Annotated in this window: 33 protein-coding genes; 28 read left to right on the top strand and 5 right to left on the bottom strand. The window is 56.3% G+C overall.

Features of this window, described 5'->3' with window-relative positions; genetic code table 11:
* Positions 1-199 precede the first annotated feature (199 nt).
* Complete coding sequence (gene rne / locus NR201_RS21550; protein WP_256850157.1) at positions 200-3,658, bottom strand: ribonuclease E; 3,459 nt, start codon at positions 3,656-3,658, stop codon at positions 200-202.
* 573 nt (positions 3,659-4,231) lie between these two features.
* Here rne and rluC point away from each other — a divergent pair.
* On the top strand, positions 4,232-5,188 hold the full coding sequence (gene rluC, locus NR201_RS21545) for a 23S rRNA pseudouridine(955/2504/2580) synthase RluC (protein ID WP_010669849.1): 957 nt from the start codon (positions 4,232-4,234) through the stop codon (positions 5,186-5,188).
* A gap of 11 nt (positions 5,189-5,199) precedes the next feature.
* Here the strand turns inward: rluC and NR201_RS21540 are convergent, their stop codons facing one another.
* A complete protein-coding gene (locus NR201_RS21540) occupies positions 5,200-5,787 on the bottom strand; it encodes a nucleoside triphosphate pyrophosphatase (RefSeq protein WP_052270907.1) in 588 nt (195 codons plus the stop codon).
* A 140-nt stretch (positions 5,788-5,927) separates the two neighbouring features.
* On the opposite strand from NR201_RS21540, the gene yceD reads away from it, so the two are divergent.
* The 14 genes from yceD to ptsG all read left to right on the top strand — a co-directional run bounded on the left by yceD (position 5,928) and on the right by ptsG (position 18,136).
* Positions 5,928-6,449: a 23S rRNA accumulation protein YceD gene (yceD, locus tag NR201_RS21535; protein ID WP_010246346.1), complete on the top strand. Its 522-nt coding sequence runs from the start codon at positions 5,928-5,930 to the stop codon at positions 6,447-6,449.
* Between the two features lie 14 nt (positions 6,450-6,463).
* Positions 6,464-6,634, top strand: coding sequence for a 50S ribosomal protein L32 (gene rpmF, locus NR201_RS21530; RefSeq protein ID WP_003849870.1), 171 nt, complete (start codon positions 6,464-6,466; stop codon positions 6,632-6,634).
* 25 nt (positions 6,635-6,659) lie between these two features.
* The gene (gene plsX, locus NR201_RS21525; RefSeq protein ID WP_256850156.1) at positions 6,660-7,700 is read left to right on the top strand and encodes a phosphate acyltransferase PlsX; all 1,041 of its coding nucleotides are present in this window, start codon (positions 6,660-6,662) and stop codon (positions 7,698-7,700) included.
* A complete protein-coding gene (locus NR201_RS21520) occupies positions 7,701-8,654 on the top strand; it encodes a beta-ketoacyl-ACP synthase III (protein WP_010246341.1) in 954 nt (317 codons plus the stop codon).
* A 16-nt stretch (positions 8,655-8,670) separates the two neighbouring features.
* Positions 8,671-9,603, top strand: coding sequence for an ACP S-malonyltransferase (gene fabD, locus NR201_RS21515; RefSeq protein WP_010669852.1), 933 nt, complete (start codon positions 8,671-8,673; stop codon positions 9,601-9,603).
* A gap of 10 nt (positions 9,604-9,613) precedes the next feature.
* Positions 9,614-10,348 carry a 3-oxoacyl-ACP reductase FabG gene (gene fabG, locus NR201_RS21510; RefSeq protein ID WP_010246337.1) on the top strand — a complete coding sequence of 245 codons (735 nt, stop codon included), beginning with the start codon at positions 9,614-9,616 and terminating at the stop codon, positions 10,346-10,348.
* A 154-nt stretch (positions 10,349-10,502) separates the two neighbouring features.
* Positions 10,503-10,739, top strand: a complete 237-nt coding sequence (gene acpP / locus NR201_RS21505; protein WP_003849865.1) for an acyl carrier protein — start codon at positions 10,503-10,505, stop codon at positions 10,737-10,739.
* Between the two features lie 85 nt (positions 10,740-10,824).
* Positions 10,825-12,066, top strand: a complete 1,242-nt coding sequence (gene fabF, locus NR201_RS21500) for a beta-ketoacyl-ACP synthase II (RefSeq protein ID WP_010246329.1) — start codon at positions 10,825-10,827, stop codon at positions 12,064-12,066.
* A gap of 91 nt (positions 12,067-12,157) precedes the next feature.
* Positions 12,158-12,973 (top strand): aminodeoxychorismate lyase, encoded by an 816-nt coding sequence (gene pabC / locus NR201_RS21495; protein ID WP_256850155.1) that lies wholly within the window; start codon positions 12,158-12,160, stop codon positions 12,971-12,973.
* A complete protein-coding gene (yceG, locus tag NR201_RS21490) occupies positions 12,970-13,989 on the top strand; it encodes a cell division protein YceG (protein ID WP_158131835.1) in 1,020 nt (339 codons plus the stop codon). The genes pabC and yceG overlap by 4 nt, the downstream gene beginning before the upstream one ends.
* Positions 13,979-14,611, top strand: a complete 633-nt coding sequence (gene tmk, locus NR201_RS21485) for a dTMP kinase (protein WP_256850154.1) — start codon at positions 13,979-13,981, stop codon at positions 14,609-14,611. Before yceG ends, tmk begins: the two co-directional genes overlap by 11 nt.
* Positions 14,611-15,600, top strand: coding sequence for a DNA polymerase III subunit delta' (gene holB, locus NR201_RS21480; RefSeq protein ID WP_256850153.1), 990 nt, complete (start codon positions 14,611-14,613; stop codon positions 15,598-15,600). The genes tmk and holB overlap by 1 nt, the downstream gene beginning before the upstream one ends.
* A gap of 18 nt (positions 15,601-15,618) precedes the next feature.
* A complete protein-coding gene (locus NR201_RS21475; protein WP_033757273.1) occupies positions 15,619-16,410 on the top strand; it encodes a metal-dependent hydrolase in 792 nt (263 codons plus the stop codon).
* A gap of 289 nt (positions 16,411-16,699) precedes the next feature.
* Positions 16,700-18,136 (top strand): PTS glucose transporter subunit IIBC, encoded by a 1,437-nt coding sequence (gene ptsG / locus NR201_RS21470; RefSeq protein ID WP_256850152.1) that lies wholly within the window; start codon positions 16,700-16,702, stop codon positions 18,134-18,136.
* 54 nt (positions 18,137-18,190) lie between these two features.
* Here ptsG and NR201_RS21465 read toward each other — a convergent pair whose 3' ends face one another.
* Together NR201_RS21465 and NR201_RS21460 are read right to left on the bottom strand one after the other, a co-directional pair.
* Entirely contained in the window at positions 18,191-19,330 is a 1,140-nt protein-coding gene (locus tag NR201_RS21465; protein ID WP_010669859.1) for a glycoside hydrolase family 105 protein, read from the bottom strand.
* A gap of 3 nt (positions 19,331-19,333) precedes the next feature.
* Positions 19,334-20,932 carry an MFS transporter gene (locus tag NR201_RS21460; protein ID WP_010669860.1) on the bottom strand — a complete coding sequence of 533 codons (1,599 nt, stop codon included), beginning with the start codon at positions 20,930-20,932 and terminating at the stop codon, positions 19,334-19,336.
* 358 nt (positions 20,933-21,290) lie between these two features.
* On the opposite strand from NR201_RS21460, the gene hinT reads away from it, so the two are divergent.
* From hinT to NR201_RS21410, 10 genes are all read left to right on the top strand, one after another.
* Positions 21,291-21,641, top strand: a complete 351-nt coding sequence (gene hinT, locus NR201_RS21455) for a purine nucleoside phosphoramidase (RefSeq protein WP_009090851.1) — start codon at positions 21,291-21,293, stop codon at positions 21,639-21,641.
* Between the two features lie 20 nt (positions 21,642-21,661).
* Positions 21,662-22,030 carry a YcfL family protein gene (locus NR201_RS21450; protein WP_010246307.1) on the top strand — a complete coding sequence of 123 codons (369 nt, stop codon included), beginning with the start codon at positions 21,662-21,664 and terminating at the stop codon, positions 22,028-22,030.
* Between the two features lie 11 nt (positions 22,031-22,041).
* On the top strand, positions 22,042-22,635 hold the full coding sequence (gene lpoB / locus NR201_RS21445; protein ID WP_022625861.1) for a penicillin-binding protein activator LpoB: 594 nt from the start codon (positions 22,042-22,044) through the stop codon (positions 22,633-22,635).
* 16 nt (positions 22,636-22,651) lie between these two features.
* Positions 22,652-23,434, top strand: coding sequence for a thiamine kinase (gene thiK, locus NR201_RS21440; protein WP_187491735.1), 783 nt, complete (start codon positions 22,652-22,654; stop codon positions 23,432-23,434).
* Positions 23,435-23,473: 39 nt separating this feature from the next.
* Complete coding sequence (gene nagZ, locus NR201_RS21435) at positions 23,474-24,514, top strand: beta-N-acetylhexosaminidase (protein ID WP_022625859.1); 1,041 nt, start codon at positions 23,474-23,476, stop codon at positions 24,512-24,514.
* A gap of 40 nt (positions 24,515-24,554) precedes the next feature.
* On the top strand, positions 24,555-25,097 hold the full coding sequence (gene ycfP, locus NR201_RS21430) for an alpha/beta hydrolase YcfP (RefSeq protein WP_010246299.1): 543 nt from the start codon (positions 24,555-24,557) through the stop codon (positions 25,095-25,097).
* A gap of 212 nt (positions 25,098-25,309) precedes the next feature.
* A complete protein-coding gene (locus NR201_RS21425; RefSeq protein WP_010246297.1) occupies positions 25,310-26,614 on the top strand; it encodes an NAD(P)/FAD-dependent oxidoreductase in 1,305 nt (434 codons plus the stop codon).
* A 590-nt stretch (positions 26,615-27,204) separates the two neighbouring features.
* On the top strand, positions 27,205-28,923 hold the full coding sequence (locus NR201_RS21420; RefSeq protein ID WP_256850151.1) for a ShlB/FhaC/HecB family hemolysin secretion/activation protein: 1,719 nt from the start codon (positions 27,205-27,207) through the stop codon (positions 28,921-28,923).
* A gap of 39 nt (positions 28,924-28,962) precedes the next feature.
* A complete protein-coding gene (locus NR201_RS21415) occupies positions 28,963-40,104 on the top strand; it encodes a hemagglutinin repeat-containing protein (protein WP_256850150.1) in 11,142 nt (3,713 codons plus the stop codon).
* A complete protein-coding gene (locus tag NR201_RS21410) occupies positions 40,104-40,508 on the top strand; it encodes a hypothetical protein (protein WP_064704008.1) in 405 nt (134 codons plus the stop codon). The genes NR201_RS21415 and NR201_RS21410 overlap by 1 nt, the downstream gene beginning before the upstream one ends.
* Before the next feature lie 51 nt (positions 40,509-40,559).
* Here the strand turns inward: NR201_RS21410 and NR201_RS21405 are convergent, their stop codons facing one another.
* The gene (locus NR201_RS21405) at positions 40,560-40,754 is read right to left on the bottom strand and encodes a SymE family type I addiction module toxin (protein ID WP_372340268.1); all 195 of its coding nucleotides are present in this window, start codon (positions 40,752-40,754) and stop codon (positions 40,560-40,562) included.
* Between the two features lie 87 nt (positions 40,755-40,841).
* Here NR201_RS21405 and NR201_RS21400 point away from each other — a divergent pair, with 87 nt between their 5' ends.
* The 3 genes from NR201_RS21400 to NR201_RS21390 form a co-directional block, all read left to right on the top strand.
* Complete coding sequence (locus tag NR201_RS21400) at positions 40,842-41,969, top strand: VENN motif pre-toxin domain-containing protein (protein ID WP_256850149.1); 1,128 nt, start codon at positions 40,842-40,844, stop codon at positions 41,967-41,969.
* Positions 41,956-42,213, top strand: coding sequence for a hypothetical protein (locus NR201_RS21395; protein ID WP_064704516.1), 258 nt, complete (start codon positions 41,956-41,958; stop codon positions 42,211-42,213). The genes NR201_RS21400 and NR201_RS21395 overlap by 14 nt, the downstream gene beginning before the upstream one ends.
* A gap of 166 nt (positions 42,214-42,379) precedes the next feature.
* Positions 42,380-43,893 (top strand): hemagglutinin repeat-containing protein (locus tag NR201_RS21390; RefSeq protein ID WP_256850148.1); only part of this gene is annotated, 1,514 nt, incomplete at its 3' end.

Genomic DNA, 43,893 nt, shown 5'->3' with positions numbered 1-43,893 from the left:
TCACGCTATCACTCAGACACGCATACACGCACACACGCACACACGCACACACGCACACACGCACACACGCACACACTTTCCTGATTCCTGATAAGCGAGGAGGGGAGGTTAATTATCCTCTGTCCGCTGGCGGGCAGAATCGCAGGCATAAAAAAACCCCGGCTTGCAGGCCGGGGTTCAGTTCACAACAGCTTGTGCGTTACGGCTTGGTCGCCGGGGCAGTGGCATGATGTGTGGCGCTATGACCACCCGCAGAACCGCGACCGTCGAACTCATAAGGTGCACGCACCCAGTCACTGTGCGGTGCCGGTTCTGACTGCCAGACTGGCGCAGGTGCTTTAGTCATCGGCGCAGAGGCAAAATGCTTCCAGCGCGTACCGTCATTCGGCACTGAGGCAGTTGCAGGCTCGGATGCCGTTGCAGGCACTGATGCAACAGGTTCGGCCGCAGTCACCGGTGCTGCAGGGGCGACATCGCGTGCGGCCACCGGAGCATGAGGTTCACGAACTGGCGCTGTTTCAGCTTCAGCAGCGACCGGCGCATTCAGAACTTCTTCAACTTCTGCTGCGATCGCTTCGCTGACGTCGGTAGCCGATTGCTCAGCAACCTCTGAAGGCTGTGCTTCTTCTGCAACTGCTGCAGGCTGTGCAGTCTCAACCGCAGGTGTCACAACCGGCGCTTCGGTGACAGGCTCAGCAGGCACGGCTTCGGCTGCTACCGCTTCCGCTTTTGCTTCATCTGCCGCCGGAACAACGGAAGGCTGCTCGTCAACCGGCGCGTCGATAGCACGGGTATCGTCAGTATTCACAACCGGCACTGGCGTTTTTGCCTGCGGCTCGGCCTGTTGCACTGGCGCCTCCTGAGCAACAGATTCAACAGCGGCAGCAACGGGCTGTGCACTGGCGGCGTCTGCTGTCTTTTCGCGGTTGTACGCTGGCGTCTCGTGAGTCACATTCTGAACCTGCTCTTCGCTGGCCTGGCTCACCGGGTAACGGATCCAGACTTTACCGGATGCCATCTCTGGTGATGCAGCTGCAGCGGCCAGCGGCATTGCTGACTGAGTCGGATAACGCTCATCACGGTAACGACGACGACGCTGTCCGCTGACGCGCAGATGACGAGGCGAACGACGTGAACGACGCGGCATATTGGCGTTATCACGGTTGTCGTTGTCATCCTGCTCTTCACCCTGCGGTGCCTGGAACTCAGGCTGCGGCTGAGCCACGTCTGTCTGCTGAGGCTGACGCACTTCAGCCGGCTGGGCAAAGTCGCTGGCTTCGGCTGGCATAGGTGGACGTTTATCATCAACACGCACCTTCTGGTTCAGCTGACGCGGCTTGCGACGCGGCATAACCTGTACGCGCTCATCATCCTGCGGCTCGGTCACGTCCGGAACGTCGGCTACCACTACCGGCTGCTCAGCCACTTTGGCGGCTTCTTCACCGGCGCGTTTCTCTTCCTGACGACGACGCTGACGCTCAGCACGCTGTTCACGGCGCTGTTGCTGCTGCTCATCACGCTGCTGGCGCGCTTCTTCGCTCAGTGCCGGACGCTCTTCACGCACTTCACCAGCCTGGGACTGACGCTTGTTACGGCGATTATCGTTACCCTCGCGCGGCTCGCGATTTTCACGTGGCTCGCGACTTTCGCGCGGTTCACGACTTTCACGAGGTTCGCGGTTTTCACGAGGCTCACGGTTTTCGCGTGGTTCGCGGCCTTCACGCGACTGCGCGTTATCTCCGTTACGCGGCGTACGTTCACGACGATTATTGTTACGACGGTTGTTATTGTTGCTGCGGCGCTCGCCACGGCCGTTGCCGTTTTCCTGCTCGCTTTCAGGCGCTTTCTGCGGTTCTGCAACCTCAGTGGCCACGGGTGCGGCGGCAGGGGCTTCTTCGCCTGCGAACATTTTTTTCAGGCCACCAAGCAGACGGCCAAAGAAGCCGGTGCTGACGGTAGCAGGCGCAGCCACAGCAGGTGCTGCTTTTGCGGCTGGCTGGGCTTCAGCGCGCTGCGCTTCTGGCTCAACTTCTACCGGTGCCGGAGGCGCATCAGGCATCACAAACGCGGCCAGAGCAGGCTGCTCAGGACGACGACGTTCAGCATGTTCCTCTTCCGACGGCATCGCCATTTCGGCTTCATGCAGCTTCGGCAGATGATAGCTCAGGGTCTGCGTCTCTTCGCCTTTGCGCACGCGCAGCACGGAGTAGTGTGGGGTCTGCATCTTGTCATCAGGAACGATGATAGCCCGCACGCCACCCTGGCGTGTTTCAATAGCGTTAACCGCTTCACGTTTTTCATTCAGCAGGTAAGAGGCCACCTGAACCGGAACAATGGCGTGAACTTCTTTGGTGTTGTCTTTCAGCGCTTCTTCTTCAATCAGACGCAGGATCGACAGCGCCAGTGACTCGTTATCACGGATGGTGCCGGTGCCGCTACAGCGTGGGCAGACGTGATGGCTGGATTCACCTAATGACGGGCTCAGACGCTGACGGGACATCTCCAGCAGGCCGAAACGTGAAATGTGGCTGATCTGAATGCGGGCGCGGTCCTGACGAACAGCTTCACGCAGACGATTCTCAACCGCGCGCTGATGGCGTACCGGCGTCATATCGATGTAATCGATAACGATCAGGCCGCCCAGGTCACGCAGACGCAGCTGACGAGCAATCTCATCGGCCGCTTCAAGGTTGGTGTTGAACGCCGTCTCTTCGATATCACCGCCGCGCGTTGCACGTGCTGAGTTGATATCGATAGCGGTCAGCGCTTCGGTACTGTCGATCACAATCGAGCCACCGGAAGGCAGGCGGACTTCACGCTGGAAAGCGGATTCGATTTGCGATTCGATCTGATAGTGGCTGAACAGCGGGATTTCACCGGTGTAGAGCTTAATTTTGCTGCTGAAGTCCGGACGGCCCAGCGCAGCGATATGCTGACGCGCCAGTTCCAGTACTTTCGGGTTATCGATAAGGATTTCACCGATGTCCTGACGCAGATAGTCGCGGAAGGCACGCACAATCACGTTACTTTCCTGATGGATCAGGAACGGAGCAGGGCGGTTTTCAGCGGCTTTCTTGATCGCTTCCCAGTGTTTAAGACGGAAGCTTAAATCCCACTGCAGCGATTCGGCTGATTTACCAACGCCCGCAGTACGGACAATCAGGCCCATGCCTTCCGGCAGTTCCAGCGCCGACAGGGCTTCTTTCAGCTCGGTACGATCGTCACCTTCGATACGGCGAGAGATACCGCCTGCACGTGGGTTATTCGGCATCAGTACCAGATAGCTGCCCGCCAGAGAGATAAAGGTGGTCAGCGCAGCGCCTTTATTGCCGCGTTCTTCTTTATCGATCTGAACAATGACTTCCTGACCTTCACGCAGCACGTCTTTAATATTCGGACGACCATGCGCGTTGTAGCTGGAGGGGAAGTATTCGCGGGAGATTTCTTTTAACGGGAGGAAACCGTGACGCTCTGCGCCGTAATCGACAAACGCAGCTTCAAGGCTGGGTTCAATGCGAGTGATTTTACCTTTGTAAATGTTGGCTTTTTTCTGCTCGTGTCCAGGACTTTCAATATCCAGATCGTACAGACGCTGACCGTCAACCAGGGCAACGCGCAACTCCTCCTGCTGAGTTGCGTTTATTAACATTCTTTTCATCGTGACTTACTCGTTATTCTTTCATGAGTGATTACAGCTGCGGGCATAGTTACCCTGGACGAGTATCAACCGATGGCCCCGTGACTTAGTGCAATGTCGTCAACCTCACGGCTGTCGACCGCGCGAGGGGCGCAAATAACGTCGGTGGCCTGTTTTTCATAAGGGAAAACAGCACCAGATAGTGGAAATGCCTGAGAGAATAAAGAAAACCCGTGCATCCCATACTGTTGTCCAGGCCGCAACCCGCAGCCCGCTAAGTGCCTGATTTCGCATTACGTCTTACGCCATTGCTGCGTGTCTGCTCAATCCGGCAAAATGACAATTTCGCTCTTTTTCTGCCCTGAAATGGTTCAGGTAAGAAACTCAAGCATTATTCCATTGCTAACCTTCATATAGCAAGGCGACTTTAGCCAGCTTGTGAAGTTTCTTTACATTTAAATCGCTAATGTGTCGGACAAAACAGCGCTTTGCTGAAAAAGCCAGCAGAGAGGCGACCTGCCGTCACATCAACTCCAGAGTTAAGCACAGAAAAAGGGGTGGCGCTATCAGGGGACACTATTTAGAATCGCCGCCATGAAAACAGAGAATCCCGGCGTACATTTTGTCGCCATCACGGCTGAAAATGCCGGACAACGCATTGATAACTTTTTGCGCACCCAGCTCAAGGGTGTGCCCAAAAGCATGATTTATCGCATCGTTCGCAAAGGCGAGGTGCGGGTGAATAAAAAGCGCGTCAAGCCAGAATATAAGCTGGAGGAGGGCGATGAGGTGCGCATTCCGCCGGTTCGGGTAGCGGAACGCGATGAAGATGCCGTTTCCCCCAAACTGGCGAAAGTGGCGTCACTGGCCGATGCCATCCTGTTTGAGGATGAGTCGCTGCTGGTGATGAACAAGCCTTCCGGCACAGCCGTGCATGGCGGTAGCGGACTCAGCTTCGGGGTGATTGAAGGGTTACGTGCCCTGCGACCGGAAGCGCGCTTTCTGGAGCTGGTGCATCGCCTGGATCGTGACACCTCCGGCATTCTGCTGGTCGCTAAAAAGCGTTCGGCGCTGCGTTCTCTTCATGAGCAACTGCGTGAAAAGGGGATGCAGAAAGATTATCTGGCCCTGGTGCGCGGCAACTGGCCGTCACACCTGAAGGTGGTTCAGGCGCCGCTGCTGAAAAACATCCTGCAAAGCGGTGAGCGCGTGGTGCGCGTCAGCAGCGAAGGCAAAGCCTCAGAAACCCGCTTTAAAGTAGAAGAGCGGTTTGAGTTTGCCACGCTGGTGAAAGCGAGCCCGGTCACCGGTCGTACCCATCAGATTCGCGTCCATACGCTGCATGCCGGGCATCCCATTGCCTTCGACGATCGCTACGGAGAACGTGAGTTTGACAGTCAGCTGGCGGCAACCGGTTTAAAACGCCTTTTCCTGCATGCTGCGGCGCTGACCTTTACGCATCCCGGCACTGGCGAAGTGATGCGGGTCGAAGCGCCACTGGATGATGGCCTGAAGCAATGCCTGCTTAAGCTGCGTCAGCGGAAAGCGTAATCTCTCCGGCATCAGTTCGTTAAAGGATTGATGCCGGCCTGCTGCAACATCTCATTGAGCGCGATCAACGGCAGCCCGACCAGCGTATTGGGATCGCGTCCCTCCAGCCGATCAAACAGACAAATCCCCAGACCTTCACTTTTAAAACTGCCCGCACACTGAAGCGGCTGTTCCTTTTCCACATAGCCGCTGATTTCAGCGTCAGTTAACGTGCGGAAATGAACCACAAAGGGCTCACAGCAGTGCAGCAGCGTGCCACTGGCCGGATGAAATAGCGCCAGACCGGTATAAAAGGTAATGGCTTTTCCGCTGGCGGCACGCAGTTGCGCCCGCGCATTCTCAGCCGTGTGAGGCTTACCGGCGATTGCGCCATCCAGCACGCAAACCTGGTCGGAGCCGATTATCCAGTGGCTGGGATACGTTTTTGCCAGCGCCTGCGCTTTAGCCACGGCAAGACGGGTCACCAGCACTTCAGCGGTTTCATCGGGCTGAGGTGACTCATCAACCTCAGGCGCGGCGGTAATAAAAGGCAGGCCCAGTTTATGCAGTAATGCCTGCCGAAAGGGCGAGGTTGAAGCTAAAAGAATCGATGGCGTCATTTTTTTTCAATAGTGATAGCGAATTGGTGACAGTCATTTTAAACTGTGCGCCGCACTGGATGCGAATAGTGGTTGAAAGATGCTGTTTAACGGCCTTTTTCTTTGACTCTATGACATTACAAAGTTAATATGCGCGCCCTATGCAAAAGGTAAAATTACCCCTAACGCTGGACCCTGTCCGCACTGCTCAGAAGCGCCTTGATTATCAGGGTGTCTACACATCTGTACAGGTGGAGCGTGTGGCCGAGTCGGTCGTTAGTGTGGACAGTGATGTGGATTGTGCCATGTCGTTTGCGGTTGATAACCAACGTCTGGCAGTACTGACGGGTACTGCTGAAGTACAAGTGACGTTGCGTTGCCAGCGCTGCAACCAGACCTTTCCTCATCACGTAAAAGTGAGTTACTGCTTCAGCCCTGTCTCTTCTGAAGAGCAGGCCGAGGCATTGCCGGAAGCGTACGAGCCGGTCGATGTCAACGAGTTTGGTGAGATCGATCTGCTGGCGGTTGTCGAGGATGAAATTATTCTCGCGCTGCCGGTCGTTCCGGTGCACGATTCTGAACACTGTGAAGTGTCCGAGGCGGACATGGTCTTTGGTAAACTGCCTGCAGAGGTGGAGAAACCAAATCCATTTGCCGTATTAGCCAGTTTAAAGCGTAAGTAATAGGAGTAAGGTCCATGGCCGTACAACAGAATAAACCCACCCGTTCTAAGCGTGGTATGCGTCGTTCGCACGATGCGCTGACCACTGCTGCTCTGTCAGTAGATAAAGTTTCTGGCGAAACTCATCTGCGTCACCACATCACTGCGGACGGTTACTACCGCGGTCGCAAGGTTATCGTTAAGTAAGTTTCTTGCTTAGCAAGGCGATACCTTGACACGTTTGACCCTGGCGATTGATGCCATGGGCGGGGACTTCGGTCCCTGCGTGACAGTGCCTGCAGCATTGCAGGCACTGGCCTCTCATTCGGAACTATTCCTTCTTCTGGTCGGACACCCCGACACTCTCATGCCATTGCTTGCCAAAGCGGATTCCTCCCTGATGGGGCGTTTGCAGGTCATCCCTGCCGAATCGGTTATTGCAAGTGATGCGCGGCCCGCTCAGGCCATCCGCAACAGTCGCGGCAGCTCAATGCGTGTGGCACTGGAGATGGTTAAAGAGGGACGTGCGCAGGCCTGCATCAGCGCCGGGAATACCGGTGCGCTGATGGGGCTGTCGACACTCTTATTAAAACCGCTGGATGGCATTAAACGTCCGGCGCTGATGTCCGTTTTACCGCACCAGCAACAGGGTAAAACCGTGGTGCTGGATCTGGGCGCAAATGTGGGCTCAGACAGTGCGATGCTGGTGCAGTTTGCTGTAATGGGGTCGGTAATGGCTGAGCATGTGCTTGGTATTGCACGGCCCCGTGTCGCGTTGCTCAATATTGGTCATGAAGAGACCAAAGGGCTGGAAACGATCCGCGACGCCGCGGCAGTGCTGCGAGAATCACCGCAAATCAACTATATTGGTTACCTTGAAGGTAACGAACTGCTCACCGGTAAAACGGATGTGATGGTCTGTGACGGTTTTGTCGGAAACGTCACGCTGAAGACTATGGAAGGCGTGGTAAGAATGTTTCTTTCTCTGCTGAAGTCATCAGGGGAAGGTAAAAAACGGTCATGGTGGCTTCAGTTGCTGGGGCGCTGGATTCGGAAACGTCTGACGAAGCGCTTCGGGCATCTCCACCCTGACCAGTACAATGGCGCTTGTCTGTTAGGATTGCGCGGAACAGTGATCAAGAGTCACGGTGCGGCAAATCAACACGCCTTCGCTGTGGCGATAGAACAGGCAGAGCAGGCGGTGAGGCAGCAAATTCCCGAGCGAATTGCTGCGCGCCTTGATGCTGTATTAGCCAGGAGTGACAAAGCCTAGATGTATACCAAAATTATCGGTACGGGCAGTTATCTGCCAAGCCAGATCCGCACCAATGCCGATCTGGAAAAAATGGTGGAGACGTCGGACGAGTGGATTGTTACCCGTACCGGCATCCGCGAGCGTCGTATTGCTGCGCCTGACGAAACCGTCGCCACCATGGGATTCAGCGCGGCGCAACGCGCCCTTGAAATGGCAGGCATTGAAGCGAACGATGTTGGGCTGATTATTGTCGCCACAACCTCTTCCAGCCATGCCTTCCCCAGTTCTGCCTGCATGATCCAGCAAATGCTGGAAATCAAAGACTGCGCGGCGTTTGACCTCGCTGCCGCCTGTGCAGGTTTCACCTATGCACTGAGCGTGGCCGATCAATACATCAAAAATGGCGCAGTGAAACATGCGCTGGTGATTGGTGCTGATGTCCTGGCACGCGCACTTGATCCGGAAGATCGCGGCACGATCATCCTGTTTGGCGATGGTGCAGGCGCGGTCGTGCTGGGTCAGAGCGAAGAGCAGGGGATCATCTCTACCCATCTTCATGCTGATGGTCGCTATTCACAGCTGCTGACGCTGCCTTATCAGGATCGTGCGCATCAGGATCAGCCCGCTTATGTCACCATGTCAGGCAACGAAGTCTTCAAGGTTGCCGTCACCGAGCTGGCTCACATCGTTGATGAAACGCTGCAGGCCAATAATCTCGATCGTGAAATGCTGGACTGGCTGGTGCCGCATCAGGCGAACCTGCGCATTATCAGCGCCACCGCGAAAAAACTCGGCATGACCATGGATAAAGTGGTCGTCACACTGGATCGTCATGGCAATACCTCTGCCGCATCGGTGCCAAGCGCACTGGATGAAGCGGTCCGTGATGGCCGCATCAAACCCGGACACCTTATTCTGCTGGAAGCCTTTGGTGGTGGATTCACCTGGGGTTCTGCGCTGGTTCGCTTTTGATTGACAGGAACGAAAAATGACGCAATTTGCATTTGTTTTCCCCGGTCAGGGTTCACAGACCGTGGGCATGCTGACTGAATTAGCGGCAACGTATCCGCTGGTAGAAGAGACCTTCCGTGAAGCCTCTGACGCGCTGGGATATGATCTGTGGCAATTAGTAAGTCAGGGTCCGGCTGAAGAGCTGAACAAAACCTGGCAGACTCAGCCTGCACTGTTAGCCGCCTCCGTGGCAATCTACCGTGTCTGGCAGCAGCAGGGCGGTGAACAGCCAGCCCTGATGGCCGGTCACAGCCTGGGTGAATATTCAGCGCTGGTTTGCGCGGGTGTGCTTAATTTTGCGGATGCAGTGAAGCTGGTTGAACTGCGCGGCAAACTGATGCAGGAAGCGGTGCCTGAAGGCACTGGCGCGATGCAGGCGATTATTGGCCTGGATGACGCGGCTATCCGCAAAGCCTGTGAAGAGAGCGCGCAGGGTCAGGTTGTCTCACCGGTTAACTTTAACTCGCCGGGCCAGGTGGTTATTGCGGGTAACAAAGAAGCCGTTGAACGTGCGGGTGCCGCCTGTAAAGCAGCGGGCGCTAAGCGTGCCTTGCCACTGCCGGTCAGCGTTCCTTCTCACTGCGCACTGATGAAGCCTGCGGCCGATAAACTGGCGGTGGCGCTGGAGAGCATCACCTTTAACGCGCCTGCGGTACCGGTGATCAACAACGTCGATGTGAAAGCTGAAACCGACGCTGCGGCCATCCGCCATGCGCTGGTCCGTCAGCTCTACAGCCCGGTTCGCTGGACCGAGAGCGTGGAAGCGATGGCAGCACAGGGCGTGACGCAGCTCCTGGAGATGGGGCCAGGTAAAGTCCTGACCGGACTGACGAAACGTATTGTCGATAGCCTGACAGCGGCTGCCGTTAACGATACTGCATCCCTGACGGCTGCACTCGGTAAGGAATAAGAGGAAAATCATGAGCTTTGAAGGTAAAGTTGCGCTGGTTACCGGCGCGAGTCGCGGCATTGGTCGTGCGATTGCAGAAACACTGGCGGCACGCGGTGCTAAAGTGGTAGGAACTGCAACCAGCCAGAGTGGCGCCGACGCCATCAGTGCTTACCTTGGCGACAAGGGCAAAGGCCTGTTACTGAATGTGACTGACGCTGACTCAATCAGCACTGTTTTAGAGAATATTCGTGCTGAATTTGGCGAAGTGGATATTTTAGTCAATAATGCAGGCATTACGCGTGATAATCTTCTCATGCGCATGAAGGACGATGAGTGGGAGGATATCCTGGATACCAACCTCACATCGGTATTCCGCCTTTCCAAGGCGGTCCTGCGTGCCATGATGAAAAAGCGCGTGGGCCGTATCATCACCATTGGTTCCGTTGTTGGAACTATGGGTAATGCGGGCCAGGCAAACTATGCGGCAGCAAAAGCGGGTTTGATTGGCTTTAGCAAATCACTGGCGCGCGAAATCGCGTCACGTGGCATTACCGTCAACGTCGTGGCTCCAGGCTTTATTGAGACTGACATGACGCGGGCACTGAACGAAGATCAACGTTCCGGTATTTTGGCGGAAGTTCCTGCGGGTCGCTTAGGCGATGCTCAGGAAATCGCCAATGCTGTGGCATTTTTAGCCTCTGACGAAGCAGCCTACATCACAGGTGAAACGCTGCACGTCAATGGCGGAATGTACATGGTCTGATAAATCACGAAATGATTTGCTTTATTTGCGGTTAGAACCGCAAAATAACGCAAAATCGTGGTTCGACCAGCCGGGATTTTGTTGCATCTTTTTCACCATTTTATACACTACGAAAACCATCGCGAAAGCGAGTTTTGATAGGAAATTAAATAGTATGAGCGATATCGAACAACGCGTTAAGAAAATCATCAGTGAGCAGCTGGGTGTGAAAGAGGAAGAAGTCACCAACTCTGCATCTTTCGTAGAAGACCTGGGTGCCGATTCTCTTGATACCGTTGAGCTGGTGATGGCTCTGGAAGAAGAGTTTGATACTGAGATTCCAGACGAAGAAGCTGAGAAAATCACTACCGTTCAGGCAGCGATCGACTATATCAATAGCCATAAAGGCTAATGAATATCTTCAGGCGGTCGCTCGACCGCCTGATTTTTTTGTTTGTCCCACATAGTTCCCTATTTCCCCTCCCTGGAGGACGAACGTGTCTAAGCGTCGTGTAGTTGTGACTGGTCTTGGCATGTTGTCTCCTGTCGGCAATACCGTAGAGTCTACCTGGAGTGCTCTCCTTGCCGGTCAGAGCGGCATTACCCTGATCGACCATTTTGATACCAGTGCTTATGCAACACGTTTTGCAGGTCTGGTAAGAGATTTTAATTGTGATGACTACATCTCGCGCAAAGATCAGCGCAAGATGGATGCCTTCATCCAGTACGGCATTGTGGCCGGTATGCAGGCCATGCAGGACAGTGGTCTGGTAGTTACCGACGAAAATGCAAGCCGTATGGGCGCAGCAATTGGCTCCGGCATCGGTGGTTTAGGTCTGATTGAAGAGAATCATACTTCACTGGTCAACGGCGGCCCGCGCAAAATCAGCCCATTTTTTGTGCCTTCAACCATCGTTAACATGGTGGCGGGTCATCTCAGCATCATGTATGGCCTGAAAGGTCCAAGTATCTCTATCGCGACAGCCTGTACCTCTGGTGTGCATAACATCGGTCATGCCGCACGTATCATCGCCTATAACGATGCTGATGTGATGCTGGCGGGTGGCACAGAGAAAGCCAGTACGCCATTAGGCGTCGGTGGCTTTGGTGCAGCACGTGCTCTCTCAACCCGTAACGAAAACCCGCAAGCGGCCAGCCGCCCGTGGGATAAAGATCGTGACGGTTTTGTGCTGGGTGACGGCGCTGGCATTGTGGTACTCGAAGAGTATGAGCATGCGAAGAAACGTGGTGCGAAAATCTACGCGGAAATCGTAGGTTTTGGTATGAGCAGCGATGCCTACCACATGACTTCACCACCAGAAGATGGATCAGGCGCCGCGGCGGCAATGATCAACGCATTGCGCGATGCTCAGCTTACGCCAGAGCAGATCGGCTATGTCAACGCGCACGGCACCTCCACGCCAGCGGGTGATAAAGCGGAAGCGCGGGCGGTGAAATCGGTCTTTGGGGCAGCAGCCAGCAGCGTGATGGTGAGCTCGACCAAATCAATGACCGGGCACTTACTGGGTGCGGCAGGCGCGGTTGAATCGATCTACTCGATTCTGGCGCTGCGCGACCAGGCCATTCCACCGACCATTAACCTCGACAATCCGGATGAGGGCTGCGATCTCGACTTCGTGCCCCACACCGCGCGTCAGGTTCCCGGTCTGGAGTACACCCTGTGTAACTCCTTCGGTTTCGGCGGAACCAACGGTTCGTTGATCTTCCGTAAAGTGTAATCGTTGTTGATTGCTAAAAAGGCCCGCGATGCGGGCCTTTTTTTATCCTGCAGAATGCGCTGAAATCACGAGTCACGCTCAGGAGAGAACCATGTGGATTAACGGGTTAAAACAATCGATGCTGGCCGCCAGCGACCGCGGCCTGCAGTTTGGGGATGGCTGTTATACTACCGCCGCGGTGCGTCAGGGTAAAATCGTGCTGCTGGAGAGCCACATTCAGCGCCTCAGAGAGGGTTGTGAGCGGTTATGGATTGATGGCGTCGACTGGCTTCAGCTTGAGACTGAAATGCGACAGGCCGCGCAGCAACAAACCCAGGCGGTGCTAAAAGTGATTATCAGCACGGGCAGCGGCGGACGGGGCTACAGCCGGCGCGGCTGTGGTGAACCCACGCGAATTGTCTCGCTGGCGCCCTGGCCGCAACACTACGCCGATTTACAGCAGCGTGGCGTGTCACTCCGGCTCAGCCCGATCCGTCTGGCACGAAACCCACAGTTTGCCGGTATCAAGCACCTTAATCGTCTGGAGCAGGTGATGATCAGAGCTCATCTTGACCAGACAGACGCCGACGAGGCACTGGTGCTTGACACTGAAGGTTGGGTGGTGGAATGCTGTGCGGCCAATTTATTCTGGCGTCAGGGCTCGCAAATTTTCACGCCTGATCTGTCAGCGTCGGGTGTGGATGGCATTATGCGGCGGAGTCTGATGGCGCAACTTGCGGCCGAAGGCCAGGCTTGCCAGGTAATAAAAAGCGAACCGGCGCAGCTGCTGGCCGCCAATGAAGTGGTGATATGTAACGCGCTGATGCCGGTCCTGCCGGTCCGACAGATAGAAGCGGTAGAGTTTACTGAGCGCTCGCTGTTTAATCAGTTGCGCGCAAGCTGTGAAAAGATAATGGATGCATCATGATTCGAAGCAAAAAAATCGTCGTCAGCCTGCTGGCGATCGTGGGTCTCGCGGCTGTGCTGAGTTACTGGCAGGTTAAGCGGTTTGCGGCTACCCCGTTAACCCTGCAGCAGGAAACGATCTACACGCTGCCTGCCGGCACGGGCCGGGTCGCACTTGAAGCGCAGCTGGAAGAGCAGAAGATTATTCCGCACAGTATCTGGTTTGGCGCGCTGCTGCGTCTGGAACCTGAACTGGCGACCTTCAAGGCGGGTACCTATCGCCTTGAGCCGACCATGACGGTGCGCTCGCTGTTACAGCTGCTGGCCAGCGGTAAAGAGGCGCAGTTCCCGGTGCGGTTCGTGGAAGGCCAGCGGCTGAAAGAGTGGCTGAGTGAGCTGCGCAAAGCGCCTTATATCCGGCATACCCTGAAAGATGATCAGTTCGCCACCCTTGCCAGCGCACTAAAAGTGGAGCCTGAGCAGCTGGAGGGCAACTTCTTCCCGGATACCTGGCTCTACACGGCTAATACCACCGATATGGCGCTGCTGCAGCGCGCTCATGAGCGGATGAAAAAAACCATTGCTGAGGTGTGGCAGGGACGGGCGGATAATCTGCCCTATAAAACCCCACAGGAGCTGGTGACCATGGCCTCAATCATTGAGAAAGAGACCGGCGTCAGCGAAGAGCGCGCGCGCGTAGCCTCGGTGTTTATCAATCGCCTGCGCACCGGTATGCGGTTACAGACCGATCCCACCGTCATCTATGGCATGGGCGACAGCTATAACGGGACGCTGACCCGCAAAGATCTTGAGACGGCCAGCGCTTACAATACCTATATCATTAACGGTCTGCCGCCGGGTCCGATCGCCATGCCGGGTAAAGCCTCTCTGCAGGCAGCGGCTCATCCCGAGAAAACCAACTATCTCTACTTTGTTGCGGACGGCAAGGGCGGCCATACCTTTACGACTAATCTTGCCAGCCATAACAAGGCGGTGCAGGTTTACCGGCAGACGCTAAAGGAAAAAAATGAACAGTAAGTTTATCGTCATTGAAGGCCTGGAAGGCGCCGGTAAAACCACCGCGCGTGACGCCATCGTCGCTACGCTGCGTGCCCGTGGCATTCACGATCTGGTCTTTACCCGTGAGCCAGGCGGTACGCCGCTGGCGGAACAGCTGCGGGTGCTGGTTAAGCAGGGTATTGAGGGCGAGCAGGTTACAGATAAAGCGGAACTGCTGATGCTCTATGCGGCGCGGGTTCAGCTGGTGGAGACAGTCATTAAACCGGCGATGGCGCGCGGTGCCTGGGTGATCGGCGACCGTCATGATCTCTCTTCTCAGGCTTATCAGGGGGGCGGACGTGGACTTGACGCCGGTCTGATGCAGACGCTGCGCGATACCGTGTTAGGCGATTTCCGCCCCGATCTCACGCTCTATCTTGATGTGACACCCGACATCGGTCTGCAGCGCGCCCGTGCGCGCGGTGAGCTGGATCGCATTGAGCAGGAGTCATTGCGCTTCTTTGAACGCACCCGCGCCCGCTATCTGGCGCTGGCAGCGGAGGACCCCACCATCATCACCATCGATGCGACACAATCACTGGGTGATGTGACAGCGTCACTTCAGTCGGCGCTGGATGGCTGGCTGGCGGAGCAGGCGTGATGAACTGGTACCCGTGGCTGAATCAGCCTTATCGCCAGGTAATTGGCCAGCATCAGGAGAATCGCGCTCACCATGCGTTGTTGATCCAGGCGATGGCAGGTATGGGCGATGAGGCGCTGGTCTGGGGGATGAGCCGCTGGCTGATGTGCCAGCAGCGGGATGGCCTGAAAAGTTGCGGGCAGTGTCACGGTTGCCAACTGATGCAGGCCAATACCCATCCTGACTGGTATCGGCTTGAGGCGGAGAAGGGCAAAAGTACCCTGGGCATCGACGCGGTGCGGCAGGTAACGGAAAAAATGTACCACTTTGGTCAGCAGGGCGGCGCGAAAGTGGTCTGGCTGCCGGATGCCGCGCAGCTTTCGGAAGCGGCGGCCAACGCCTTGCTGAAAACGCTGGAAGAGCCGCCAGCCAACAGCTGGTTCTTCCTCAGCAGCCGCGATCCCTCGCGCCTTCTGGCCACGCTGCGCAGCCGCTGCATGGCGCTGCATCTGACGCCGCCGGACGAAGGACAAAGCCTGCTCTGGCTGAAGAAGCACGCTGCGCACGACGAACAGATGCTGCTGGCGGCTCTGCGTCTGAGCGCAGGTGCACCCGGTGCGGCGCTGAACCTGCTGGAAAACGGACCGTGGCAGGCCCGGCAGAAGCTCTGCGATGCGCTGTCCGCTGCGTTGCAGCAGGACATCCTGCAACTGCTGCCTGCGCTGAACGCCGACGACGCGGCAGCGCGTATCGGCTGGCTGCTCTCTTTGCTGCTGGATGCAATGAAGTGGCAGCAACATGCAGGTCAGTGGCTGAGTAATATCGATCGTCAGGATGTGGTGCAGTTGCTGGCCGGATACTTTTCAGCCAGCGCGCTCAACAGCAGCCTCCAGGAGTGGATGCGCTGTCGCGAGCAGCTACTGCATGTGGCATCGGTGAATCGCGAATTATTGCTGACCGATCAGCTTCTGAGCTGGGCGGACAAACAGAAGCCCGCGCTTGTCGGCTAAACCTATCTGAGAGTAATTATGTTTATTGTGGATTCCCATTGCCATCTTGATGGCCTGGACTATGAAAAGAACCATCGTGACCTGGATGATGTGATCGCCAAAGCGGCGGCGCGTGATGTGAAATTTATGCTGGCAATCGCCACCACGCTGCCGGGTTTTCATACCCTTAAAAGTCTGGTCGGCGAACGGAAAAATATAGCGCTCTCCTGCGGTGTGCATCCGCTGAATCAGGAAGAGGCCTATGATGTTGAGGAGTTTCGTCGGCTCTCTGCCGATCCTCAGGTGGTGGCTCTGGGGGAAACCGGGCTGGATTATCACTATCAGCCAGAAACGAAAGATCAGCAGCAGCGCTCGTTCCGGGAACATATCCGTACCGGTATTGCGCTGAACAAACCGATCATTGTTCACACCCGTGATGCCCGCGAAGATACGCTGGCGATTCTGCGTGAAGAGCAGGTTGAACGTTGCGGCGGCGTGCTGCACTGCTTCACTGAGGATCAGCCCACCGCAGCAAAACTGCTGGATATGGGCTTCTACATCTCTTTTTCCGGCATCGTCACATTCCGCAATGCCGAGCAGTTACGTGAAGCCGCACGCTATGTGCCGCTGGATCGGATGCTGGTGGAAACGGATTCGCCTTATCTGGCCCCGGTGCCTTTCCGTGGTAAAGAGAATCAGCCCGCTTATACGCGCGATGTTGCCGAATATCTGGCTGTCCTGAAAGGGGTGGATTTAGAAACGCTGGCAGCCACCACCACCCAAAACTTCTCCACGCTGTTTCATATCCCGATGAGCCAGCTGGGCGCCTGATCAGCTATTATTTCAGCCTCTGTAATTAATCTGTAACCTGCGTATATGACCCTGTTTTTTCAGACAGGGTCAGCTTTTTATCGCCGATTACTGGTGCGGATCAGTAAGAAATTTCGTAAAGTGCGCCCTTGTGATTGTCGAAACGTGATACCCGTCAAAGTAACAAATCGGGAATTATTTTACCCTTCGTAATAAATCAAAAGGCGGTCACCGCCAGCCCGGCAAAGAATCCTCCCTCTTTGCCACGCGCACTGCGCAAATATGCACTCTTACTCAGGAGCTTCACGCTATGTTCAAAAATGCTTTTGCCAACCTTCAAAAGGTCGGTAAATCGCTGATGCTGCCGGTATCGGTTCTGCCGATTGCCGGTATTTTGTTAGGGGTCGGTTCAGCCAATTTCAGCTGGTTACCTGCAGTGGTTTCGCATGTGATGGCAGAAGCGGGTGGATCGGTGTTCGCCAACATGCCGCTGATTTTCGCTATTGGTGTGGCGCTGGGCTTTACCAATAATGACGGCGTTTCGGCGCTGGCAGCGGTTGTTGCCTATGGCATCATGGTGAAAACCATGGCGGTGGTTGCCCCGCTGGTGCTGCATCTGCCTGCGGCGGAGATCGAGACTAAACACCTCGCCGACACCGGGGTACTGGGCGGTATTATCGCCGGTTCCATCGCCGCTTACATGTTTAATCGCTTCTACCGCATCAAGCTGCCAGAATATCTGGGCTTCTTTGCCGGTAAGCGTTTTGTGCCGATTATTTCCGGTCTGGCAGCTATCATTCTTGGCGTACTGCTCTCCTTTATCTGGCCACCGATCGGTTCCGCGATTCAGGAATTCTCGCAGTGGGCAGCCTATCAAAACCCGGTTGTCGCCTTTGGTATTTATGGCGTAATTGAACGTGCGTTGGTGCCATTTGGTCTGCATCACATCTGGAACGTTCCTTTCCAGATGCAGATCGGTGAATACACCAATGCGGCAGGTCAGGTGTTCCACGGTGATATCCCGCGCTATATGGCGGGTGACCCGACCGCAGGTAAACTCTCTGGCGGCTTCCTGTTCAAAATGTACGGTCTGCCAGCGGCAGCGATTGCTATCTGGCATTCAGCGAAGCCTGAAAATCGCGCCAAAGTGGGCGGTATCATGATCTCCGCCGCGCTGACCGCATTCCTGACCGGTATCACCGAACCGATTGAATTCTCATTCATGTTCGTGGCACCAATCCTGTATGTGATCCATGCGCTGCTGGCGGGTCTGGCATTCCCAATCTGTATCCTGCTTGGGATGCGTGATGGCACCAGCTTCTCTCACGGTCTGATCGACTTTATCGTCCTGAGCGGCAACAGCAGTAAAATCTGGCTGTTCCCGATTGTTGGTATCATCTATGGTCTGGTTTACTACACCATATTCCGTGTACTGATCGCGAAGCTGGATCTGAAAACACCTGGCCGTGAAGAGAGCAGCAGCAGCGAGCAATCTACCGCGACCGGTACAGAGATGGCGGGCAAACTGGTGGCGGCGTTTGGTGGTAAAGAGAACATCACCAACCTGGATGCCTGTATCACCCGTTTACGTGTCAGCGTCGCCGATGTGGCGAAAGTGGATCAGACTGAACTGAAAAACCTCGGCGCCCGTGGCGTGGTGGTTGCCGGTTCCGGTGTGCAGGCGATTTTCGGGACTAAATCCGATAACCTGAAAACCGATATGGATGATTACATCCGCAGCATGTAATGATTTACAGAGATGAAAAAGCCCCGCTTAGCGGGGCTTTTTTTTGGCCGGGATTCAGAGGTAAACGCGCAGATACTCTGTCAGGCAGAGCAGGGCCATCGCCTGGCCGTAGGGCATAGAGGTCAGAGGAACCGTGCGGTAGTAATCCAGATCCTTGCCCATTGCGGTACCAAAGGAGACCTGTTTTAACTCGCCATCGTCATCAATATTGGCAATCACGCCGCGCAACGCTTTTTCTGCCACCTCGCGATACTCCGCGGGCAGATAACGCTTACGAACCCCTTTCAGAATGCCATAGGCAAACCCGGCGGTGGCGGAGGCTTCCGGGTAGCTGTGCGGATCATCAAGCAGGGTGTGCCACAATCCGCTGCTGTGCTGACACTCCCTGAGCGCTTTAACCTGGGTCTCCAGCACCTGCTGCAGAAAACGGCGGGTAGCGTGATGCTCAGGCCAGTTCATCATCTCCAGGAAGTCGGGAATAACAATCGTCACCCAGCTGTTACCGCGCGCCCAGCGTGCATCAGCAAAGTTATGGCGACCGTCAAAGTTCCAGCCGTGGAACCATAAGCCGGTTTTGCGATCCATCAGATACTGGGTGTGCAGCAGGAACTGATAACTCGCTTCTTCAATCCACTCATCGCGCTTCAGCAACTGGCCAATTTTCGCCAGCGCCATTACGCTCATCATCAGCGTATCGTCCCAGAGCTGCTGCGGGTTTTCGTTGTTATAGACAATGTGCTGCAGGCCGCCCTGTTCGGTACGTGGCATCTCATACATGACCCATTCTGCCCAGCGCTCCAGCACCGGCACCCAGGCCGGGTTCCCGGTCTCTTCGTAACGGTAGGCCAGCGTCAGAAAAGGACAAACGGTATTCACATTTTTGGTCGGCGTGCCTTCCGCCAGACGCTGCGTAAACCACTCATCAATAATGGCCAGCGTCTGCTGGTCACCGGTCTGCTGATAGTAGTGCAGCATGCCATACAGACCGATGCCGTGTGTCCATTCCCAACCCGCCCAGCCTTTGGTATCAATCACCCGGCCATCGTCCAGTCGTAATAAAAACTCGCCTGTCTCATCGGTGATGTTAACCAGATTCTGTGTCAGCTTTTGAATCAGCTGTACCAGTTCGCTGCGTGGCAACAGATGCTCGGGCTGGCACAATAATTTGCTGTGTTTAACGGGAAATACAGTCATGGTTTATTCCTGTCGTTTTAAGGTCGGGTTTAAAGAAGGGTTTAAAGTGGGATGTGCGGACAATTTTTCCGGCGCTGGCTTATTACGATTAAGGAAGCCAATGTTGTTGTTGCCCCAGAGGTTTTCGTAAGGCATGCCAGCCAGCGTTTCTACAATTCCGCGTGCTTCCGGCGTGATGCTTTCCGGCACGATGCGGCCTGCGTCGCGCATCTTCAGCGTCTCCTGGCGCAGCACAGTGTGGGTCTGCAGATTAAGCTTAAAGCGCAGTGACACGATAAAGCCGCAGGCCAGCACGGCCACAGTGCCTATGCTGAGAATCGCCAGGATAGTGTGGCTGACGCCGGGTACCTGGGTCGCCTGTCCAGAGACAAAGCCGGAGAGCTGCAGCACGATACCGACCAGCATGACTGCGCCAGCCTGCGACGCTTTACGCGTCAGGGTCATGATGCCGGCAAAAATTCCTTCACGGCGCTGTCCGGTGATCACCTCATCCACATCGGCGATATAGGTATAGGTGTTCCACGGCACATAGTTGATGCCGCCACGTCCCAGGCCTGCCAGGGCAGAGATCACCAACAGCAGCGACATGTTGTCGTTCATTCCGGCATACCACAATCCAGCGTAGGAGAGCGCCGCCAGGCCAAACAGCACAGCCACCAGACGGTAGGCGGGCGCGGGTCCCATGCGGATGCAGAGCGGAATCATCGCCATCACGGCAATAAACTGCAGCACCGCCATGGTGCCCATCAGGCTGGAGGCGACCTGAGCGCTCTGCATCAGCACAAATACCACATACCAGGTAAAGACGGCGTTAAACACATCCTGGGCGATATAGCCGCCGAGGTACATGCCAAGGTGCTGGCGGAAGATGCGGATGCGTAAGGTTGAAGCCAGCTCGACATAGAGCCGCTTGAGATTCTGCATCAGCGTCAGCTGCTGCTTTTCCTGTTCTGCACGGCGTGACTCGGCGGAAAAGTCGTCGGGGTGACGCTCCCAGGTAAAGCACCACACCAGCGTCAGCACCAGCGCGCAGATTACCGAGAACACCAGGCTGGCGTAGAAGAAGGAGAGAGGATTATCTTTGCCCAGCATACCCAGCAAAATACCGGGTAAAAAGGCAGCCAGAATGGCCGACAGCTGAGCCAGGCCGATGCGGGCACCGGAGAAGCGGGTTTTCTGTTTGAAATCGTCGGTCATTTCCGGCACCAGCGTTTCATACGGCACCAGGATCATGGTGTAGACGATATCAAACAGCAGATACGTGCAGAGATACCACCAGAAACTCATGTCGCTGAGCCACATCAGGCTATAACTGAATACAGAGGGTATGCCGAGCAGGATAAAGAATTTGCGGCGGCCAAAGCGTTTGCCCAGCCAGGTCGAACCGAAGTTATCGGTCAGAAAGCCCATCAGCGGACTGACTATCGCATCCAGCACGCGGGCAGCGGCAAAGATCAGCGTGGCCTGAATCGGGGTTAACCCACAAAAGGTGGTGTAAAAATAGAGCAACCAGGCGGCGGTCAGCGCCGTGGTGCCTGCTCCAAGAAAATCTCCGGAACCGTAGGCCAGATAGTGGCCAAGACCAATTTTACGTGAGCGCATGTCTGATGCTCCTTGATGTTTATGGCGGTTTATCCCTGGTGACGCCGGTCATCTCACCCGGACTGGTTAGCAAAGTAGAACTGACGGGGCGGCTAAACCTTCGCAATTTGGCAAGTGCTGGCGCTGAAGTGGCAGTCATACAAAGAAAAGGGTGGCGAAATTCTAATTTATAAAACAGCGTTTCATTTTCTGGTGTGGCAGGGGCGTTGCCAGCATTCTGAACAGCGTGCGGGTCACGGAGAGAGGGGGCTGCTGCAAAGGCAGGCGAACAATGCAAGAAAAGTGGTCCTGAGGTTGAAAGAAAACAAATTTCTCCCGCATACTGATTGATTAAGACTCAGGCTAAAGGAATTGCACCATGGCAGAAGAAACCATTTTTAGTAAAATTATCCGCCGCGAAATCCCCGCTGATGTGGTTTATCAGGATGAGCTGGTCACTGCCTTCCGCGACATTTCGCCCAAAGCGCCAACCCATATTTTAATCGTGCCGAATGTGCTGATCCCAACGGTCAACGAGGCGGAAGCGGCGCATGAGCATGCGCTGGGACGTATGTTTACTACCGCGGCGAAAATCGCCCGTCAGGAAGGTATCGATCAAAATGGTTATCGTCTGATTGTGAACTGCAATCAACATGGTGGTCAGGAGGTTTATCACATTCATATGCATCTGCTGGGCGGTGAACCGCTGGGACCGATGCTCTCTAACTGACCTGATAACGGAAGCGTGCTATGCGATCCTGGCTGACTGGCCTGCCGATCCTGCTCTGCCTGACGGCCTGCAGCAGTGAAAAACCGATGATCAATACGTCACAGTCGCTGGTGATGGAGTCCTCTGTGCTGTCGGCAGGGATCATTACCGATGAACCGACGCTGGATGAGAACGATGGACTAAAGCGTGCCACCAGCGTGCTCTATAATCAGCGCGAAACACCGGTTGTTGTGCACTATCGTTACTACTGGTATGACGACAAAGGGCTGGAAATCACCCCGCAGGAACCGGCGCAGACCGTTACCGTTCCGGCGCAGGGCAGCATTATCGCCACTTCGCAACTGGGTAACCTGACGGCCAGCAAGGTTCGTCTTTATCTCTATCTTTAAGGATTTTCTACGTGATACGCAGTGTTAATCGTACCGGAGCGCTCCTGATGGCGCTCATTCTGACCGGCTGTGTGGTGAAACAGCAGCAGCCTGCACCAGTTGAACCGACTCAGCCTGTGGAGCCGGTGCAGCCCGTTCCACAACCTGAACCGGTGCCGCAACCGCAGCCTGTGCCGCAGCCACCGAAACTGGTCACTATCAACTGGGATGCCAGCGTTCAGCCGCTGGTGGCGCAGATGTTACAGGCTGCCAGCGCCGAGCCGGGCAGCGTGTTGCTGGTGGATCGCGTTAAAAACAGCACCAACGGTGCGCTGCAAAGCGAGAAAGCGACGGCAGCTATCCAGAATGCGCTGAATAACAACGGCAAATTCACCCTGGTTTCTGCTGACCAACTGGCGCAGGCCAAGCAGACGCTGGGATTATCGCCGGATGACAGCCTGAACTCGCGCAGTAAAGCGATTGGCCTGGCGCGTAACGTTAACGCTCAGTATGTGCTCTACAGCAACGCGCGTGGCGATGTCAAAGCGCCGACGCTGCAAATGCAACTGATGCTGGTCCAGACAGGCGAGATCATCTGGTCCGGCAACGGCATTGCACAGAATTAATCCCGCTTTCCAGCGGATGATTCAGCAGGTCACCGGCGAACCAGAAAAGACATCCTTTATCCCGCTTGCCGGTCTGACCGGGCACAGCCAGAAGATTGTCAGCCCGCGCGGAACTTTTATCGCGCGGGCGGCACCGCAACCGGTTATTCCGTTTGTGGATCGGCAGCGCGAATTCCGTCTGTTACGCAAACTGCAAGCCAGCGGAGTGGCACCGCAGCCCGTGGCGGGCCATCATCAGGGGATTATCCTGACCTGGTGCGCAGGCGAAGCGCTGGATGAACACCGTTTCAGCCAGCAGCGTCCACAGATCGTGGCACTGCTACAGCAGCTGCATCAGCAGCCGCTGACCGGCTATCGTCTGCAGTTGTTGCCGCTGTTATGGCGCTACTGGCAGCTCACTCCACAGCGGCATCACCGCTGGTTGCGGGCGCTCAGGCGTCTGACGCAGCAGGGTGAACCTCACCCGCTGCGGCTGGCTCCGCTGCACATGGATCTGCATGCCGGAAATGTCATACAAGGTCCCGAAGGTCTGCGTCTGATCGACTGGGAGTATGCCGCCGATGGCGACGTGGCGCTGGAGCTGGCGGCTGTCTGTGCCAGCGATCCGCAGCACCATGCCGAGTGGCTGGCTGAGTATGCCGCGGCGATGCAGTTGCCGCTTACCGCGCTGGTGCAGCAGGTCAGACGCTGGCAGCCCTGGCTGCAGTTGCTGATGGCCAGCTGGTATCAGCTCCGTGCCGGTCAGCGTGACGACGACACATTACAACAGCTGGCTCGACAGAGCTGGGAACAGATTTAATCGCGTTACGCAGGTGCGTTTCGCTACAGGATTCATGATATGAGATCAGATTTACCCGGCCCCCTGATGCTTGACGTCGAGGGTTATGAACTGGATGGCGAAGAGCGCGACATCCTGCAGCATCCGCTGGTGGGCGGTTTAATTTTATTTGCCCGAAATTATCATGATCCCGCTCAGTTGGCAGAGCTGGTGCGGCAGATCCGTGCCGCCTCTCACACCCGGCTGGTAGTGGCGGTGGATCAGGAGGGCGGTCGCGTGCAGCGTTTCCGTGACGGCTTCACCCAACTGCCTGCCATGCAATCTTTTGCTGCGTTGCACGACCTGGATACCGCCGGTGAACTGGCGCAACAGGCGGGATGGCAAATGGCAGCCGAGATGATCGCCATGGATATTGATATCAGCTTTGCGCCGGTACTCGATATTGGTCATATCAGCGCCGCGATTGGCGACCGTTCTTTCCATGCCGATCCGGCCATCGCCCTTGACGTCGCCCGCCGCTTTATTGCCGGGATGCACGAGGCGGGCATGAAGACTACGGGCAAACATTTTCCGGGTCACGGTGCGGTGAGTGCGGATTCGCATAAAGAGACCCCACGCGATCCGCGGGACGAAAAGACGCTGCGTGAGCATGACATGGCAATCTTCAGCAAGCTGATTACCGAACAGGCACTGGACGCCATCATGCCCGCACACGTCATCTACTCCGAAGTTGATCCGCTGCCCGCCAGTGGTTCGCCATACTGGCTTAAAACCGTGCTGCGTGAGCAACTGGGCTTTGACGGTATTATTTTCTCCGACGATCTGTCGATGGAGGGCGCTGCGGTGATGGGCAGCTATCCTGAGCGGGCGCAGCAGTCTCTTTCCGCGGGCTGTGACATGATTCTGGTCTGCAATCAGCGTCAGGGCGCCATCAGTGTACTGGATAACCTGATCCCGGTCGGGTCAGAGCGGGTTACACAGCTGTATCATCAGGGCAGGTTTACCCGCGATGAACTGCGGGGAACGCATCGCTGGAAAAATAATGCTCAGCAACTGAGTGCGCTTCAGGAACGCTGGCTGGCTCATAAGGCGTCGTGGTAAGCAGTGACTGCCCGGTGCTATCACTACCTTGAGGATTATCATGATCATCTATCTGCACGGTTTTGATTCCAACAGTCCGGGCAATCACGAAAAAGTGCTGCAACTGCAATTTATCGATCCTGACGTCAGGTTGATCAGTTACAGCACCCGCCATCCCAAACATGACATGCAGTTTCTGCTAAAAGAGACCGATAAGATGCTGACGCTTTCTGACGACGACCGGCCGCTGATTTGCGGCGTCGGACTGGGCGGCTTCTGGTCAGAGCGCATTGGATTTCTGTGCGGCATCCGGCAGGTGATTTTTAATCCCAACCTCTCGCCGCAGGCGAACATGGAAGGGAAGATCGACCGGCCGGAGGAGTATCAGGATATCGCAACGAAGTGCGTCAGCGATTTTCGCGAGCGTAATCGCGACCGCTGTCTGGCCATTCTCTCCCGTCACGATGAGGCGCTCGACAGCCAGCACATTGCTGACCAGCTGCATCCGTTTTATGAAATTGTCTGGGATGAGACGGAAGGGCACAAATTCAAAAATATATCCCCACATCTTAAGCGGATAAAAGCTTTTAAAACATTAGGTTAAGCAGCAAAGGCACCGCAAGGTGCCTGTTTTTATTACGTAATTATCTGAGTTTTATTTTCCCGCTTTGATGTATATCAATATTCTTATGTTCTCCTCTTCCCGCCATGCTATTCTCCCAGCAGATTGCGATTTTAACTTCGCCAACCCTATGTTTCTTAAGGTTTAATTTAACCTTTGGTTAACTTTTGGTTCACAATTTGAGGGGGTCTTTGTTGACTACGTCTGTTAAGAAAATTGTTATTGTCGGAGGGGGAGCGGGCGGCCTGGAAATGGCCACGCAGCTGGGCCATAAACTGGGTCGTAAAAAGAAGGCCGAGATTATCCTGGTTGATCGTAACCACAGTCACTTGTGGAAGCCGCTGCTGCACGAAGTGGCGACCGGCTCAATGGACGAAGGCATTGATGCATTGAGCTATCTGGCTCATGCCCGCAATCACGGTTTTGAGTTCCAGCTGGGTTCACTCACCGATATCGATCGCACCCGAAAAGTGATCCGCCTGGCCGAAGTGCTGAATGCGCAGGGCGAAGTGCTGGTGCCACAACGTGAAGTGGCCTACGACCAGCTGGTGATGGCGCTGGGCAGCACCTCGAATGATTTCGGTACGCCGGGCGTTAAAGATCACTGCATCTTCCTGGATAATCCGCATCAGGCGCGTCGTTTCCATAACGAAATGCTCAACCTGTTCCTGAAATTCTCCGCCAGCGAAGGCCGGGTCGAGAAAGTTAACATCGCCATCGTGGGCGGCGGGGCAACAGGCGTTGAGCTGTCAGCTGAATTGCACAACGCGGTGAAACAGCTGCACAGCTACGGCTTCAAAGGCCTGGGCCGCGAAGCGCTGAATGTGACGCTGGTGGAAGCGGGTGAACGTATCCTGCCTGCACTGCCACCACGCATCTCTGCTGCGGCACATCAGGAGCTGACCAAGCTGGGCGTGCGCGTGCTGACGCAGACCATGGTCACCAGCGCCGAGCGTAATGGCCTGAATACTAAAGGCGGTGAGTTTATCGAAGCCGATCTGATGGTCTGGGCGGCTGGGATTAAAGCACCCGACTTCCTGAAAGAGATTGGCGGACTGGAAACCAACCGCATCAATCAGCTGGTGGTCAAAGAGACGCTGCAAACCACGCTGGACGATGACATCTACGCGATTGGCGACTGCGCCTCCTGCGCCTTGCCGGGCGGGGGTTTTGTACCACCGCGCGCCCAGTCAGCGCATCAGATGGCCTCACGCGCCATGGACAACATTCTGGCGCAGCGTGACGGTAAACCGCTAAAAGCCTATGTCTATAAAGATCATGGCTCGCTGGTATCGCTCTCCCGCTTCAGTACGGTCGGCAGCCTGATGGGCAACCTGATGCGCGGCTCAATGATGGTGGAAGGGCGCATCGCGCGCTTTGTCTACATCTCGCTTTACCGTATGCACCAGATTGCGCTGCACGGCTACTTCAAAACCGGTCTGATGATGCTGGTCGGCAGTATTAACCGGGTTATTCGTCCCCGGCTGAAGCTGCACTAAGCAACAGCAATAACGCTGGCTAAATAATGGTAAGCCTCCTCGGTTCTGAGGGGGCTTTTTTTATGCCCCGGAGAAGCCCCTGAAACAGACGCTGGCGCAGGAGAGTGCGATATCGACTAAAGCAAAATGCATTCATAATTTTGACTAAAGTAAAATTTTATGAGAATGGCAGAGTAGTATCACGGTGATGCCTGAAATGCGTACCATTAATAACAAGAGAATAACCGAAAAAATATTTGCTATAGCCAGAAAACTTTTCAGGTAACGAGTTCGGCTATTTCAGCTCCGTCATTAGCCCGGCTACTAATCTGGTCTCTGACGCGCTGAACGAATGGCTAATCCCTTGTTATTCATTGGCTAAAAATATCCGTCTCTGCGCCTTTAACTAATTCCGGCGTTTCGCCGGACTCAATAATCCCTGAAATACGGGTAATTACTGGTACTTTTTTAAATGGCCTGTCTCACTAACTTTTGTAAGTTTAGTGTAAGTTTTTCTATAATTTTTCTTGTGGTTTTTGATTCCAGCGGCATAATGTGCGCAGGAAAGCAGTCATATACATTTTGTTACAACTTAACCACATGGATCGGTTATGCAGCCCCAAAAAAATGGAGTTTTAACAACGCTGGCACCTCTGCTTTGCGCTCTGCTGATTAACACCCTGCCAGTTTGCACTGTGCAGGCGGCACCGGGTGATGAGCAATTACAGCATCAGCAGGAGCAACAAAAAGCGCGTCAGCAACGGCTGATGCCACAGGTGCCTGATGTGCGTCTCTCAGAAACGGTTCCGGCACCTTCCCACCTGACGTTCCCGCAGGAAACACCCTGTTTTGTTATTCAGCAGGTCAGTCTGTCCGGGCAGGAGGCGCTGCCGCACTGGGTGCCTCTGCAGCGTCTGGCCAGTCAGGCCAATGGTCGTTGTCTCGGCGTAAAAGGCATCAGCCAGTTAATGAGCACGCTGCAAAACCGGCTGATCAATCATGGCTGGGTCACTACGCGCGTGCTGGCTCCGCAGCAGGATCTGCGCCAGGGCGTGCTGCAACTTCTGATAGTGCCTGGCAAAATCCGCAGTGTGGAACTGTCACCCTCATCATCCCGCTATGTCAGCCTGTGGCCGACATTACCCGCCCATGCAGGCAATCTGCTGGATTTACGGGATATTGAACAGGGGCTGGAAAACCTGCAGCGTCTGCCGACAGTAGAGGCGCATATGGCGCTCCGTCCTGGCCTCAATCCGGGTGAAAGTGACATCGTGATTGAACGCACGCAGCGCCGTTTCTGGCGACTCGGCGCATGGCTGGATGATTCCGGCACCGAAAGTACCGGGCGCTATCAGAGCGGGATGATGCTGGCGCTGGATAACCCGACCTCCCTCAGCGATCTCTTCTACCTGACCGCCAGTCGCGACCTGGGATTTGCTGGCAGAAAAAGCAGCAAAAGCCTGTCGGGACATTACTCGGTGCCTGTGGGCTACTGGCTGTTTGGACTTACCGCCAGCGACTACGACTACCATCAGACAGTCGCCGGTTACAGCCGTGATTTTCTTTACGCCGGAAAGAGCCGCTCGCTGGATGTGCAGGCCAGCCGGGTGATCTACCGCAATGCCGCCGCCAAAACCACCGTCAGCGCCGATGTGCTGGTTAAAGAGTCGCGCAACTTCATCAACGACACCGAAATCAGCAGCCAGCAGCGCCGTACCAGCGCATGGCGACTCGGCCTGTCACACCGGCACTATATCGGTCCGGCGACGCTGGACGCCGGTGTCAGCTATCAGCGTGGTACACGCTGGTTCGGTGCGCTGCCCGCCTGGGAGGAGTCATATCAGGACTCTACCTATGCCACCGCGCTCTCTAAAATCCTGACCTGGCAGGCGGGACTCACCACGCCATTCGCGCTAGGTAATCAGCATTTAAGTTACAACATCCAATATCGTCGCCAGATGAGCAACACCCCGCTGACACCGCAGGATGAGTTCGCGATTGGCAACCGCTGGACCGTGCGCGGTTTTGATGGTGAACGCACCCTCAGTGCCAGTCGCGGCTGGACCGTTCAGAACACGCTGGCCTGGCAGACGCCGCTGCCCACTCAGGAACTTTATCTGGGTGCCGACTATGGCGAGGTGGGCGGCAACAGCGCCTCCCAGGGTGGACCTCTGGGACGACATCTGGCGGGCGGCGTCATCGGATTGCGCGGCGCGATCACGCCCGCCAGCCTGAGCTACGACTTTTTTGCCGGGATTCCTCTGTCGAAACCGGACGGCTTCAAAACCGATCCTGTCACCTATGGTTTCAGCGTGAACTGGAACTACTAAACCTTTTATCGATATTGCTGACAATGGACTGTGCGCATTATGAATAAACTCTGCTATCGCCTTATCTTCAACCGGGTTCGCGGCATGTTAATGGTGGTGTCTGACATCACCCGTAGCGGCTATTCACGTGTTGCCCGAAGCCCGAAGCGCACCTCATATGCAGAGGCGAGGGTGCGGATCTCACCGCTCAGCTTTGCACTCTGGCTGGCAGCGGGCGTGGTCAGTCTGCCGGTGCAGGCCAACATTGTGGCAGACAACAGCGCGCCGGGCAGCCAGCAGCCTACCGTCATGGCCACCGCAAATGGTCTGCCGCAAATCAACATTCAGACGCCCAATAGCCAGGGTGTTTCCCGCAATCAGTACAGCCAGCTCGACGTTGACGCGCGCGGCGCAATCCTGAACAACAGCCATCAGAACACGGCTACTCAACTGGGTGGCATGGTGGCGGCTAACCCGTGGCTGTCAAAGCAGGAAGCCACGGTTATCCTCAACGAAGTCAACAGCCGTAATCCCAGCCAGCTTAACGGGTTTATCGAAGTAGCCGGTAAGCGGGCTGCGGTAGTTATTGCTAACCCGTCAGGCATTACCTGTAACGGTTGCGGATTTATCAACGCCAGCCGCAATACGCTGACTACCGGACAGGCGCTGATTGAAAATGGCCAGCTCAAAGGCTTCGATGTTAATGGCGGCCGAATCAATATCGAAGGTCAGGGACTGAATGACAGTGATGCTGACTACACCCAGATCATTGCGCAGTCGGTAGCGGTGAACGCTAAAGTTCATGCCCGCGAACTCAATGTGGTCACAGGCAGGAACCAGGTTGCGACCAAAGGTAACGTCACTACGGTGAAAGCGGATAATGGGACGACACGGCCTGAGTTTGCGCTCGACGTCGCAGCTATTGGCGGCATGTATGCCCATAAAATCACCCTGACCGGCACTGAAAAGGGCGTTGGCGTGCGTAATGCCGGTGAACTGGGTGCCAGCGCCGGTGAGCTGCATCTGACAGTGGATGGCAGACTGGAGAACAGCGGCACGCTGCAAAGTCAGGCCTCGCTGCAGATCGCCAGCACTGGCGACCAGGAGAATCGCGGCAACATCGTGTCACAGCAGGATGTCACGCTGGCCTCCAGCGGCACGCTGCGCAACAGCGGGCTGGTGAGCGCAGGCCGTAACGCGACACTCTCCGCCAGCACCATTGAGAGCACCGCTGAAAGTACGCTGGCGGCAGGCGTTGGCGGCAATGAGACGCTGAGCCAGCCCGGTAATTTGCTGCTGACCAGCCAGGGTGAGCTTAAGGCGCGGGGTAAAAACCTGGCGCACGACCAGATTCAGGCGCGGGGCAGCCGGGTCGATCTCGCCGGGAGCCAGACCTCAGCAGATGCCATCGCGCTGACCTCTACGCAGGCGGATATCAGCACCCAGGGCGCCACGGTGGCGGGCCGTACACTCGGGATTCAGGCTGCGACGGCACTTAACAATGATGACGGCAAACTGTCGGCGGGCAGCCTCGCTGTCGCGGCACAAAACATCAGTAACAATCGTGGCCTGCTGCGCCAGCAAAACCGCGAAGCCCTGACGATCTCCACGGGGTCGTTGCTCAACAATCAGGGCACGCTGAGCAATGAAGGCGATACCCGGCTGCAGGCGCAGCATATTGAAAACCGCAGCGGGCTCATCGCAGGTAACGGTGACTTACTGCAGCTGGATACGCCATGGCTGGATAATCAGGGCGGCACCGTGCAGCTGGCGGGCAATAATGGCGCGCTGAACCTTAATGCGACCCGGCTGGAGGGCAATCAGGGCAATCTGCTGTCAGCGGGTGCGTTAACGCTCAGCGGCGACAGGCTCGATCTCTCACAGGCACACACCCAGGCAGAGGCGCTGACGCTGACGGCGGGCACGCTGGATCACCGTCAGGGTCTGCTGTCGCAGCGTGGCGCTGGCGAGATGGCGATCGCGGTTTCGGGTGACACAGACAACCGCGATGGGCGGATTGAGAGCGGCGGTAATCTGAATCTTGCCTCAGGCAGCCTGGATAACAGCGGTGGCACGCTGCTGGCTGCGGGCAGCGGCGATCTGCAACTGGATGTTCAGGAGTCCCTGACGAACGCGCAGGGTGCGCTGCAGGCCAGTCACAATCTGCAACTCACCAGCGCAAGCCTGAATAATCAGCAGGGCCTGATTGCTTCAACTGGCGGTGACGCTACGCTGATGACCCGTGAGGCTATTGATAACACCCAGGGTCGCATCGAAGCGGGTCAGCAGGTCACTTTGCGCAGCCAGGCGCTGGATAATCAGCGTGGAACCCTGCTTGGCCACGGCGTGACCATCGACACGCAGCAGGGTGAACTGAACAATACTGGCGGCAACCTGGTCGCCCGTACCGATCTCAGCATTTCCAGCGGGACAACGGACAATCACAGCGGTCTGATCCAGTCAGGCGGCGATTTGACACTTGATACCCACGGACAGGCGCTGATTAACCGTGACAGCGGTAAAGCAGGGATAATCAGCGGTGGCGCACTTGCCCTTAACAGTGGCGACCTGGATAACCAGAACGGCGTTATCGCCGCTGCCTCGGCGGCCAACATCACCAGCGGCCTGCTGACCAACATTGACGGCACACTGATGTCTGATGGGGCGCTGACGCTGAAGACCGGCGCGCTCGACAATCAGCGAGGCTTATTACAATCGGGTCAGGCGCTCTCACTGGATACGCACGGCGCGCAGCTGAACAACAACGCCAGCGGCGATCGCGGCGGCATTGTGGCGCGCGGCGATCTGCAACTCTCAACCGGAAAGTTAGCCGGTGATCACGGCGTCATTCAGGGACAAAACCTGGTGATCGATACGCAGGGTCAGTCCGCTGATTTCAGGTCTGCTCTGCTCAGCGCCAGGGGCGAACTATTGCTGAGCAGTGGCGCGCTGGATAACAGCGGCGGGCGACTGCAGTCCGGCGGTGATATGCAGCTTAATACGCACGGAGAGGCGCTGAATAATGCGGCATCAGGCGGCGTTATTGCGGGGGCTAATCTGCATATCAGCAGTGGTGATCTTGATAACAGCACGGGCTCGCTGGTCTCGGCGGGCGCTATGCGGCTCACCAGCGGTGGAATGAACAACGTCGATGGGATTATTAATGCCGATCATGGATTAACGCTGGAAAGCAGCAGCGTGGATAACCAGCGCGGCCTGCTTCAGTCGGGTGAGGCGTTGTCCGTCAACACCCGGGGCGGCGAACTGAATAACCGCGACAGTGGCGAACGCGGTGGCATTGTTGCAGGCGGCGATCTGCTGCTCTCCAGCGGCCAGATTGATGGCCGTAGCGGGGTGATGCTGGGACAGAATATTCGCATCGATACTCATCAGCAGACCTTCGACCACCAACAGGGTCAACTGGGTGCTAAAGGCATCCTGCAACTGGATAGCGGACTCCTCAACAACCGGGCAGGCAGGATTGAGTCGGGTGGCGATCTGCAACTGGACACCCACGGCAACAGCCTGATCAACCGTGACAGCGGAGCCGCAGGCGGCCTGTTCAGTGCGGGCATGCTGAAGCTCTACAGCGGCGCATTGGATAATCTGCGCGGCTTCATCACCGGTTATAGCGGCGCGCAGGTTGTGACGGGCGAGATCAACAACCAGTCCGGCACGCTGACGGGCGGGAAAGGGCGGCTCGATCTCACCAGCGGGGAGCTGCAAAACCAGCGTGGCCTGTTACAGGCTGGCAGCGACATGACGCTGGACACTCAGGGTCACGCCCTGATCAATCGCGACAGTGGTGACCAGCGCGGTATCGTTGCCCTCAACAGTCTGGATCTGCGCAGCGGGGCAATTGATAACCAGGCGGGTTTCATTGCTGCAGGACAGCAGGCATCACTCAGCGCCAGTGAACTGAACAATAGCCAGGGGCAGGTCGCAGGCAATGGCGGGCTGACTTTCAACGGTCAGGCGCTGAACAACAGTGACGGTAAACTGCAGTCGGCGGGGGATATCACCCTCACCACGGCAGGTCAGACATTGACTAACCAGCGCGGACTTATTGCCGGTGCCGGTAACCTCAATATTGAAAGTGGTGCGCTGGATAACCAGCAGGGACAGATCCAGGGTGGCACCGATCTGACGCTCAATGCGGGACAAAATGCGCTGCTTAATCAGGCGGGCAAACTCCTTTCGGCAGGTACGCTATCGCTGACGGCGGGTCAGTTGAACAACAATGACGGCCTGGTGCAAAGCGTCGGCAACGGCACCCTGTTGCTGAGCCAGCAGCTGGATAACCGTAGCGGGATGATTCAGGGCGGCCAGCAGATGACGATCACCACGCCATCGCTGATCAACCGCGATACACGACAGAGCGGTAAAGGCATTGAAGCGGGCAGTTTAACCATCGAAACCGGCACGCTGGACAACAGTCAGGGTGCTCTGCGCGCAAAACAGAGGCTGGCGCTTACCGTGCAACAGGCACTGGATAACGTCAGCGGGCTGGTCTCGTCAGCGGATACGCTGACTATTCAGGACGCAGCTCAGGGGCAGGCGCTCGCCATCAACAATCAGCAGGGCACGCTGATTGCTGATAAAGAGGCGCAGATCAACGCAGCTTCCCTGAGTGGCGACGGACAGGTGTTGTCGCAGGGGAATCTCGGCATCACGCTGGCAGGTGATTTCCATAACCTCTCAGAGGTCAAAGCCAACGGTACGCTGCGGCTGACGGCGGGCGGAAACGTGACCAACGACGGCACCCTTGCTGCTCAGCAGGCGCTATTCCTTACCGCGCAAAATATCAGTAATCAGGCAAATGGCGAGATAAGCGGCGGGCAGACCGAAATTACGGCAGCCGACACCCTGAACAATCGCGGTCTGATTGACGGCGGACTGACACACCTGGTGGCGGGCGTCCTGAATAACAGCGGCACCGGCCGTATCTATGGCGATCACATTGCCATTGCGGCTACGCTGCTCAACAACCTCAGCGAAGCGGGCAAAGCGGCGGTGATTGCGGCGCGGCAGCGACTGGATATTGCGGCTGGCACGCTGAACAACCGCGACCATGCGCTGATCTACAGTGATGGCGATCTGCACATTGGCGGCCAGCTGGATACGAATAATCAGGCCACCGGACAGGGGCAGCAGCTCAACAATGACGGGGCAACAATTGAGGCCGGGCAGGATGCCACGATCAGCATGGCGGAAATCAACAATACCAACCGCCACCTGACCACGCAGGTCGTTACGACCGAAGATAGCCAGCATCACGACGCGGTGCTAAAAGGCCACACCGATCGTTTTGACTGGGCCGACGTGGATACCAGCAAAAAAAACAAATATGGCGTGCACACGGCAAAAATGCCGGATGGCACCAGCGGCAGCGAGTTTTATGAGTATGACTACCGGCGGATAGTGAAAGAAACCCAGATTCAGGAGAGCGATCCGGGCAAGATTCTGTCGGGCGGTAACATGACCTTTAGCGCCGGCCGTCTTAACAACCACGACAGCCAGATTGTCGCGGGGGCTGTGCTGGGCGGTCAGATAGGCGAGCTGAATAATCAGGCGACAAAAGGAACACGCGTTACCACGGACGACGGGAAATCGGTTCGCTGGTACGCGAAGAAGAAGAAAAAGAAACTGGGTGGAACCAAAACGTCGCAGGGCAAAGATAAGAAAAACTACCGCCCGGCGCCCGTGACGGAAACCATCGATCTGCAGACGCTGAGCTGGCAGGCGAATGCCGCGCCGCAGGGAAATGGCTATCAGACCGGCAACCGCCAGCAGCAGGGCGTCACAGCGCAGGCTGACCGCATCGGCACACCTGCTCTCCAGCAGGCGGTTGCGGCGGTTGCGCTGAGTGCCACGGATAGCGGCAGTGCGTTACTGCCAGCCGGATTACGCTATGACAGTGCGCTGACGCTGGACAAGCTCGGCAGCCTCAAAGACCGGCCACTGCTGTTACCTGCCGGGCAACAATTCTCGCTGACACTGCCAGCAACGGTCGTCGACGGACAGACGATTACGCCGGTGATCCGCGCCGTCTCACCTGACATTCGGCTGCCGGATAACAGCCTGTACCAGCTGCAACCTGGCAGTGACAGCCATTACCTGGTCGAGACCGATCCGCGCTTTGTTAATCAGAAGCAGTGGCTCAGCAGCGACTATATGCAGAACGCTCTGACCACCGACAGCAGCCGGATCCTGAAGCGGCTGGGCGATGGTTATTACGAGCAGCGACTGGTGCGCGATCAGATTATCCAGCTGACCGGCAACCGCTATATCAGCGGGTATGGCAGTGATGAAGATCAGTATCGCGGACTGATGAATAATGGGGTAGCCTTCGGCAAAGCCTACGACCTGGAACTCGGTGTGGCGCTGAACCCGGCGCAGATGGCGCTGCTCACCAGCGATATCGTCTGGCTGGTGAATCAGACCGTGACGCTGCCGGATGGCACACAGCAGACCGTGCTGGTACCGCAGGTTTATGCGAAGGTGAAAGAGGGTGACTTAACCGGCGACGGCGCGTTGATCGGGGGCGGTAGCGTGGCGCTGAATGCCCGCAACGACATCACTAATAGCGGGACCATTAAGGGCCGCGACGTGACGCAGCTGACGGCGCAGTCGCTGACCAACAGCGGCTACATCAGCGGCAACACGATCAATCTCACCGCCCGTCAGGATATCACTAACCTGGGCGGCGTCATCAGCGGTGATAAGCAGGTGTCGCTGCTGGCCGGACGGGATATTACCAGCCAGTCAACGCTGCGCGGCGACGGTACCGACCGCTGGATAGATCGTCCGGCCGGTATCTACGTGCAGGGCACCGACGGTGCGCTGACGCTGAGCGCGCTGAACAACATCACCCTGGCCGCCAGCGATATCGGCAACGCCGGAGAGAAGAGCACCACGAAGATTCAGGCGGGCAATGACCTGACGCTCGGCACCCTCAGCACGCAGCACACTGAAAATGACAGCTGGAACAGCAGCAACTACCGTCGCCTGTCACAGCAGAGCGATGCCGGGTCACGCATCACCGCCGGCGGCGCGCTGCAGCTGAGTGCCGGACAGGATATCCGCGCTACGGCAGCGGACGTCACGGCGGGCGGGGCACTGACCGCCAGCGCCGGACGCGACATCGTGCTCAGCGCGGGCAACAGCCGTACCGATCTCACCGAACACAGCAGGCAGTCAAGCAAAGGTCTGCTGTCGGGCAGCAGTCTGGAAACCCACGACGAACTGCACAGCAGCGAGGCGCTCAGTACCACGCTGAGCGGCGACAGCGTCCGGCTTCATGCGGGCCGCGACATTGCCGTGACCGGCAGCAACGTCGCCGGTACGCAGGATGTTGCGCTGACCGCGGGTAACGATCTTAATCTCAATAGCGCGACGACCAGCCAGAATGATGTGAAGGGTAAACGTGAAACCCATTCAACCGGGCTGGATCGCACGACGCTGACCAGTGGCGGCGATTTAGCACTTCAGGCCGGACGCGATCTCAATAGCCAGGCGGCAGGCATCGCCGCAGACAAAGACGTGACCTTGCAGGCGGGGCGTGATGTCAATCTGCTGGCGGCTGAAACCGGTTCTGGCAATAGCTACAAATCCGGTAAGAAGGTTGAGATCAATGAGTCGGTACGCCAGCAGGGCACTGAAATTGCCAGTGGCGGGAGTACGACGGTTAAAGCGGGTCAGGATGTTAACAGTGAAGCGGCTCAGGTTACGGCCAGCGGTAATATCGCAATGGGTGCCGGACGCGACATCAACCTGACCACCGCCACTGAAAGCGATTATGCCTACAAAGAAGAGACCAAAACCAAAAAAGGATTTCTGAGTAAAAAGACCACGCATACCATCAGCGAAGACAGTGACACCCGTGAAAATGGCACCTTACTGAGCGGCGACAATGTCACGCTTAATGCGGGCAACAATTTACTTGTCCAGGGTTCTCAGGTCGTGGGCGATGGCACGGTAGCGCTCAGGGCCGGTAACAACGTGGATATCGTTGCTGCGACCAACACGGACTCAACCTGGCGTTTCTCGGAAACTAAGAAAAGTGGCCTGATGGGAACCGGTGGCATCGGCATCACGGTAGGCAGCAGTAAATCGGTCCATGACTTACGTGACAAGGGCACCACCCAGAGCCAGAGTGCCAGCACGGTGGGCAGTACGGGCGGTAATGTCAGCATTGTTGCGGGCGGACAGGCTCATGTCAGCGGCTCAGATCTGGTGGCAGGGCGCGATCTCGCCATTACCGGCGACAGCGTGATCATCGATCCGGGTCATGATAAACGGACTCATGATGAACTGTTTGAGCAGAAAAAAAGCGGGCTGACGCTGGCGCTCTCCGGGGTGGTGGGTGAAGCCATTAATAACGCGGTTGCCGCGGCGCAGACATCGAAAAAGGAGAGTGACGGTCGCCTTGCTGCCCTGCAGGCTACCAAAGCCGCGCTTTCAGGCGTGCAGGCCGTGCTGGGCGGGCAGCTGGCGGAAGCGAGCGCCGATCCCAACAACGGCCTGGGCGTCAGCCTTTCCCTGACCACACAGAAATCAAAATCGCAGCAGCATCAGGCGTCCGACAGCGTCGCCGGATCCACGCTCAATGCCGGTAAGAATCTTTCCATTACCTCTGCCGGTAAGGGCCGTGGCGAGCACAGCGGCGACATTCTTATCGCCGGCAGCCAGCTGAAAGCCGCAGGTGACAGCAGCCTCAATGCTGCCAGGGACATTGTGCTGAGCGGGGCGGCCAACACTCAGGAAAGCAGCGGTAAAAACAGCAGCGGCGGCGGCGGCGTGGGCATCAGTTTTGGTGCCGGACAGGGCAGCGCGGGTATCAGCATTTTTGCCAGCGTTAACGGCGCCAAAGGTAAGGAGAGCGGCAACGGTACGCGCTGGTCTGAAACCACCCTGGACAGCGGCGGCAGGGTAAGCCTGAACAGTGGAAGAGATACCACGCTCAACGGCGCGCAGGTCAGCGGTAATCAGGTGACGGCCGATGCGGGCCGGGATCTGACCATCACCAGCCAGCAGGACAGCGACCGTTACGATTCAAAACAGACCAGCTACGGCGCGGGCGGCAGCTTTACCTTTGGCTCAATGTCGGTGTCCGGCTATGCCAGCGTCAACCAGGACAAAATGCACAGCAACTTTGACAGCGTGCAGGAGCAGAGCGGTATCTATGCCGGTAACGGCGGCTTTGACATCACCGTCGGCAATCATACCCAGCTGAACGGTGCAGTGATTGCCAGCCAGGGCGATGCGGCAGACAACCGTCTGGATACCGGTACGCTCGGCTTCACCGATATCGGCAATGCGGCGGACTACAGGGTCAGCCACAGCGGCGGCAGCATCGCGCTGTCCAGCGGTGGCGGCATGGGTGCGCAGATGCTGTCCAGCGTGGCGTCCAATGCCGCCAGCACGCTGCTGTCGGGCCTGAACAACAACGGCCATGCCGAAGGCACCACGCAGTCGGCGGTGGCAAACGGCACCGTGATCATCCGCGACCGGGTCAACCAGAAGCAGGATGTGGCAGACCTCAGCCGTGACACCGAACATGCCAACGACAGCATCAGTGCGATCTTTGACAAAGAGAAAGAGCAGAAGCGGCTTCAGACGGCTCAGTTAGCCGGTGAAATCAGCGGCCAGATGACAAATATCGTCACGACCATGGGCGATATCAAAGGGCTTGAGAAGGCGCGGAGTGCGAAGAACGCCGAGACGCTGCCCGCCGGAGCAACTGAAAAACAGCGGAGAGAGTGGCTGGAGAAAATGCGTGATTCGCCAGAGTATCAGGCGGAGATGAAGCAGTGGGGCATCGGCAGCACGTCGCAGAAGGTCGCACAGACGGTCGGCAGTATTCTGACGGGGCTGGTGACCGGCAATGCAGGTCAGGCGGTCGCAGGCGGCCTTAATCCGTGGGCAGCTCAGCTGATTAAGAAGGAAACGACCGACGCTTCCGGCAACGTTGATGTGGCAACCAATGCCATGGCCCATGCCGTGTGGGGTGCAGTATCATCGCAGATGTCGGGCGGCAGTGCGGCAGCGGGCGCGGCAGGGGCCTTCAGCGGCGAACTGGCTACACGCTATATCGCGGAGAAATACTGGGGCGCGGACACGCCGGAGAAGATAGCGGCACTGGGGCAGGAAGACCGTGAGCAGCTGAGCCTGCTGGGCACGCTGGCGGCAGGACTGGCGGGCGGCATGGCGGGTAACAGCAGTGCTGCGGCGACGAGCGGCGCGATTGCCGGGAAGAATGCGGTTGAGAATAACTATCTGAGCAGCACGGAAAAGAGCCGTCAGACCGAACTCAATCATAAACAGACGCTAACCCCGCAGGAGCAACAGGAGCGTGACGCGCTGAACCGTAAGGATGCGGAAACCAGCCAGACACTGATTAGCGCCTGTATGGGGGGTAGTGCGAAAGCCTGTAACGCCGCGCGTCAGGATGCGCTGGAGAAACAGAGCACCTACCAGAACCTAGGCTATCAGAATCAGAAGGAAGCACAGGCAGGTTATCAGCAGATACAGCAGTTACTTAACGGCATCAGCCCGGAAGCGAAGCAGACGCAGGAACTGTACAGCGGTATGGTTGCAGCGTATGTGCGTACCGGCATGAGTGAGGAAGCGGCGAAATCAGCGGTGGGCTATCAGCTTGGTACGATGTATATCGTCGGTGGTGTTGCTGGGATTGGTTCAGTAAAGGCTGTCGAAGGCTCATTAACTGGTAAAAATTCCACAGTGAAAGAAAATGCAGGAATAAAGCCTACAGTAACAGCAGAACTGGAAGTAAATGGTCAAAAATTTAAAGATACAAATCAAACTGCAAGACCAGCAGAGCAGGCAAATAAAGATCAACCTACATTAATATCAGACAGAGTAACATCAAAGGAGCAAAGCTTGGTGGAGAAGGGAAAAATAAATAATTTACCTTTACCAAACAGTAATATGGCTAATGCTCATGCTGAAATAGGAGCTATACAACAGGCTTATAATGCAGGTAAGACTCAAGATGCTAACCTGACGATTAATGTAGCAGGCAAAGACGTTTGTAGTTATTGCAGAGGCGACATAGCTGCTGCTGCTCAAGCTTCCGGTGCAAAATCTGTCACGATAAATGCTGTTGATGATAAAACAGGACTACCTAAAACGTACATCTGGGAGCCAGGCATGAAATCTATAAGGGAAATCAATAAATAATGATAAATTTTGAGCTGGGCGGGCATTATTTAGACTATGGCAAGCGTGTGCAGCTACCGGTAATAGCGCAACCATCAATAGTTCAAATAATGAATTATTTAGATATATTTAAGAGTCATGATGGGATATTGGTTCTTGATAATGATCAAGAAGATAACCATATGCCTTACAATATGACACTATATTCTGATAGTGGGATTTTCATGATATTACTTGCAACAAGCATGGATGATGGTGATATAGATGTCAGAACATTTTATAACAAATCTGGTTCCAGAGATTTTATACTAATACATGGTGAACCATATTCAGAAGCATCAACAGTTAAAGAATTTTCTTTGGTTATGGAAGCATTTAAAGAATTCTATGAAACTGGTGATGTTAGTAGGGAATTATTAGATTGATCTCTTTAATCCCAGCCTTGGGGCTGGGATTTTACTGTAAAGGTCAGACAGTTATCCTTCAGCCGCCAGCCGGATGATCAGTTGTCCCGGCCCGGTGATCACCTCGATCTTCTGCCCAGTAGTAAAACCCAGTGCTTCCAGCCAGCGGCCCTTGATGGTGAGCTGCGGCAGCGGGTTCGGCTGGCCTTTATTCAGAAGGTCGCACAGACGGCCGGCAGTATTCTGACGGGGCTGGTGACCGGCAATGCAGGTCAGGCGGTCGCAGGCGGCCTTAATCCGTGGGCAGCTCAGCTGATTAAGAAGGAAACGACCGACGCTTCCGGCAACGTTGATGTGGCAACCAATGCCATGGCCCATGCCGTGTGGGGTGCAGTATCATCGCAGATGTCGGGCGGCAGTGCGGCAGCGGGCGCGGCAGGGGCCTTCAGCGGCGAACTGGCTACACGCTATATCGCGGAGAAATACTGGGGCGCGGACACGCCGGAGAAGATAGCGGCACTGGGGCAGGAAGACCGTGAGCAGCTGAGCCTGCTGGGCACGCTGGCGGCAGGACTGGCGGGCGGCATGGCGGGCAACAGCAGTGCTGCGGCGACGAGTGGCGCGATTGCGGGGAAGAATGCGGTTGAGAATAACTTCCTGGGCGCGACCTCTTCCGGCAAACTCGACAAAGCCGTTGAGAAAATTAAGAACGGCGATAAATCGCTGGCTGCCGCAAATGAACTGCTGAAGCTGGAAAATGCCGATAAGCGCAGTGATGCGCTGGTCTCCAAATTCACCAAAGACCCTTTGCAGATGAACAGCACTGAACGCGCTGAACTGGCGGGTTATCTGCGGGTTTATGCTGCTGAAATGGAGAAGGAATATGGCGCAGCAGTCTCGCAGGAACTGGTTAAAGGCATGCTGTCGGGGCAGGATTATATAAAACGCAATCCTGACTCAGAAGCGATGTCCAAAGCGCAGACCATTATGAATACCTGGGGTTATCATAAATCGAATGCAAGTATTGGAGATGCACCGCTGATATTTGGTGGCAGTGTACTGGGTACCACAATAAAAGAAGGAATGGCGCTTAATGCGGCAATTGGTGTGGGCGTTAATACAGGTGTTCAACTTACTGGAAAAGATCCGTTCAGTTATGTGGATGCGATTATGGCTGGGGTGACAGCAGCCGCTACGACGGGTAAAGGAATCGGCGCATCTGCGGGAATAAATATGGGGGGAGCGGCTATCGGAAGCGGAATAAAAGGGGAAAATCCGACTAATTCTATGGTAGGTGCAGGCGCGGGTACTATCATTGGTGGTGTCGGAGGAGAAGTAATAAAAGGAGCTGTCTCAAAACTCGGAAAAGATACTGTATCTGATTTAACAGGTGCAGTTATCGGTGGTTACATCAGTGAGAAATCAGGAAATGCTGTAAAAGATACTCTTGATAAGAAGGATAATGCTAATGTTAAAAAATAACCTTGTTATCTTAATTAAACTGATATTGATTTGCCTGGTTTTATTTTTAATTGCTGATATTGCATCTGAAATTCTTTCATCTTCAATAATTTATTTTAAGAAGGGGTTTTTCTCATTTAGTTGGAGCAATGCTTTTGAATCCTTCTTGGAGTCTGGATATGTCGGCGGCCTTATTTTGGGTGTTGGGATCTGGATAAAGATGTGGTTAAAAGAAAGAAAAGACCGGAAGGCTTCACCTGAATAAACCCACCAATCCCGGCCTTCGCACCGGGATTTTCCCTTTAACGGTCAGTTACCGCCCCGCTTCTTCGGCTTCGCCATAACCTGAATCACGTCCATCAGCTCACGCTGCTTACGGGCCGAGAGCTTAGGGCAGAGCTGGCGCAGGGCCTGTATCACCTCCGGTTCGGGTGGCGGTACTTCCGCCGTCAGCACCAGACATCCGCGCTACGGCAGCGGACGTCACGTCGGGCGGGGCACTGATCGCCAGCGCCGGACGCGACATCGTGCTCAGCGCGGGCAACAGCCGTACCGATCTCACCGAACACAGCAGGCAGTCAAGCAAAGGGTTGCTGTCGGGCAGCAGTCTGGAAATCCACGACGAACTGCACAGCAGCGAGGCGCTCAGTACCACGCTGAGCGGTGACAGCGTCCGGCTTCAGGCGGGCCGCGACATTGCCGTGACCGGCAGCAACGTCGCCGGTACGCAGGATGTGGCGCTGACCGCGGGCCGCGATCTCAGCATCACGACCGCCACAGAAACGCGTGATGAAGTGCATCAGCGCGAGGAGAAAAAATCTGGCCTGATGGGCACTGGCGGCATCGGTTTCACCGTGGGTCAGGCGATGCAGAAGAGCAGCACCGACGCCAGCGGCGCACTCAGCCGCGGCAGCACGGTGGGAAGCAGCGACGGCAGCGTTACCCTCAGCGCCGGTAACCAGCTTAACGTGCACAGCAGCGACGTGATCGCCGGTAAAGATCTCTCCCTGAGCGGCAGCGACGTGACCCTCAGTGCGGCCGAAAACAGCCACACCGCACTGACTAAAACCGAGCAGAAGCAGAGCGGGCTGACGCTGGCGCTGTCCGGCACGGTGGGCGCGGCGCTGAACACGGCAGTGCAGACCGCCCGCACCGCCGATGAGAGCGGCGATGACCGGCTGAAGGCGCTCCAGGGCACCAAAGCGGCGCTGACGGCGGCCCAGGCCGCGCAGGCTTACCAGATGGACGGCGCGCAGACCGACGCGGCGAACGCCAGAAACACCGCCGCAGGCCTGAAGCCGGGCGACAAAGGTTATGAAGAAGGCTCCACCAACTCGATCGGCATCAGTCTTTCTTACGGCAGCCAGACGTCGAAAAGCGAGACCCGCACCGAAAGCCGTGAAGCGCAGGGCAGTACGCTGGGCGCGGGCGGTAACCTGGCCATCACCGCCACCGGCGCACAGCCGGGCAGCGCGGGCGACATCCTCGTGCAGGGCAGCCAGCTTCAGGCGGGCGGCGACCTCGGGCTGACGGCGAAAAACGACATCAGCCTGCTTTCAGCGCAGAACAGCGAGCGCACCGACAGCACTAACAGCAGCAAGGGCGGCAGCCTGGGTATCGGCCTGACCGCCGGGTCGGGCGGCTACGGCATCAGCGTTTCAGCCAGCGTCAACGCGGGCAAAGGCCGCGAGAACGGCAACGGGCAGACCCATACCGAGACTACGCTCACGGCGGGCAACGGGCTGAGCCTGAACGCCGGGCGCGACACCACGCTGACCGGCGCACAGGTGCGCGGCGACAGCGTGAAGGTCGATACCGGCCGCAACCTGACGCTGACCTCAGAGCAGGACAGCGACCGCTACGACAGTAAGCAGCAGAACGCCAGCGCGGGCGGCAGCTTCACCTTCGGCTCGATGACCGGCTCCGCAAGCGTCAACCTCAGCCA

Source organism: Pantoea sp. Fr-CA_6 (assembly GCF_024520895.1).
GTDB classification, from domain to species: domain Bacteria; phylum Pseudomonadota; class Gammaproteobacteria; order Enterobacterales; family Enterobacteriaceae; genus Pantoea; species Pantoea agglomerans.
This window is presented reverse-complemented; position numbering and strand designations above follow the sequence as displayed.

Bases quoted from the DNA above. Each gene is read 5' to 3' on its own strand.
- rne (WP_256850157.1), bottom strand. From the start codon at position 3,658: ATGAAAAGAATGTTAATAAACGCAACTCAGCAGGAGGAGTTGCGCGTT.
- rluC (WP_010669849.1), top strand. From the start codon at position 4,232: ATGAAAACAGAGAATCCCGGCGTACATTTTGTCGCCATCACGGCTGAA.
- NR201_RS21540 (WP_052270907.1), bottom strand. From the start codon at position 5,787: ATGACGCCATCGATTCTTTTAGCTTCAACCTCGCCCTTTCGGCAGGCA.
- yceD (WP_010246346.1), top strand. From the start codon at position 5,928: ATGCAAAAGGTAAAATTACCCCTAACGCTGGACCCTGTCCGCACTGCT.
- rpmF (WP_003849870.1), top strand. From the start codon at position 6,464: ATGGCCGTACAACAGAATAAACCCACCCGTTCTAAGCGTGGTATGCGT.
- NR201_RS21520 (WP_010246341.1), top strand. From the start codon at position 7,701: ATGTATACCAAAATTATCGGTACGGGCAGTTATCTGCCAAGCCAGATC.
- fabD (WP_010669852.1), top strand. From the start codon at position 8,671: ATGACGCAATTTGCATTTGTTTTCCCCGGTCAGGGTTCACAGACCGTG.
- fabG (WP_010246337.1), top strand. From the start codon at position 9,614: ATGAGCTTTGAAGGTAAAGTTGCGCTGGTTACCGGCGCGAGTCGCGGC.
- acpP (WP_003849865.1), top strand. From the start codon at position 10,503: ATGAGCGATATCGAACAACGCGTTAAGAAAATCATCAGTGAGCAGCTG.
- pabC (WP_256850155.1), top strand. From the start codon at position 12,158: ATGTGGATTAACGGGTTAAAACAATCGATGCTGGCCGCCAGCGACCGC.
- yceG (WP_158131835.1), top strand. From the start codon at position 12,970: ATGATTCGAAGCAAAAAAATCGTCGTCAGCCTGCTGGCGATCGTGGGT.
- tmk (WP_256850154.1), top strand. From the start codon at position 13,979: ATGAACAGTAAGTTTATCGTCATTGAAGGCCTGGAAGGCGCCGGTAAA.
- holB (WP_256850153.1), top strand. From the start codon at position 14,611: ATGAACTGGTACCCGTGGCTGAATCAGCCTTATCGCCAGGTAATTGGC.
- NR201_RS21475 (WP_033757273.1), top strand. From the start codon at position 15,619: ATGTTTATTGTGGATTCCCATTGCCATCTTGATGGCCTGGACTATGAA.
- ptsG (WP_256850152.1), top strand. From the start codon at position 16,700: ATGTTCAAAAATGCTTTTGCCAACCTTCAAAAGGTCGGTAAATCGCTG.
- NR201_RS21465 (WP_010669859.1), bottom strand. From the start codon at position 19,330: ATGACTGTATTTCCCGTTAAACACAGCAAATTATTGTGCCAGCCCGAG.
- NR201_RS21460 (WP_010669860.1), bottom strand. From the start codon at position 20,932: ATGCGCTCACGTAAAATTGGTCTTGGCCACTATCTGGCCTACGGTTCC.
- hinT (WP_009090851.1), top strand. From the start codon at position 21,291: ATGGCAGAAGAAACCATTTTTAGTAAAATTATCCGCCGCGAAATCCCC.
- NR201_RS21450 (WP_010246307.1), top strand. From the start codon at position 21,662: ATGCGATCCTGGCTGACTGGCCTGCCGATCCTGCTCTGCCTGACGGCC.
- thiK (WP_187491735.1), top strand. From the start codon at position 22,652: ATGATTCAGCAGGTCACCGGCGAACCAGAAAAGACATCCTTTATCCCG.
- nagZ (WP_022625859.1), top strand. From the start codon at position 23,474: ATGAGATCAGATTTACCCGGCCCCCTGATGCTTGACGTCGAGGGTTAT.
- ycfP (WP_010246299.1), top strand. From the start codon at position 24,555: ATGATCATCTATCTGCACGGTTTTGATTCCAACAGTCCGGGCAATCAC.
- NR201_RS21420 (WP_256850151.1), top strand. From the start codon at position 27,205: ATGCAGCCCCAAAAAAATGGAGTTTTAACAACGCTGGCACCTCTGCTT.
- NR201_RS21415 (WP_256850150.1), top strand. From the start codon at position 28,963: ATGAATAAACTCTGCTATCGCCTTATCTTCAACCGGGTTCGCGGCATG.
- NR201_RS21410 (WP_064704008.1), top strand. From the start codon at position 40,104: ATGATAAATTTTGAGCTGGGCGGGCATTATTTAGACTATGGCAAGCGT.
- NR201_RS21395 (WP_064704516.1), top strand. From the start codon at position 41,956: ATGTTAAAAAATAACCTTGTTATCTTAATTAAACTGATATTGATTTGC.